This is a genomic window from Pseudomonas sp. Pdm06 (assembly GCF_014851795.1).
GTDB classification, from domain to species: Bacteria; Pseudomonadota; Gammaproteobacteria; order Pseudomonadales; family Pseudomonadaceae; genus Aquipseudomonas; species Aquipseudomonas fluorescens_AA.
This window is the reverse complement of the sequence record NZ_JACVAH010000009.1, coordinates 57,672-115,342: the sequence shown is the minus strand read 5'-3', so window position 1 is coordinate 115,342 and position 57,671 is coordinate 57,672. Positions and strand designations below refer to the sequence as shown.

Genomic DNA, 57,671 nt, shown 5'->3' with positions numbered 1-57,671 from the left:
GACTGATGTACCGCTATCGCGAGCAAGCTCGCTCCCACAATGACGCGCTCGGCGTTAATCTGCACATCTTTTGCGCGCGGTAAGGCTTCATGACTGTTTTTTTCCGGCTCTCCCTGGCCCTCGCCATGTTGCTTTTGGCGGGCTGCGAACAACCGCCACCCCCAGCCCTGGATCAACAGTTGTATATCTGGCAGCGCCAATGGACAAAGGCTCATGAGCCGGCGCTGCGCCAGAGCCGGGGCGATTTTTCCACGCTGCGGGTGCTGGCGTTGCAGGCTTTTCCCGGGGCGGGCTGGCGCCGTGCGCGGATCGACCCGGACCTACTCAAGGCGGACGGCCGTCCGCTGATCGCCGTGATTCGCCTGGACGGCCAGCTCAAGGCCTTGGACCAGGACGAGGTCATTGCGCAAATCCAGCAAGTGCTGGGCGATTGGCAAGCCCAAGGCCTGACCCCGGTGGGCCTGGAGGTCGACCACGATGCTGGCAATGCACGGCTGCCGGCCTATGGGAATTTCCTCGGCCAACTGCGGCACAGCCTGCCGGCCAACCTGCGGCTCAGCATCACGGCGCTACCAGCCTGGCTCGACAGCCCCGCATTGCCGGGATTGTTGGAAGCGGTGGACAGCAGCGTGCTGCAGGTCCACGCGGTGAGCGATCCACGGCAAGGCCTGTTCGATCCGAAACAGGCCCGGCACTGGGCACAACGCTGGAGCGAGGTCACCACGCGACCGTTTTATCTGGCCCTGCCAGCCTACGGCGTGGCGCTGCTGACCCAGGAGAGCGGCGTACCGGTGGTGGAAAGCGAAGTGCCGATCGATCGCGGCGGCGAGCGTCGGGAGTTACTGGCCGATCCGCAACAAGTGGCCGGGCTTGCGGCGGATTTGCGGGCTGATCCGCCGAAACATCTCGCCGGGCTGATCTGGTTTCGCCTGCCTCTGGCCGGCGACCGGCGAGCGTGGAGCCTGACCACGCTCGGCGCCGTCGCCCGGGGCGATCACCTGGACAGTCGCCTGGCGTTGCAGTGGGAGGAACAGGGCGGTTTGTACGATATCCGCCTGGTCAACCAGGGCAATCTCGACCGCCCCTGGCCCCAGCGCCTGACGTTGGCGGTCGGGGCGTGTGACGGCGTCGATGCCTTGGCTGGTTACACGTTGCAACAAACTCCCGGACTGCTTACCTTCACCCGCATTCAGGAAGGCCGCTTGGCGGCTGGTAGCCAACGAGCAATCGGCTGGGCGCGCTGTACGAAAATCGACCAAGGAGGTTTCAATGTTTACCCGTAAGTGGCCTCGTCACCTGCTGTGCCTGAGCCTGTGCCTGCCGCTGGGCCCGGCGTTGGCCTGCGGTCCGGATTTTCCGATGCGCCTGCTGGATAACCGCGCCCAGACCCTGGCGGAGTTGCCCGAAGGCAGCTTTCGCTTCGAGGTCAGCCGTCTCGGCCAGGCGATTGCCGGGCTCAAGCCGGCCACCGAGGCGACGCGCAATCCGGACTACAGCTATGACGACCTGCCTTCCTACATCGAACAACGCAACCAGGCCGAGCAGATTGGCCTGACCCCGCCGCAACAAGCGGTGGTGGAGCGCCTGCGGGCGCTGACCGATATCGACCAGGTGACGGCCGAAGCGGCCAACCTGCCCGATGAGCTGCGCCTGTATGCGCTCGGCGCGGCGGCTTTTAACGTCGGTGAGCATCAGCGCGCCGTGGAAGCGTTCCAGCAATTGCTGGCATTACCGGCTGACCAGCGACGGTTGCGCAGCACCTGGGCCGCGTATTCCCTGGGGCGGGCATTGTTTGCCGTGAGCACCGAGGCGGGCAGCGGCGACCCTGTGGCCTTGCAGGATCAGGCGCGAGCAGCGTTTCGCCAGGCTCGGGAAATGAGCATCGCCGGGTTCAGCGATCCGCTGGAACTGGGCATCGCCAGCCTCGGCGAAGAAGCCCGGGTGGCCTACACCGCCGACGACTGGGAGAGCGCCATCGGTCTGTACGCGATCCAGAACCTGCTAGGGTCCCCGGTCGGCTACAGTTCGTTGCTGCAATTGGCACAACGCCTGAGCGTCGAGTCGGATGAACGCTTGGGCGAACTGCTCAAGACCCAGGCGGTGCAGCGACTGGTCACCGCCTACCTGCTCAGCCGCGTTGGCTGGTGGGACGGTGAAGAACCTTCGGGTGAGAAAAGGTTGGTCAAACTGTTGCAGACCAACGCCCGGGACAACCTGGACGATGCTGACCGTTTGGCGGCGGTGAGTTACCAGCACGGCGATTACGCCAACGCCCAGGCGTTTGTGCAAAAGGCTCCCGACACAGGCCTGGCCTGGTGGGTGCGCGCCAAGCTGGCCTTGCGCGACGGCGACAAGGTGGCCGCGGCGGCGGCCTATGCCAAGGCTGCCCAGGCGTTTCCGAACGATGAATCCTGGGGTAGCCGGCGCACACCGGATTGGAATTACGAATCGGTGCAACCCAAGTGCCGGGTCGAAGGGGAAAGCGCGATCCTGGCCTTGCAGCGCGGTGATTACCTGCAAGCCTTCGATCAGCTCTATCGCGGCCAGAGCAACTATTGGTACGACGCTGCCGCCGTCGCCGAGCGGGTGCTCACAGTGGATGAGCTCAAGCAGTACGTCGACGCTCAAGTCCCGGCGCCACCGGCGTTGAGCCAAGAGGACCGGAACAACTACGTGCCGCTGCCGGTGGCCGCCAGCTTGCGCAATCTGCTGGGCAGGCGTTTGCTGAGGGAAGGGCGCTTTGATGAGGCGCCGGCTTATTTCGATAACCCGGACCTGCAGAACAAGGCCCGTGCCTATGGGCAGTTGCGCCAGGACGCCGAGTCCAAGTGGTGGCCAACCCGGCGGGCCGAGGCGTATTTCCATGCGTCGTGGATGGCGCGCAAATGGGGTATGGAACTGCTCGGCTATGAGATGGCACCGGATTACGCCAGCCTGGGCGGCAATTACAGCCTGGAACCGGTCGAGTTGAACGTCGGGCCACTGGTGGCCGAAGGTGAAGTGCAACGCCAGCAAGCCAGCGTCGCGCAGCCGGACGTGCGTTATCACTATCGGTTTGTCGCCACGGCGCTGGCGAGCCAGGCGGCGGATTACCTGCCCCATACCAGCCAGGCGTTTGCGGCGGTGCTGTGCAAGGCGGTGGGGTACAACTCCAGCCTTGAAGAGCAAAGTGCGTTGTACCAGCGCTATGTGAAGGACGGCCCGTACGTGGATTGGGCTGGGGATTTTGGTCATCAATGCCAGGAGCCGGACTTCGGCAAGGCGAACAAACGCTACGTGACCCAGGCCCTGGACCCGATCCGCTCGACGCTGCGACCTTACAAGGTTTGGCTGGAAGTGGGCGGGCTCGTGCTGGTGGTGGCGGTGGGGTTGGGGTTGATCAGTCGTCGGCGGCGCAAGGCCCGGATGTCGGCCAGCTAAATGGATGGTCGGACGAACACCGATTGTGGCGAGGGAGCTTGCTCCCGCAGGGTGGCGCAGCCGCCCCAAATGGGCTGACGCGATTTTCGGGCAAATCGCATCAGCCGATTCTACGACGGCTTCGCCGCCGAGCGGGAGCAAGCTCCCTCGCCACAGGTGTTCATTCCCGCTTTGCGTCGTTCCTACATCTGCGTCGCCATCCCCTCCACATTCATGGCCGCCTGGCGCAACGCCTCCGAACGGGTAGGGTGCGGGTGGCAGGTCAGGGCGATGTCCTCGGCCGAGGCGCTGAACTCCATGGCCACGCAGTACTCCCCGATCATCTCACTGACGCTCGGGCCCACCAGGTGCACGCCAAGGATTTCATCGGTGCGCTCATCGGCCAGGACCTTGGCGAACCCTTCGGTCTCGTGGTTGATCTTGGCCCGGCTGTTGGCCGTGAACGGAAACTTGCCGACCTTGTAGGCGCGGCCTTCGGCCTTGAGCTGTTCCTCGGTCTGGCCGACGCTGGCCAATTCCGGACGGGTGTAGATGACGCTGGGGATCAGCGCATAGTTAACCTCGGCGGCCTTGCCGGCGATCTGTTCGATGCAGGCCATGGCTTCGTCTTCGGCCTTGTGGGCCAGCATCGGTCCGGCCGTCACGTCGCCGATCACCCAGACGCCGGGTGCTTCGGTGCGGTGACGCTGGTTGGCGAGCATGCCGCGTTTATCGGTGCTCAACCCAACGTTCTCCAACCCCAGCCCTTGCGTGTAGGGCCGCCGACCAATGGCGACCAGCACGTAATCGGCGTCCAGGGACTGTGCTTCGCCGCCCGCCGCCGGTTCGATCTGCAATTGCACACCGCTGGCCGAGGTCGTGGCGCCGGTGACCTTCGAACTCAACTTGAACTGGATACCTTGTTTAGCCAAGGCCCGTTGCAAGGTCTTGCCGGCCTCGCCGTCCACGCCCGGGCAGATGCGATCGAGGTATTCCACCACGGTCACCTGGGCGCCCAGGCGCCGCCAGACCGAGCCCAACTCGAGGCCGATGACGCCAGCGCCGATCACCACCAGATGCCGGGGCACCTCACCCAGGGACAAGGCACCGGTGGAGTCGAGGATGCGCTGGTTGTCGATGGTCACGCCTGGCAGCGGCATGGGTTCCGAGCCGGTGGCGATGACGATGTCCTTGGCGGTGAGTTCGGTCTTGCTACCATCGTCACCGGTAACGGTCACCTTGCCCGGCCCGTCGATGTGGCCCCAGCCTTTGATCCAGTCGACCTTGTTCTTGCGAAACAGAAACTCGATGCCCTTGGTCAGGCCCGTCACGCTTTCGTCTTTCTGTTTCATCATTTGCGCAAGATTGAGGGTAGGGCTGACTTCAATGCCCAAGTTGGCGAACTCCGTGCCCGTGGCCGCTTCGTACAGTTCCGAAGCGTGCAGCAAGGCCTTGGAGGGCATGCAGCCGACGTTCAGGCAGGTGCCGCCCAGGGTGGCTCGACCTTCGACACAGGCGGCCTTCAACCCTAACTGCCCGGCCCGAATCGCCGCGTTATACCCGCCGGGTCCACCGCCCAGAATGACCACGTCGTAGTTGCTCATCGCTGTTCTCCCGCTTGGCCTGATAAAAAATTATGAGCGTAATATGAGCGTTTCCAGAGATTCCGGTCAAGGCTTAAGTCAAGAGGTCGACGTGGGCCTTGTCATGAAGAATTCAAAACAGAAATTTCACAGTAATCGTTATAAGGTAACGGCATATAACGGAGCGGCGGTGGCGTCTGCCCACAAGCCCGGATTTTGATCGCCACGAAAGCTGGGGTGGTATGCAAGTCGATCTAGATATCGAGGGGGCACAAGTGGCCGAATGGCCGCGTTTCCAGCGCGCGTCGTTTCAAGGGCGCCGCTTGAAGCTTATCGCCTGCGCCTTGGGAGGCGTGGCGGGATTGGGTCTGGTCCTGGCGTTTTTTATCGGGGTGTTTTCGCCGCAATCGCTGTGGCCGGTCTTGCTGGTCAGCCAAAGTGCGGGACTGTTGGTGTTGGTGGCCGGCTTGCAATCCGCCTGGTGGGTGACGCAATGGCGCAGCAGGGCATTGTTGCCGGCTGTGGATAACCTGCCGACGGAAAACGAGCCTGTTGATAACTTGGGTTGGTATGAGCGGCTGCTGGAGCGCATCGGTGCCCGTTCGGTCGGTCTGCTCAAGCAAATCGGTGCGCCCGCGTTGTGGCTGGCCGGTTGGGCCGTACTGGTATTGCTGGGCCTGGAGCACGCCTGGGACTTGCAGTTGCCGGCTGCCGCCCTCGGTGTTTCCGCCAGCGTGGGGGCGGTGCTGTCGTTGTTGTTGGCGTTCGGGTTATTGGTGTTCGAGCGGCAATTGGCCCAGCAGCCCCCCGTGGAGTGGCCGGAAGCGCCAGCGCTGGCGCAACTGACCCGGGTGGCGATCATCGTGCTGGTGCTTGGCGCCTTGTGCTTGCTGTTCGCTGCAGAAACGTCCACCTGGTCGGTGCGCCTGGCGGTGCTGATGGGGCTGTTGCCCGGGCTGGTGGCGGCGGAGTTGTTGTTGCGCGCGGTGCTATCGTTGTTCATCCCGCGCCGGGACGCCCTGGAGCCGACGCTGCTGGGCCGCAGTGTCATCGCCGATCTGTTGCGCTGGCCGCCGCAACCGTGGCTGGCCTTGCAGCATGAACTGCATAACCGTTTCGGCATCGACCTGCGCCAGATCTGGGCCTTCAGCTACATGCGTCGGGCTTTCTTGCCGGTGTTGGCGTCAGTGGCGCTGGTGGGCTGGTTGCTGACAGGTGTGCACGAAGTGCCGCTGCAGGGGCGGGGCATCTATGAGCGCTTCGGTAAACCGGTAGAGGTGTTCGGTCCCGGTTTGCATGTCGCGTTGCCTTGGCCGTGGGGCAGGGTGCTCAATGTCGAGAATGGCGTTGTGCATGAACTGGCGACCAGCGTCGCGCAGAGTCGTGCAGAGGTCGAGGCTGAACCGGCGGAGGGACCGGCACCGGCCATTGCCAATCGGTTGTGGGATGCCAGCCATGTGAACGACAAATCCCAGGTCATTGCCAGCCGTCGTGCCGACCAGCAGAGCTTCCAGATCGTCAACATGGATGTGCGTTTTGTCTATCGCATCGGCCTGACGGATGCCGCGGCGCTGGCGGCGACTTACAACAGCGCCGATGTGCCGACGCTGATCCGCAGCACCGCCAGCCGCATCCTGGTGCATGAGTTTGCTTCGCGTACGTTGGATGGTTTGCTGGGTGCCGACCGCGTGAGCCTGGCCGACGAAATCGGTCGCGCTGTCCAGGCTGATCTGCAATCTGTCGACAGCGGTGTGGAAATCCTGGCGACGGTGGTGGAGGCGATTCATCCGCCGGCCGGTGCGGCCAATGCCTACCACGGCGTGCAGGCCGCGCAGATCGGCGCCCAGGCATTGATCGCCCGGGAGCGTGGCGCGGCGGCGGAACAGACCAACCAGGCGCAATTGCAAGCCAGCATCGCCCATGACCGGGCCAGTGCCACTGCGCGGGAAATCAACGCGACCGCCCAGGCTGCCGATTTGCGTTTCAACGCCGACCGCAAAGCCTACGCCACGGCGGGGCACGCTTTTGTGTTGGAACATTATTTGAGCCAACTGAGCCAGGGCCTCGGCAATGCCCAGTTGCTGATTCTCGATCATCGCCTGGGCGGTAGCAGCAACGCGCCGACCATCGACTTGCGAACCTTCACGCTGCCGGCCGACCCCGCGTCGCCGCGTAACCCTGTCCCGCCAGGAGCTGCCCATTGAGCCAGTCCTCTTCACACGGTCACCACGACCACGCCGGTCACGATCACGGCCATGCTGGTCATCACCATGGTCATCATCACCACCATCACGGCGACCCGCAGCAAGCCGGGCCGTTTCCTTGGCGGCGGATGGGCTGGGCCGTGTTGTTGGTGGCCTTTGCCGTCGCGGCCGCGAGCCTGGTGCAAGTGCGGTCGGGGGAGGCCACGGTCATTACCCGTTTCGGCAATCCGGCCCGGGTGCTGCTGCAACCTGGCCTGGGGTGGCGCTGGCCGGCGCCATTCGAGGCGGCGATCCCGGTGGACCTGCGATTGCGCACCACCTCAAGCGGACTGCAGGATGTCGGTACCCGCGATGGACTGCGGATCATTGTCCAGGCCTACGTGGCCTGGCAGGTCCAGGGCGACCCGGACAACGTGCAGCGTTTCATGCGCGCGGTGCAGAACCAACCGGACGAAGCTGCGCGGCAGATCCGCACATTTGTCGGCTCCGCGCTGGAAACCACGGCCGCCAGTTTTGACCTGGCGAACCTGGTCAACACCGATGCCAGCCAAGTGCGCATCGCCGATTTCGAAGCGCAGTTGCGTCAGCAGATCGATCAACAGTTGCTTGCCACTTACGGTGTACGGGTGTTGCAAGTCGGTATCGAACGCCTGACGTTGCCATCGGTAACGCTGACTGCAACCGTCGACCGCATGCGAGCCGAGCGCGAAACCATCGCCACCGAACGCACCGCCATCGGCAAGCGCGAAGCGGCGCAGATTCGCTCCGCCGCAGAACGTGATGCCCGCGTCGTGCAAGCCGATGCCACGGTAAAGGCCGCTGATATCGAGGCGCAATCCCGGGTGGACGCGGCCGAAATCTATGGCCGGGCATACGCCGGCTCTCCCCAGCTCTACAACCTGCTCCGTTCGCTGGACACCTTGGGCACCATCGTCAGCCCAGGCACCAAGCTGATTTTGCGCACCGATGCCGCACCATTCCGTGTCCTGGTGGACGGTCCTGCCTCCATGGACGGCAAAGGTGGAACACAACCATGAGTTTGGTTCCACGTGGAACAAATGCGTTATCCAGTCCGTGGATCCAGGCCGGGCGTTTGGCGTTTCTAGCGCTTTACGCTGTCACGGTGTTGGCGGCGTTGGCCTGGGTCTTTTCCAACGTGCGCCAGATCGACCCGCAGAGTCGTGCGGTGGTGCTGCACTTCGGCGCCTTGGATCGTATCCAGAATGCCGGCCTCTTGCTGGCTTGGCCGCGCCCCGTGGAACAAGTGATCCTGCTGCCAGCAGCGGATCGGGTGCTGGAACGGCGGGTGGAAAACCTGCTGCGCTCGGACGCGGCCTTGCAGGCTGATCGTGTGGCCAGTTTCGCCACGCCGGTCAGCGATGCATTGGCCGGCTCTGGTTATTTATTGACCGGTGATGCCGGTGTGGTGCAACTGGATGTGCGGGTGTTCTATAAGGTCACGGACCCTTACGCTTTCGTCTTGCAAGGCGAACATGTCCTGCCGGCACTGGATCGACTGGCGACCCGCAGTGCCGTGGCCCTGACCGCGGCCCGGGACCTGGACACCATTCTGGTGGCTCGCCCCGAACTGATGGGCAGTGACAACCAGGCGGCCGAGCGCCGCGAACGCTTGCGAGGCGATCTGGTTCAGGGGCTTAACCGACGCCTGGCTGACCTGGCGGCGACGGGGCAGGGGCTGGGCATCGAAGTGGTGCGGGTCGACGTGCAATCGAGTCTGCCCGGGCCGGCGGTGAGTGCTTTCAACGCGGTACTGACCGCCAGCCAGCAGGCCGACAAAGCCGTGGCCAACGCACGGACTGAAGCGGAAAAACTCACCCAGGTCGCCCGCCAGGACGCTGACCGTGCCGTGCAAGTCGCCCATGCCCAGGCCAGCGAGCGGCTTGCCAAGGCTTCGGCCGACACGGCCACGGTACTCGGGCTGGCGAAGACCCAGGGCAGCGATCCGCAAATGCTGCTGCGCCTGTATCGCGAACGCATGCCTGCCATCCTTCGCCAGGCCGGTTCAGTGACCACGGTCGACCCGAAAGACGATTCTCGGCTGATCATCCAGGGAGCCGGCCAATGACCGCTCGAACGCCTGCTGTACCGATGCTGTCCTCGGCGGAGCAACGCATCGCCGCCCGGCAACTGACCTTGGCGATGCTCGCTCTTGGCTTGCTCGCATTGGGCCTGGTATGGCGCGGCTGGTCGCCAGAGCAGAGCGGCGTCAGCCAACTGCTGTTGGGGTTCGCCTCGCTGTTGGTGGCGGTGCCGGTGATGCGTTCGGCCTGGTACAGCTTGCGGTACCCAAGCCTGCACGGAATCACTGACCAACTGATCGCCCTGGCGATGCTCGGCGCCTGGGCCACCGGCGATCTGCTGACCGCGGCGTTGCTGCCGATCATCATGATCTTCGGCCATGTGCTGGAAGAGCGCAGTGTCATCGGTTCCCAAGAGGCGATCCATGCCCTTGGCCAACTGACCCGTAGCCAAGGTCGCAAGGTACAGGCCGACGGCTCGATCATCGACGTCGACAATGCGACGCTCCAGGCCGGCGATGTCGTGGAGGTGCGCGCGGGTGACCGGGTGCCGGCCGATGGTCGGGTGTTGTCCGGCCAGGCCAGCCTCGACACCGCGCCCATCACCGGTGAGTCGGTGCCGCTGGAGGCGGTGGTCGGCACGGAAGTCTTCGGTGGTGCGATCAACCTCGATGGCCTGCTGCGCCTGGAGGTGACCCGTACTGGCGAAGAGTCCACCTTGGGCAAGGTCATCGCCCTGATGCAAAACGCCGAACGCTCCAAGCCACCCATCACCCGTTTGCTGGAACGCTACGCCGGCAGTTACCTGGTATTGGTGTTGTTACTGGCGGCAGTGACCTGGTTCGTGACCAACGATGCCCAGGCGATGTTGGCGGTATTGGTGGCGGCGTGTCCCTGCGCGTTGGTGCTGTCGGCGCCGGCCACCGCCATTGCCGGGATCGCGGTGGCGGCGCGCCACGGGATCCTGATCCGCAGCTCGGCCTTTTTGGAAGAACTGGCGGACCTGACCTCGTTGGTCGTCGACAAGACTGGCACCTTGACCTATGGCGTGTTGCGCCTGCAATCCATCGAACCTGCCCAGGATGCTCACGCGTCGTTGTTGCTGCCGCTGGCTGCCAGCCTCGGGTCGGCCAGCAGTCATCCGGTCAGTCGTGCCTTGGCGGGGCTGGTGGAACAGGACAACTGCCTGGCCCTGACGGACATTCGTGAGCGCCAGGGGTTGGGTGTGGTCGCGATGACGTCTCAGGGCGAAGCGGCCCTCGGTCGGCCGGAGTTATTTGCACAGTTGGGCATTCAAACCCCAGCGGTTCCTGAGCACGACGGCCCGATTGCCGGTCTGGCGCTGGATGGGCAGTTCCTCGCCTGGTTGCTGTTGGCCGACAGCGTCAAGCCGGAGGCACAGGTGGCCATGGCCGAGTTGCGCGAGTTGGGTCTGGGCCGTCAGTTGCTGTTGACCGGCGACCGCCAGAGCGTGGCCACGATCCTGGCCCGGGATGTCGGCATCGGCGATGTGCAAGCCCAGGCTTTGCCGGAAGACAAACTCAAGCGGGTCATGGCTGAAATCGACCATGGGTTCCGCCCGATGGTGGTGGGCGATGGCATCAACGATTCCCTGGCGCTCAAGGCCGGGGTGGTGGGCGTCGCCATGGGAGCCGGTGGTGCAGACATCGCCCTGGCGTCAGCAGACATCGTGCTGATCGGCAGCGACCTGCGGCGCCTCGGTACCTGCGTACGACTGAGTCGCCAGTGTCGGCGCACGTTGCAGGTCAACGTGATCATTGGCCTGGGCTGGACGCTGGCCATCGTTGCCTTTGCCGCCTTCGGCTGGCTTGGCGCGGCGGGGGCGATGATCGCTGCGCTGCTGCACAATCTCAGTACCCTGCTAGTGTTAGGTAATGCCGGGCGCTTGCTGCGGTTCCAGGAGCCACTGCTCAAGATCCAAGCGAAGGGCACCGTTGGGTAGGGTCAGCGAACTGCGCGTTGTACTTGCAGTCTGCTATTGGAGAGGGCGTGCCAGCGCAGGAGTTACCCGCCACAGGAGTGATTTGGGACAGCGATAGAAAAAGGCTATAAATTCGATAGCCTGCTATTTTTCTAGCATGGTCTACCCTCATTTCAGACGTCTGAAACAAGGGGGATTTTCCATGCTCGCGCAACTTCCACCGGCCTTACAGAATCTGCATCTACCGCTTCGGCTGCGGCTCTGGGATGGCCACGAATTTTCACTGGGGGCCGACCCCAGCGTCACGATTGTGGTCAAGGACCCACAAATGGTCGCGCAATTCACTCACCCCAGCCTGGACGCATTGGGGGCGGCGTTTGTCGAAGGCAAACTGGAACTCGAAGGCCCGATCCACGAAGTCATTCGGGTCTGCGATGAATTGAGCCAGGCCTTGGTCGAGGATGATCCCGACAACCAGCCGGTGCGCTCGGTCCACGACAAGGAAACCGACGCCAAGGCGATCTCCTACCACTACGATCTTTCCAACGCGTTTTATCAGCTATGGCTCGACAGCGACATGGCCTATTCCTGTGCCTATTTCGAGACAGGCAGCGAAACCCTCGAGCAGGCCCAGCAAGCCAAGTTTCGCCACCTGTGTCGCAAGCTGCGATTGCAACCGGGGGACTACCTGCTGGATGTCGGTTGCGGATGGGGTGGCCTGGCGCGTTATGCCGCGCGGGAGTTTGGTGCCAAGGTCTTCGGCATTACCCTGAGCAAGGCGCAGCTGGCGTTGGCCCGGGAACGGGTCAAGGCCGAAGGCCTGGAGGATCAGGTCGAGTTGCAACTGCTGGACTACCGCGACCTGCCCCAGGACGGCCGCTTCGACAAAGTGGTCAGCGTGGGTATGTTCGAGCATGTCGGCCACGCCAACCTCGAGCAGTACTGCAAGACGCTGTTCGGCGCCGTGCGCGAAGGTGGGCTGGTGATGAACCATGGCATCACCGCCAAGCACACCGACGGGCGTCCGGTCGGTCGCGGCGCGGGCGAGTTCATTGAGAAGTACGTATTCCCCAACGGCGAGTTGCCGCACCTGTCGATGATTTCCGCGCAGATCAGTGAAGCGGGGCTGGAGATCGTCGATGTGGAAAGCTTGCGCATGCACTATGCACGCACGCTCGATCACTGGAGTGAACGCCTGGAGGACAATCTCGAGGCAGCGTCGAAGGAAGTGCCGGAGCAGGCATTGCGGATCTGGCGTCTGTACCTGGCCGGGTGCGCCTACGCGTTCGCCAAGGGTTGGATCAACCTGCACCAGATCCTGGCGGTGAAGGCCCATGCCGACGGTAGCCATGAGCTGCCATGGACCCGCGACGACATCTACACCCCTTAGAGAATCGGGGAAATAAGCCGGGCGATCCGCATGCCGACCTTCTGCAGGCGGTGGGTCTCCCGGCTTTCCTGTTTGTCGATTTCCTGGGCTTGGGCGAAGTCCTCTTCAAGCATTTGCTCGACCTCACTGGCGAACGGGATATCCACGGTGAGCAGCATGACTTCGAAGTTCAAGCGGAACGAACGGTTGTCCAGGTTCGCACTGCCAATGGCGCTGATTTCCCGGTCGATCAACACCACTTTCTGATGCAGGAAGCCCGGTCCATAACGGAACATCCGCACACCGGCCCGTACCGCTTCAAACGCGTACAGGCTGGACGCTGCGTAGACGATCTTGTGGTCGGGCCGCGAGGGCAGCAGGATGCGCACATCCACGCCGCGCAGTACCGCCAGGCGCAAGGCTGCGAACACCGCTTCGTCGGGGATGAAGTAGGGCGTGGTGATCCAGACGCGTTCGCTGGCGGCGTGAATGGCCTCGACGAAAAACAGCGAGCAGGTTTCATAGGCGTCGGCCGGGCCGCTGGCCAGCAACTGGCAAAGCACGCCGTCGTCCGGGTAGCTGTCCGGCAGGATCAGCGGGGGCAGGGAACGGGCCGCCCAGAACCAGTCTTCGGCGAACGACTCTTGCATGCTCGCCACCACCGGCCCGCACACTTGCACATGGGTGTCGCGCCACGGCGCCAAGGGTGGTTTATCGCCCATGTATTCGTCACCGACGTTGTGCCCGCCGACGAACCCTTGCACGCCGTCCACCACCACGATCTTTCGATGGTTGCGAAAGTTGACCTGGAATCGGTTGAGCCAGCCGCTGCGGGTGGCGAACGCTTTTACGTGGACGCCACCGTCGCGCAAGGCTTGCACGTAGCGGTGGGGCAGGGAGTGGCTGCCAATGCGGTCATAGAGCAGGTACACGGCCACGCCTTCGGCGGCTTTCTTCAAGAGCAGCGAGTGCAAGCGTTGACCGAGGCGGTCGTCATGGATGATGAAGAACTGGATCAGCACGGCCTGTCGTGCCTGTTCGATGGCCTGGAAAATCGCCTCGAACGTGGCGTGGCCGTTGACCAGCAAACGCACCTGATTATTGGCCAGGCACGGTGTGCGTCCGAGTTTCGGCATGGCCCGTAACGAGGCATAGGCCTGGGAGGCGCGAGCGGTCAGGGCTTCTTCGACCCAGGGGCGCCAGTTCAACTCGGAGATTGCCTTGCGCATTTCTTCGTTGGCTTGCCGACGCGCCTTGATATAACCATCGAACGTGCTGCGGCCGAACACCAGGTAAGGAATCAACGTCAGGTAGGGAATGAAGGTCAGCGACAGGGCCCAGGCAATCGAGCCTTGGGCGGTGCGCACCGTCAGCACGGCGTGGACGGCGGCAATGGAACCCAGGGTGTGGAGCAGCGCGATCAGGTAACCGAAAACATGCGGGCCGAAATAATCCATGGGGCAGCCTTGCTCCTGAAGTTTCAATGCTTAACAGACCATGTTCCGTGACGAATGTCGCTATTTAATTCACCGGTTCAGGCCCTGAACCGAACCCCGTGGAAGGCGTCTAACGGCCACTTGTCCTCTGGAGTTCGTGTAATGAATGTTCGTCTGCTGGGTGTGGCCTTGGCGATGGGTTTGTCGGTTCCGATGGCGGCTCAGGCGCAGATGCTCCAGCCGGGTTTGTGGGAATTGACCACCAGCAATATGAAGGTCGATAACCAGAACCTGCCGGACCTGCAACTGATCCTTGGCCAGTTGCAAACCCAGATGACCCCGGAGCAACGGGCGATGCTGGAAAAGCAGGGGATTACCATGGGGGGTAAAGGCATTCGCGTGTGCCTGACCCCGGCGCAGGTGCAAACCAATGACATTCCGCTGCAAGACCCGCAATCGGGTTGCAAGCAGCAGATCACCGAGCGCACCGGCAATCAGTGGAAGTTCCGCTTCAGTTGCCCGAAAGCCCAGGGTACTGGGGTCGCGACATTCCAGAGTGATCGTGAATTCACCACCAAGGTCAACGGCACGTTCAATGCCACCGGCATCCAGCAGAACGGTAGCCTCGACACTCGCGCGGTCTGGCTGGGGCAGGATTGCGGGACGGTCAAACCGAGGGCTTGAAGCTCATTTGAAGTAATCGCTTGGTGAGCCTGTGGGAGCCAGGCTTGCTCGCGATGCAAACAATTCGGTGAGTCGCCAAGGGCGTCACCGTTCATCGCGGGCAAGCCTTGCTCCCACACATGCTCTAAGGCCGACTCAGTGCCTCGTACAACGTATTGAGGTTGTATTCGAACAGGCCGGTGAACGTGCTCGCCGGTCCGCTGGCGGCGAGTGCGTCGGAGTACAGCGTGCCGCCGATGTGAGCGCCGCTCTCGTCGGCGATCTGCTTGAGCAGGCGCGCGTCCTTGATGTTTTCCATGAACACCGCTTTGACTTTCGCCTGACGGATCTGGGTAATTAGCGCCGCGACTTCTGCCGCCGACGGTTCACGTTCGGTGGATAACCCCTGGGGCGCCATGAACTCGATGCCATAGGCCTGGCCCAGGTAACCGAATGCATCGTGGGACGTCACGATCTTGCGATTACCGGCAGGCAATGCGCCGAGCTTGGCCTTGGCTTCGGCGAGTAGGGCGTAGATTTTCTTCAGGTATGCCTGGCTGTTGCGTTCGTAGTCGGCCTTGTTGGCCGGGTCGGCAGCTTCCAGTGCCTTGGTGATGTTGCTGACATACAGCTCGGCGTTCGCCAGGTTGTGCCATGCGTGCGGGTCGGGGATGGTCTCACCGTCCTCATCCAGTGACCGGGGGATGACGCCACGGCTGGCGCTGATCACCGGGGCACTGGTTTCGGTACTGGTCACCAGTCGGTCCAGCCACGGCTCGAAACCCAAGCCATTCTTGATGATCAGTGTTGCCCTGAGCAACGCCTTGGCGTCGTCTGGGGTGGGTTCGTAGGTGTGTGCATCGGCGTCCGGCCCGACCATGTTGGTGATTTGAATATGCTCACCACCGACCTGTCGGGTCATGTCGGCGAGGATGCTGAAGCTGGTCACCACCTGGAGTTTTTCGGCGGCGGACAGGGACATGGACAGCATCAGACTGATTAGCACGAGCAGTACGCGCATCGGGAAACACCTCATTGGGATGTGAGCAAGGGCGGGCGGCGCAGCAAACCGTGCACCGGCCCGAATACCACCGACAGCAGATACGACACGCCCGCCACCAGAACGATGGACGGTCCGCTGGGCAGTGAGTAATAGAACGACAACAGCAGGCCAAGCCAAACCGAGAGGCAACCGAGCAGCGCGGCGATCAGCATCAGCAGCGGCAGGCGACGGCTCCAGAATCGCGACGCGGCGGCCGGCAGCATCATCAGGCCGACGACCATCAACGCGCCGATGGCCTGGAAACCGATCACCAGGTTCAGCACCACCAAGGTCAGGAACACGCCGTGGGCCAAAGGGCCGAGACGACTGACGGTTTGCAGGAACAGCGGGTCTAGGGTATCGAGCAGCAGCGGTCGATAAATCAACGCCATCGCCACCAGGCTGGCGCCGGAAACCCACAACATGCCGGTGAGTGTGGGGCCGTCCACCGCCAAGGCCGAGCCAAACAGCAGATGCAACAAGTCCAGGCGTTTGCCGGCCATGCCGAGGATCAACACGCCGGCCGCCAGGGAAATGGGATAAATCGCCGCGAGGCTGGCGTCCTCTCGTAGGCCGGTGCGCCGGGTAATCCAGGCGGCAAGCCCGGCCATGCTCAGGCCCGCGCCCAGACCGCCCAGGGTCAAGGCGGGCAGGCTCAGCCCGGCAAACCAGAAACCCAGAGCGGCGCCGGGCAGGATGCCGTGAGCCACGGCGTCACCGATCAGGCTCATGCGCCGAAGAATCAGGAACACACCCAACGGCGCCGTGCTGCACGCCAACACCAGGCCACCCAACAAGGCCCGACGCATGAAGACAAACTCTTGGAAGGGTTGCCAGAAATGCGTGGCCGTGAGCATCAGGCCACCCACGCATGGGGTTGTTGGGCGATCAAATCGACACTGCGGCCCAGCACGCAGCCGGTGTTTTTGATCAGCAGCGTATGGGGGACATGTTGGCGTACCGCTGCCAGATCATGACACACCACCACGATGGTCCGGCCTGCTGCGTGCCAGCGATGGATGTGTTTCCACAGTAGCGCCTGGCCTTGTTCGTCGAGGGCGGCGTGGGGTTCGTCGAGCAACAGCAAGGGCGCTTCGGCCAGGCTCAGGCGAGCGAGCAGGGCGCGTTGCAGCTCGCCTCCCGACAGCGCCATGAGCGGACGCTGCTCAAGGCCGTTCAGTGCCCAATCGTCCAGTACGGTCTGCAGTAACTGTCTACGCATGGCTGGCGTGTGGCGATTGCCCCAAGAACCGGCCGCCACCAGGTCTTGCAAGTTGATGGGAAATTGCCGATCCAGATGTTGCTGCTGGGGCATGAATGAGACGCCACCACGTCGTGGAACATTCAAGGCGACTTTGCCGGCCAGCGGCTTTTGCAGCCCCGCGAGCACTTTCAACAGGCTGCTTTTGCCCGAGCCGTTGGCGCCGATGATGGCGGTGAGGCTGCCTGCCGGTCGCTCCATGGCGAGGGGCGGTGTGAGGGGTTGTCCGGGTGCACCCCAGCGCAGTGCTTGGCAGTCGATCATGATGGCTCCCGGGTCCAGCGGCTTTGTGCCACGGCGTCATGGGCATGAAGGCTTTCGGCGTGAACGACGCGTACATCCAGGGCGGTGATCTCCGATGAGCGGGCCAGGGCCGTGCTCAATCGCCGCGCGGCGTCTTCGCAGAACATCAGGTTTTGCCCGTTGGCCAAGGCGAAGGCTTGCTCATCGGCGCGTTTCACGGCGGTCTGCACGGCGGTGCCGAGGGCTGCTTCGGCTTGGTTGATGAACGACTGCAGCGGCAATTCGTCGACAGCGACGTCCAGACGTAGAGTCAAAGTCGCCGTGCTGCGCTGGCTATGCGGGGTGGCAACAATGCCGTTCGATGAGCCCAACCACGCGAGAATTTCGGCATGCTCAAGTTTCTTGTTAGCAAAGTCGTCGACAAATTGCTGTTGGATCAACTGCCGGGCAAGGGCTGCCGAACAAGGGCAAGTCGAGGAATAGGGAATCTGAATTTTCAGTTCCACGTGGAACATTGTGTTTTTCAACTGGGCTTCGATGCTCACCGGATAGCCTTTCCAGCCTGCCAACGGGCTGATTAGCGCCGGACGTTTGAGCAGCAGCTCGGTATGCACAGTGAGCGAAGCCGCATGGGATAAGCCTTCATGGCTGTCGAGGAATTGCTCCAGGATTCGGCGCAATAGCGCTGGCGAAAGTGGCGTCTCTTCCAGCAACCCCAGCGCCAGATATAAACGCGACATATGAATGCCACGTGCCTCGCTGTCATCGAGGCTCACACCGGCGTCGACCGTTGCGCTGAGGCGCTGGCCATCAATCAACACCGGCGTTGCGATGCCACACATGCCTACCCAATCAAGGGGCAGGGTTTGATGTGAAACCTGCGCAGCCACATCGGGCAGCGTTAACGCATTCATGGTCAAGGCCCATCGAAGGTTAAAATTAGATGTTATAGTATAACAGTTAATTTCAAGAAGCCTTTTCCATGAAAGGAGTTTCATCTCCCTGAATGTTCACGTTCCACGTGAAACATTAACGCGATGAATCCTGGCATCCGTTCATGCGGCCGCATGTAAATGCGCCGGTGCTACCGCCCGAGCTGGAAAAACGATTGAGGGTTGTCCAGCCCACACGCTGGCTGTATCCAACCCAACTTTCCCCATCCGACGCCAGTCCGGTAAAGAACGTGAGCTGACCGTAACGGCTGTTCGTTTGCGCCCAATAGCGGCGAGTGGTGGCTTCAAAACCACGTAAATAAATAGTGTTTCCAGCCGTCGCAACGCTATAGGCATTGCCTTGCATATCCACACACGCCAGCAAATTCGCGCTACGGGTGCAGTTTGCCAAGAGCGGACTCTGGGCCGCAGCGCCTGACGCCCACAGCAACAATGAGCCCGCAAAAACAAATTTCAGAGGATTGCGCATGAATGGATCTCAGACCAATGAGGAGCGGCGGGGCTGGTTGAACTGCGTTGTTATACTATAACATAAAGACAACCAAGCCCTGAAAACGAGCCGTCATCGAAGCGGCCGCCCGATGAGGATATACCTGATGCCCAATCGTCTTCCCGTCACCGTACTTTCCGGATTCCTCGGTGCCGGTAAAAGCACACTGCTCAATCACATCCTGCGTAATCGCGACAACCTGCGGGTTGCTGTGATCGTCAACGATATGAGCGAGATCAACATCGATGGCAGCGAAGTCCAGCGAGATGTCACCCTGAGTCGTTCCGAAGAGAAGCTGGTGGAAATGAGCAACGGCTGCATCTGCTGCACGTTGCGCGAGGACTTGCTCGAAGAAGTCGGGCAACTCGCCAGGGAAGGGCGTTTCGACTACTTGCTGATCGAGTCCACCGGTATTTCCGAACCGCTGCCAGTGGCGGAAACCTTCACGTTTCGCGATGAAGAGGGCCGAAGCCTGGCCGATGTGGCGCGACTCGATACCCTGGTCACGGTGGTCGATGGGGTGAATTTCCTGCTGGATTACCAGGCCGCCGAAAGCCTGGCGTCGCGAGGCGAAACCCTGGGTGAGGAGGATGAACGCTCGATCACCGATCTGCTGATCGAACAAATCGAGTTTGCCGACGTGATTCTGATCAGCAAGATCGACCTGATCAGCCAGCATGAGCGGGAGGAATTGACCGCGATTCTGCAGCGTCTCAACGCCCAGGCGCAGATCATTCCCATGGTCATGGGGCAGGTGCCACTGGGCAGAATCCTCGACACAGGCCTTTTCGACTTCGAACGCGCCGCCCAGGCACCTGGCTGGCTACAGGAGCTGCGCGGTGAGCACGTGCCAGAAACCGAGGAATACGGCATCGCCTCGACCGCTTATCGGGCTCGCCGACCGTTTCATCCCCAGCGGTTCTTCAACTTCATCGACCGGCCGTGGCCCAATGGCAAACTCCTGCGCTCCAAGGGGTTCTTCTGGCTGGCCAGCAAGCCTGAGGAGGCGGGCAGCTGGTCTCAGGCTGGCGGCTTGATGCGACATGGCTTCGCCGGGCGCTGGTGGCGGTTCGTGCCGAAAAACCAATGGCCGCAGGATGAAGAGAGCACCGCGGCGATCATGAAGAACTGGCTGGCTGCCACAGGCGATTGTCGTCAGGAGCTGGTCTTCATTGGCCAGGACATTGATTTTGGCCAACTCGCCGCTGAACTGGATGCTTGCCTGCTCACCGATGCGGAAATGGCCCTTGGGGTCGAAAATTGGCGCTTGTTGCCGGATCCGTTCGGGCCGTGGCATGAAGAGGTTGCAGCGTGATGCTGGCGCCCAGTCTGAAACGAACGACGCAGGTACGACAGGTCCAAGGTGATACGCCAGGGGTATTCACGCAGATCCTGGACGACGGCACCAACCTGGCGGTCTGGCAGCGTCAGCTTCCCGCCCACATCAGCGATTTTGCGGCCATGGTGCTGGCGATGGACCAGCCGCTGGCTGAATCACGGGTGCTCGACTTGCCAGAGGAAGACACCCAGCCAGCGCTGGACGGTCTGGCCGCGGGTTTCAGCGACCTGCAGGGCTATGAAGGCTTTATCGCCGATGTTTCCTGGCTGGTCTGTGCGTTTGCCTGCCTGTTGGGCGCGCAACGTGTCGGTCTGCGCCTGCGCACCCTGGACAAGGCCATGTGCCCGCGCTTCCACGTTGACCACGTACCGGTACGGCTGTTGACCACCTATGCGGGCGTCGGCAGCCAGTGGCTCAAGGAAGAGGCCATGGACCGTCGGCACCTGGCACAGCCTGAGGCAGAACCGGTTGATCCGCGCGTGATCCAGCAGTTTGGTTGCGGTGATGTCGGCTTGCTTAAAGGCGAGAAATGGCACGGTAATGAGGGGTTTGGCCTGATCCATCGCTCGCCTGCGCCTGCGCCGGGAGAGCGTCGCCTGATTCTCACGCTGGATTGGCTGGCTTAGGGCTTGAGCCAGGTGCCTTGGCTTTGCCCTTCGCAAAATGGCTGCAGGTACGCGGCATCGGTCGCCACGCCGTAATAGTGAATATCCTGGCGGTAAGGCATATTGGCGACCTGGGCGTTGCTGCAAACGCCGAACGCGCCGCCAGGGCATTGATCGACGTATTGCACCTCGACCTTCTGGCCGGCAAGGTTTGGCTGGCAGAAGCCATCGGCAAACAGTTTCTGCGGAATGCTGCGGTTCTGTTGGCAGACTTTCACATCGAGTCGCTCCGCCTGGCTGTGAACCACGCAGGCCTGGGCCAGCGCCTGGTCCGACATCAGTGCCAGTAACAACCAGCCGATCAATCGCATATTCACCTCCATCGAAAGCCGTCGATTATGTTGCAGCACATTCCCACCCATGTCATCGCCGGCCCCTTGGGCGCCGGCAAGACCAGCCTGATCAGGCATCTGCTGGCCCAGCGACCGGTCAATGAACGCTGGGCGGTGCTGATCAACGAGTTCGGCCAGATCGGCCTGGATGCCGCGCTGCTGACCCAGGCTGGCGATGGTATCGCACTGGGCGAAGTGGCCGGCGGCTGCTTGTGCTGCGTCAATGGCGCGCCGTTTCAGATCGGTCTTGGGCGTTTGCTGCGCAAGGCCCGGCCGGATCGGCTGTTCATCGAACCCTCGGGCCTGGGACATCCGGCACAGTTGATGCGGCAACTGAGTGAAGCGCCCTGGCTCGGCGTACTCGCGGTGCAACCCTGTGTGCTGGTGTTGGATGCCCGGGCGATGGCGGACGGCAAACCCTTGCCCGATGCGCAGCGACAAACCCTGGCGGATGCCGGACTGCTGGTGCTGAACAAATCCGAGAGCCTCACGCAAGCCGATCGCGAACGGGTGACGGCGCAACTGTCAGGGTCTGCGTTGTACTGGACGCAACACGCGGCATTACCGATCGATCGATTACCAGGCCTTGCGGCTCAGGGCAGCGGGTCTGTGGATAACGTGAACCTGCCCAAGAGTCTGGGCCAGATCCCGGCCATCTGGACCGACCCGACGCAACCCATCTGCCTGTATCAGCAGCAGGACGGAGGCTGGAGTATCGGCTGGCGCTGGCACCCAAGCCAACGATTCGACGCGGCGGCGCTGACGCGATGGCTACAAGACCAGGGCTGGAAACGGGCGAAGATGGTTATCCACAGCTGCGACGGTTGGGTTTCAGCCAATGCGTTGGAGGGGGCGGCGCTGGGCTGGCAAGCCAGCGAGTGGCGCCAGGATTCTCGGGTCGAGCTGATTTTCGATCAGCTGCAAGACGTCGATCGCCTGAAAGCCGGTCTGGTGAGTTGTCGATGTTCCTGAATCAGCCTTGTTTCAAGGCTTCCACTTGTTGTGTTCCTGGCGCCATTGGCTCAATTCGATGACTTCAGCCCTGGGCCTGGTCTGGACCGGTTCGATGGGCGCTGGCGGTGTTTCTTCGAAGGGCATCGGGTAGGGCGCCAGCTCTATGTGTGCGCTGTGGGCACCAAATTGGGTGATGGTGCCCGAATGGCGGCTTTCGCCGGTGACGGTGAACTCGAAGTTGTAGACGCGAGCCAGGCGTCGTCGTCCATTGGCGTCCTTCACGAAGCCGATTTTTTTCAGCGCCACATTGCCGTCCAGCAGCTCGATCTTGAGGTTGGCGCAATGCTGCATGACCCTCGCCAACGCCCGTTCGCGCAAGCCATGGTTGTGCCACAGCCAGGCGCCGCCGGTAGCCAGCAGCATCAGCACGAAGATGTTTCCAAGGGTCAGCATGAACGAAGTGCTCCAACAAGTTGCTGTCAGCTTAACTGTCTCGCCGGTCTGTCGTACAGGCTGCGTTTAGTCGCATACTGCGCGGCTTGAATTTCAATCGTTTTACGGAAACTTCCCGCATGAAACGTACGCCTCATCTGCTTGCCATTCAGTCCCACGTGGTGTTCGGTCACGCTGGCAATAGCGCCGCAGTGTTTCCGATGCAGCGGGTCGGCGTGAACGTCTGGCCGCTCAATACCGTGCAGTTTTCCAATCACACCCAGTACGGCCAATGGACCGGTGAGGTGCTGGCGCCAGAGCAGATACCGGCATTGGTAGAAGGCATTGCCGCTATTGGTGAGCTGGGGCATTGCGATGCGGTGTTGTCCGGTTACCTGGGCAGCGCGGCTCAGGGGCGGGCGATTCTGACGGGCGTGGCGCGGATCAAGGCTGCCAATCCCAAGGCGCTGTACCTGTGCGACCCGGTCATGGGGCACCCTGAGAAGGGCTGCATCGTGGCGCCCGAGGTGAGCGAATTTCTCCTGGAAGAAGCCGCTGCCGTGGCGGACCTCATGTGCCCGAACCAACTGGAGCTGGACAGTTTTTCGGGGCGCAAGGCGCAGTCGTTGCTGGACTGCCTGGCCATGGCCCGCGCGTTGCTGGCCCGTGGCCCGAAGGCGGTGCTGGTCAAGCACCTGGCCTACCCCGGCAAACCCGATGACAGTTTCGAAATGCTGCTGGTGACCGCCAATGACAGTTGGCACCTGCGTCGTCCACTGCTGGCTTTCCCGCGCCAGCCGGTGGGGGTGGGCGACCTGACGTCGGGCCTGTTCCTGGCGCGGATTCTGTTGGGGGACAGTTTGGTCGCGGCATTCGAATTCACCGCCGCGGCGGTGCACGAAGTGTTGCTGGAGACCCAGGCCTGTACCAGCTATGAGCTGGAACTGGTCCGCGCCCAGGACCGGATCGCTCATCCACGGGTGCGGTTCGAGGCTGTGCCAATCAGCCTCTGATCGCCCGTGGAGATGCTGCAAATCCCTGTGGGAGCGAGCTTGCTCGCGATGAGGAAATCACATTCAACATCGATGCTGGCTGTGACACCGCCATCGCGAGCAAGCGCGCTCCCGGCGGCCGATTAAGGCCCGTCCGCCTTGATCTCCTGGTAGCGCCTCTCCAGTTCCTGGCGGATCTGCCGGCGTTGCTGGGCTTGTTCGTAGCGGCGTTTTTCTTCGCTGTTTTGCGGCTGCAAGGGCGGCACGGTCGCGGGCTTGCGTTGGTCATCCACCGCAACCATGGTGAAGAAGCAACTGTTGGTGTGGCGCACCGAGCGTTCGCGAATATTTTCAGTCACGACTTTGATGCCCACTTCCATCGACGTGTTGCCGGTGTAGTTCACCGAGGCCAGGAAGGTCACCAGTTCGCCGACATGAATCGGCTCACGAAAGATGACCTGGTCAACCGACAGGGTCACCACGTAGCGTCCGGCGTAGCGGCTGGCGCAGGCGTAGGCGACTTCGTCGAGATATTTGAGCAAGGTGCCGCCATGGACATTGCCAGAGAAGTTGGCCATATCGGGGGTCATCAACACCGTCATCGACAGCTGGGCGTTTCCGGGTTCCATAACGTACTCACGGTTCAAGGCAGTCATTCGGGAGGCACCTCTGCGGGTGCTAGGGGCGGCCTGCGAACAGGTCACCAGGTTTTAAAAACCACACGATATCGGGACGCTGCGCCTGTGCTTGCCGTCACGCGCCAATGGATCTGTTTCCATATATTGCACCGTCTTTTTGTCGGAAGTCGCGGTGTTACCCTTCAAAAGCCCGTTGCGAGGGCAATTCCTACAGAGGAAACGGATTTCTCCAGCTCTGCAGTGAGTCAATTTTGAACAGGGAGCCCCGACATGCATGCCATCAGTTTCATCCAGGATTTGGCGATCATCATGATGGCGGCGGGGTTGGTGACCGTACTCTTTCATCGTTTCAAACAACCGGTGGTATTGGGCTACATCGTGGCCGGCTTCATCATTGGCCCGCATACGCCACCGTTCGGCTTTATCCATGACGAAGACACGATCAAGACCCTGGCCGAGCTCGGGGTGATCTTCCTGATGTTTTGCCTGGGCCTGGAATTCAGCCTGCGCAAACTGTTCCAGGTCGGCGCCACGGCCTTCATCGCGGCGTTCCTCGAAATTGTGCTGATGATCTGGATCGGCTACGAAATCGGCCGCTGGTTCGACTGGAGCACCATGGACTCGCTGTTCCTCGGCGCCATCCTGGCCATTTCCTCCACCACGATCATCGTCAAGGCGCTCAACGACCTGAAGATGAAAAACGAGCGCTTCGCCCAGCTGATTTTCGGGGTGTTGATCGTCGAGGACATCCTGGGCATTGGCATCATCGCCTTGCTGTCGAGCATTGCCGTGAGCGGCACCGTGAGCTCTGGCGAAGTGTTTTCCACCGTCGGCAAGTTGTCGCTGTTCATGATCGTCGCGTTAGTCATCGGCATTCTGCTGGTGCCGAGGGTGCTGGCCTACGTAGCGAAGTTCGACAGCAACGAAATGCTGCTGATTACCGTGCTCGGCCTGTGTTTCGGCTTCTGCCTGCTGGTGGTGAAACTGGAATACAGCATGGTGCTCGGGGCGTTCCTGATCGGTGCGATCATGGCCGAGTCCCGGCAACTGCTGAAGATCGAGCGGTTGGTGGAGCCGGTGCGTGATCTGTTCAGCGCGATCTTCTTCGTCGCCATCGGGTTGATGCTCGATCCGGCGATACTGCTGCAGTACGCCTGGCCGATTGCCGTGATCACGGGCGCAGTGGTGCTCGGTAAGATGTTGTCCTGCGGCCTTGGTGCCTTTATCGCCGGCAATGACGGACGCACCTCGCTGCGCGTTGGGATGGGGCTTTCCCAAATCGGCGAATTTTCCTTCATCATCGCTTCGCTGGGGATGACCCTGCAGGTCACCAGCGATTTTCTCTATCCAGTCGCGGTCGCCGTCTCGGTGTTGACCACACTGATGACGCCGTACCTGATCCGGGCCGCCGACCCGCTGTCCGTGAAGTTGGCGACGGTCATGCCACAGCGCCTGACGCGGGTGCTGGGGATGTACGGGGAATGGCTGCGTAGCATCCAACCCCAGGGTGAAGGGGCGATGGTGGCGTCGATGATCCGGCGGATTTTGCTGCAGGTCGGCGTCAACCTGGCGCTGGTGATTGCGATTTTTGTCTCGGGTGGTTTTTTCGCCGAACGGATGTCGGCTTACCTGCAAGCCTGGATCAGCGACCCGAGCTGGCAGAAAGCACTGATCTGGGGTGGGGCGTTGCTGCTGTCGCTACCGTTCCTGATCGCCGCGTACCGCAAGCTCAAGGCGCTGTCGATGCTGCTGGCGGAAATGGGCGTGAAGCCGGAGATGGCTGGCCGCCACACCCAGCGTGTGCGTCGGGTGATCGCCGAAGTGATCCCAATTCTCTCGCTGTTGGTGATTTTCCTGCTCTTGGCAGCCTTGTCGGCCAGCATTCTGCCGACCAACAAGTTGCTCGTACTGATCGCCGTGGTGGCGACTGCCGTGGCGGCACTGCTCTGGCGCTGGTTCATCCGCCTGCATACGCGGATGCAGGTGGCCCTGCTTGAAACCCTGGACAACCACAAGGAGTCGTCCGGGCATTGACCGGCGACGGGGCTCAGCTTTCCAGCCAGACGTCCCGGGCCCAGTGCCAGACCGATTCCCAGGTTTCCTCGGCGATCAGTTCTTCTTCGGCCTGCCACAGCACCACCGTGCCGTCCTCTTCGACGCAGTAATAATCGTCGCCGTCCTGGCAGATCGGGATCAGGCTGCGGTCGACACCGGCATCCCAGGCGTTGGCGGCCACGTCCGGCAGGTAGGTGTGGGATTGTGGATCGGTGACGGTCACCGGCTCCAGGCTGCCGTAGACGACATCGCTGACGGTCAGCAAAAACTCCCTGAAGACGAATGGGATATCGATGAACAGCTGTTCTTCGATCTCTACCAGCAAATCTTCGTCGGGCAACTCCAGCGGGACCGGTACGGGCTCGTTGGCTTCACGCAATTGTTCGATGATTTCTTCCACGTCCGGGGTTCCTCTTTCTCGATGGCGCGGTTTTATATGAAGCGGTTTATACAGTAGCTCGCCATAGATGCAACCGCGAAATAGAAAACCCCGGCCTGGGCCGGGGTTCTTTTATTTCAACATGCAAAACGGGCAAAGGTTCAACCGTTCTGGCGGATACCTGCCACCAGCCAAGGCTGGTCATCGCCCTGGGCGCGTTCCATGTTCCAGCTTTCGCTGAACGCTTCGCCCTTGTCGAAGCGAGAATCCTTCGAGACACCGATGAAGGTCAGGGTGGCGATGGTTTTGTCGGCGCGATCGTCGACACCATCCAGTTGCACCTGCAGGTTATCGATGTAGGTGGACTGGAAGCCATCACCCAGCTCGGCTCGCTCGCGCTTGAGGAACTCCAGCAGTTGCGGGGTCACGAACTCGGCGATCTTGTCCATTTCGTTCGCGTCCCAATGCTGCTGCAGGGACATGAAGTGGTTGCGGGCGGCTTCGATGAAGCGTTGCTCGTTGAACCAGGCCGGCGCATTGATGACCGGACGAGCGGCCGCAGGCGCTGCCGAACCACCGAAGATCGAACCACTGGCAGGCTGCTGGTTGAACACTTCACGCTGCATCGGCGCGTGGCCGGCTGGAGCGAGTTGCTCCTGCTGCTTGCGACGACGAGCGGCAATGAAGCGGAAGACCAGGAAGGCGATGACCGCCATGATCAGGATGTCGAAGATCTGCATGCCCTGGAAGCCGTCGCCCATGAACATGGAGGCGAGCAGGCCACCGGCGGCGATGCCGGCCAGGGGGCCGAGCCAGCGCGACGCGCCGCTGGCCTTGGTGGCAGCGCCAGCGGCACCGGCCGCGCCTGCGGTGGCAGCGGTGGAGCCGGCGGCAGAAGACGGCGCCATCTGGCTGGTCTGGTGAGTCGGGGCTGCTCCCGAACTTTTACCACCGCCAAAGCGCTTGGCGGCATTGGCATCGATGGCCATCGTCAGGCCGATGCACAACGCCATGGCGACGCTAAGAAAACGTTTCATATAAAGGCATTCCCATTTGTGGATAGCACGCGGGCCATGTTGCACAGCTGAACTGTTGCTGGCTAGCGGCAGAGTGTTTCTGGCTTTTGCATGACAGGTGAGGTTCAGCTTCAGCTGTGCAAGAGGGCCTGTTCGCTTTGGGCTGTAGGAAAGAGGAACAAGTTCTATCGGAAATGTTCCCAGAACAACTGTGGGAGCGAGCTTGCTCGCGATAGCGGTGTGTCAGTCAGCATCAATAATGACTGATCGACCGCTATCGCGAGCAAGCTCGCTCCCACGGGGGCCTACACAAATCTCTAGATCGCCTCGAGCTTGGCATACCCCAGCATCAGCCACTTGCTGCCTTCGCTGAAGTTCACCTGCACCCGGGCCTGGGCGCCAGCGCCTTCGAAGTTGAGGATGACGCCGTCGCCGAACACCGAGTGCCGCACGGTCTGGCCGAGGCTGAAGCCGGTTTCCGGGATGTCGCTGCCACCGAACAGGCTGCTGGTGCTTTGTTGCTGGCCGCCGCCGAACGGTCGGCTGACACTGTTGGACAGCCGAACTTCCTGGATCAGGCCCTTCGGCACTTCACGGACGAAGCGCGACACCTTGTTGTAGGTCTCGCTGCCATACAGGCGTCGGGTTTCGGCGTAGGTCAGCACCAGATTCTGCATGGCCCGGGTGATACCAACGTAAGCCAGGCGCCGTTCCTCTTCCAGGCGCCCCGGTTCTTCCAGGCTCATCTTGTGGGGGAACAGGCCTTCTTCCATGCCCACGAGGAACACGTAGGGGAATTCCAGGCCCTTGGCGCTGTGCAGGGTCATCAGCTGGATGCTGTCTTCATGTTCGTCGGCCTGGGTGTCGCCGGCCTCCAGGGAGGCGTGACCCAGGAAGGCCGACAGCGGTGACAGGTCTTCGTCTTCTTCGGTGTTCTCGAAGTTGCGCGCGGCGCTGACCAGCTCCTCGAGGTTTTCCACCCGAGCCTGGCCTTTCTCGCCTTTTTCCGCTTCGTGGTAGGCGATCAGGCCGGACTGCTCGATGACGGTCTGGGTCATCAAGTGCAGAGGCATCTCCCCGCACTTGGCGGCCAGGTCTTCGATCAGGTCCATGAAGGCCTTCAGGGCGCCGGCGGCGCGACCGGTCACGCCTTTGTTGGCCACCAGTTGGCGCATGGCTTCCCACATGGACACGTGGCTGTGGCGCGCGTGATCGCGAATCGCTTCGACGGTTTTCTCGCCGATGCCTCGCGTCGGCACGTTGATCACCCGCTCCAGGGCCGCGTCGTTGCCACGACCTTCGAGCAGGCGCAGGTAGGCCATGGCGTTCTTGATTTCAGCACGTTCGAAAAAGCGCTGGCCGCCATAGATGCGGTACGGGATCCGTTCGCGCAGCAAGGCTTCTTCCAGTACCCGCGATTGGGCGTTGGAACGGTACAGGATGGCAATGTCGCTGCGGGCCAGGCCGGTTTTCAGCGCGCTCTCGATGGTTTCCACCACGTAGCGGGCTTCATCGTGTTCGTTGAAGGCGGCGTAGAGGTTGATCGCCTCGCCTTCGCCGCCGTCGGTCCACAGTTCCTTGCCCAGGCGCCCGGTATTGTTGGCGATCAGGGCGTTGGCGGCCTTGAGGATGCCGGCGGTCGAGCGGTAGTTCTGTTCCAGGCGGATGACTTCGGCGTCAGGGAAGTCCGCCGAGTACTGGTGAATGTTCTCGATCTTGGCGCCGCGCCAGCCGTAGATCGACTGATCGTCGTCACCCACCACCATCAGGCTGTCGCCGCCCTTGGCGAGCAGGCGCAACCAGGCGTATTGCACGGCGTTGGTGTCCTGGAATTCGTCCACCAGTACATGCCGGAAGCGCTTTTGATAGTGGGCCAGCAGGCCTGGGTGGTCGCGCCACAGGTCCAGGGCCCGTAGCAGCAGCTCGGAAAAGTCGATCACCCCGGCACGCTGGCACGCCGCCTCGTAGGCTTCGTAGATGCTGCGCATGGTCGCCAGGAACAAGTCGCCGCTGGCCTGGATGTGCTGCGGGCGCAGGCCTTCGTCTTTCTGGCCGTTGATGAACCATTGGGCCTGGCGGGCCGGCCAGCGTTGCTCGTCCAGGCCCAGCTCGCGGATCACCCGCTTGACCAGGCGCTGCTGGTCGTCGCTGTCCAGGATCTGGAAGGTCTGGCTCAGCCCGGCCTCCTGCCAATGCGCCCGCAACAAGCGGTGCGCCAGGCCGTGGAAGGTGCCGACCCACATGCCGGCGGGGTTGATGCCCATCAGTTGTTCGATGCGATGGCGCATCTCGGCCGCGGCCTTGTTGGTGAACGTCACCGACAGGATCGAATGGGGCGAGGCGTTCTCGACCTGGATCAACCAGGCGATACGGTGCACCAGCACTCGGGTTTTACCGGAGCCGGCACCGGCCAGGACCAACTGACGACCCACGGAGGCGGCTACGGCCTGACGTTGGGCATCGTTGAGGGAGTTCAGCAGAAGGGAGAGATCATCGCGCATCGGGGCATTCTAGGGTGCGGCGTCACCCCGGGCAAACCGAGCTTTGCATCAGCCGATAAAAGACCGCTTGGTGATGACTGGCGGGTCACAGGCTACAGGCGTTGGCGGGACTCGCTCGGGAGCGGCACCACCCAATGAAATAGCGACTTTTTTCCTTGTTTTTATGAGCTGGGGCAGTGTGGGATGGCCCATGGCTTGTGTATGCTCGGTGCTCGTTTCGGGTTCTCCACGCTTGACTGAATAAGAACAAGAACAGTGCCAATGACCCTCAATTCCGATCCGGCGGGCCCCTGTGTGGAACCGCGGATCATCTGCAAGCAGTACGCCACGGAGATGGCGGTCGAGCGCACACGTCTGTTGTATCAAGGCTCACTGCTGCCCACGCTGTTCATGCTGCTCAATGGTCTGGTCTGCGCCGCGCTGTTGTGGGAGCCGCGGCGCTATTTCCTGGTCAGCGTCTGGCTCGTCTGGTTGTTGTCACTGGTGGCGCTGCGGGTGATCCAAGTGGCGGCTTTCGATTCGGCGATGCCAAGCCGCCAGGCGCACCCGATCTGGTTGCGCATGTTTTTGCTGGGCTCGGCGATGACCGGCCTGACGCTGGCCGGGGCCGGCATCGCGCTGGTCCCGGCCGACAGCTTCCAGCAGCAGGCCTGGGTGTTCGGCCTGATTGGCGCGGCGGCGCTGTCGGCCAGTGTGGCCTATGCCGTGAGCCTTCCAGCGTTCCTGTCCTTCACCTTGCCCTGCCTGTTACCGGCCATCGGTTATCTCTTCTGGGGCGGCGATGAGCAGCAACGTGGTTGGGGCTGGCTGGGGCTGATTGTGCTGGTTTCCCTGAGCGTGGTGGCCTGGCAAGTCAATCGCTTGATCCAGAGTGGCATGCTGCGACGCTTCCAGAACCAGGCCCTGATCGAGCATCTGCAGCAAACCCAAACCCGCAGTGCGTTGCTCAACGAGGCGCTGGCCCGGGAGGTCGAGCAACGTCGTTCGGCCGAGGAGAAACTGCGGGCGGCCCAGGTTGGCCTGGAGGCGCGGGTCGCGCAACGCAGCCTTGAACTGGAGGTCGCCAGCCAGGCCCTGAGCAAGAGCGAGGCGCGCCTGGCCCTGGCCCTCAAGGCCAGTGAGCTGGGGTTGTGGGACTGGAACCTGCAGACTGACGAAGTCCATCACACCCAGCTCAAGGAGCTGTTCGGCCTGGAGCCCGAATACGTTACGGCGATGCTCAGCCACCTCACCCCGCGCCTGCACCCCCAGGACGTGCCGGCGCTCAAGCGGGCCCTGGTCGAACACCTCAAGGGTCGCAGCGAGGATTACCAGATCGAATACCGTGTGCGTCATGGCGATGGTCACTGGGTCTGGATCGAAGACCGCGGCCGGGCCGTGGAGCGTAGCGCGAGCGGACGGGTGCTGCGCATGGTCGGCACCCGGCGCGACATCAGCGCAAGCAAGGAACTCGAGCAGCAACGCCAGCTGGCAGCCACGGTGTTCGAGGCCGCCAGCGAAGGCATTGTGATTTTCGACCCCAACTACCTGTTGCTCGCCGCCAATCAGGCGTTCACGCGGGTTACCGGTTTCAATATCGAGGACATGCTCGGGCGCAACGTGGTCGACCTGCCATGCAGCCGCGATGCGCGCCGGCACTACCCCGTCATTCGCCAATCGCTCAAGCAGCACGGCACCTGGCAGGGTGAGTTGGTGGAGGCGCGGGCCAACGGCGAGCTGTATCCGCAGTGGCTGCAACTGAACGTCGTGCGCGATGCTCGGGGAAATGTCAGCCATATCGTGGGCTTCTTCGCCGATCTTTCGGCACGGCGAGAATCCGAAGAGCGGATGCGCTACCTGACCCATTACGACGAATTGACTGGGTTGGCGAATCGTTCGCTGTTTCGCGAACGCCTGAACGAAGCGCATCAGCGGGTGCGCCAGGGCGGACGGCGCAGCCTGGCGTTGCTGCATATCAACCTGGACCGTTTCAAATTGCTCAACGACAGCCTCGGTCATGACATCGCCGACCAGTTGTTGCAGAAAATGGCGCGACGCCTGATCAATGCGCTGCCCGAGGCGGATACCATCGCCCGATTATCCGGCGATGAGTTTGCGGTGTTGTTCGATGCCTACGGCAACCTTTCAAGCCTGGCGCGGGTGGCGACCCGATTGGCCTCCAAGCTACGCGTGCCGCTGACCATCGAGGGCCATGAACTGGTGCTCAGTGCTTCCATCGGCATCAGCCTGTTGCCTGATAACACGCGGGAAATCGCCACGCTGGTCAGCCAGGCGAACATGGCCATGCAGCACGCCAAGCATTTGGGGGGCAACAACTTCCAGTTCTACACCGAGAGCCTCCAGGCCAGCACGCTGGAGCGCCTGCAACTGGAAAACCAACTGCGCAAGGCCTTGGAAGAGCAACAACTGACGGTCTTTTACCAGCCGAAACTGTGCCTGGCGACCGGTCGCCTGAACGCCGCCGAGGCGCTGGTGCGCTGGGATCATCCGGCCATGGGGCGGGTTCCGCCGGGGGATTTCATCGGCCTGGCCGAAGAGACCGGGTTGATCGGGCCGATTGGCGAGTTCGTGTTGCGCCAGGCCTGTTGGCAGGCGTGCGAATGGCAGCGCCAGGGGCTCGAGCCGATCAGGGTGTCGGTCAATCTGTCGGTGCATCAATTGCGCCAGGGCAAGCTGGTCAGCCTGGTGCGACAAGTGCTGGAAGAAACCGGTCTGGCGCCCCAGTACCTGGAGCTGGAGTTGACCGAGAGCCAGTTGCTCGACAGCGTCGAACACATCATCGCCACGTTCCAGCAATTGCGTGACCTTGGGGTCAAGCTGGCGATCGACGATTTTGGCACCGGCTACTCATCCCTGAGCTACCTCAAACGTATCCCGGTGGACTACGTGAAGATCGACCAGGCATTCATCCGCGGGCTGGGCGAGGGCAGCGTGGATACCGCCATTACCCGGGCAATCATTGCAATGGCCCATGGGCTGTCGCTCAAGGTAGTGGCCGAAGGCGTCGAGCGGCAGGAGCAGCTCGATTTCCTCAGGAACGAGCGTTGCGATGAGGTGCAGGGGTATCTGATCAGTCGGCCAGTGGAAGCTGATGGGTTGGCCGGGTTGTTGCGGATGCAAGCACTTGAATGAATGAACCCGGTCCTCGATTGGAACTTCCCGCCAGACGCTTTTAGTGTCTGGCGGGAAGTTGTTAACGTATGCTTAGTTGGTCACGAGTACTTCATCAATGTGATGCAGCAACTGCCCTTCGAAAAAAATGCTCACACCGGTGACATGAGACTCGCCAGGTACTTTGTATTCGACGACTTTGTCGGTTATGACCGGCAGCGAAACTTCATTGGAAGATTCAAGTTTCAACTCCAGTCGCAGATCAAAGGACTTGTCCTGCATCGGGCTTCGTACCAGCTTTGGCGTAATGCCCGTGTGGGGTACGGTTACAGTACCGAAGGTGCGGAACGACGCGGCACCTGGCATGCGATCGATTTGTGCGGTCCAATCTTTAGTTGTGATTTTCATGGTAGTAACTCCTGTAGTTAAGTTGATTGCGTCCTGCGGGAGCCAATATATCTACTTTGACTTGATAGTGTCTGGGAAATTGCGATTGGGATTGTAAGAAGACGTTAGTTGTTGAGTGAGTTGTCAGGCTTTTCGTGGGTCATATTATCGATGACGGCTGGAGTATGTTGTTGGGGAAGTAGTCAGTAGTCAGTGATTGAATAGACGGTTTTTCCCCAGCCAGGGCTCAGGTCACGTCTGGGGACAGTGGATCGGCCAACGCAGAGGGTTTGCGCCAAGGGCCCAGGCTGCTACATCTGGCGATCCTCGGCCAAAACAAAGGGGCAGCGCGGCAATCCAGTTACGTTTTGGACGGGCAAAGCGCCAATTCTTGTAGTATAACTACAAGCTTGCTACATCCCGGCATTTGCCCATAACAAGAGTCCAGCCCCTTGAACCTGTTGCAACACATCGCCCAGTCACGCCACTTGCTGCGCAAGTCGGAGCTGAAAGTCGCCGATCACGTACTGCTTGATCCAGCGGCCGTGATGCATAGTTCCATGGCCGATCTTGCCCACAGCGTCGGCATCAGCGAACCGACCATCGTGCGCTTCTGCCGGGCCATTGGTTGCTCGGGTTTCCAGGACCTGAAACTCAAGCTGGCACAAAGCCTGGCCGCCGGGGCGAGCTTCGGTCAGTTTGCGATCCATGAAGATGACTCGGTGGCGGACTACAGCCTGAAAATCTTCGACACCACCCTGCATACACTGATGGAGGTTCGCGAGAAGCTTGACCCGGTGGCGTTGCAAAAAGCCGTCACGGCCATGTCCCAGGCCCAGCGTGTCGAGTTCTATGGCTTCGGCGCTTCGGGCGCGGTGGCGGCCGATGCCCAGCACAAGTTCTTCCGGTTGCTGCTGACGGCGGCAGCCTATTCCGACCCGCACATGCAGGCCATGTCGGCAGTGACGTTGAAACCCACCGATGTGGCGATCTGCATTTCCCAGTCGGGGCGTTCCAAGGATCTGCTGATCACCGCGAACCTGGTGCGTGAAAGCGGTGCCTCGCTGATCACCTTGTGCCCGAGCCAGACGCCACTGGCGGAGCTGTCCACGGTGAACCTGGCCATCGACGTGCATGAAGACACCGAGATCTACACGCCGCTGACCTCGCGCATCGCCCACCTGGTGGTAATCGACGTCTTGGCAATGGGCGTCGCCATGGCCCGTGGCCCGAGCCTGGTCAACCACCTCAAGAGCGTGAAGCGCAGCCTTCGCAGCCTGCGGCTGTCGCCCAAGTCGGTGAAGGCGCTGGACGACTAAAGTCCCGAGCTTTGGGTTGAGGGGCTTTTGTGGCGAGGGAGCTTGCTCCCGCTGGGTTGCGAAGCGACCCCCAACGCTTATCCAGACACGCCGCATTGGCAGGTGCGACTGCTGCGCAGCCGAGCGGGAGCAAGCTCCCTCGCCACAGCGTGTCATCCGCCCGAATTCATCGTTCTGTAACCCCCGCGCCGCCAAACGGTCATCGCGCGCCTTCATCGTGAAACTCCCGTATACGTCTTGGGAGTCTCGACATGACCCAGTCCTACGAAGAACGCAGCGCCGTCAAAACCCGTCGTCAGCAGGAAGATCAGCGCCGCATGGCGTTCCGTCGTGCCATTGAAGACCGCTATGAGCAGCGCCAGCTCCTGGCCGAGATCAGCGAATTTCCTGACGCGGCAGAATTCAATTACTGGCAGGCATCGTCGGCGGTTTCCCGTCGAAACGCTCAACCAGGCCAATGATCTGAGCGCGCTCGCCGCGCACGAACGCCAGGAAGGCATGGGCCACCGGTGACAGGCGCTTGGCCCTGGCCTGCACCAGGCACCAACTGCGGTACAGCGGCAATTCCTCCACCGGCAGCTCGATGAGTGCGCCGGACGACAGCTCCCGGCTCACGGCGTGGCGCGTCAACAGCGCCACGCCCAGCCCGGCCACCACGCACTCGCGCTGGGCTTCCGCCGACGCCACTTCCAGCGTCTGGGTGAAATGCACCCGTTTCTCCTTGAAGTATTCCTCGCAGGCCAGTCGCGTGCCGGACCCCGGTTCGCGCAACAGCAGCGTGTAGGGTTCCAGGTCCTGCAAGCGCAGCGGACCCAGGTGGCACAGCGGATGATCGGGCGGCGCCACGGCGACGATCGGATTGTTGAGGAAGGGCAGGAACTCCAGGCCCATGTCCTGGGGCACCATGGACATGATCACCAGGTCGTCACGGTTGTCCGAGAGGCGGCGGATGACCTGGCCGCGGTTGACCACCGTGAGGTTCAGATTGACCTCCGGATGCTGGCGCTTGAACGCGGCGAACAGGTGCGGGACGAAGTACTTGGCGCTGGATTCCACCGCCAGCTTCAATTGGCCTTGCAGCGACCCCTGCATATCCGAGAGCTGCATATCGAGGTTTTCCAGGCGTCCGAAGATGTCTCGGCTGGCACGTTGCAGGGCTTCGGCGGCTTCGGTCATGTAGAGTTTCTTGCCGACATACTCGAACAGCGGCTGGCCAATCAGCTCTTCCAAGGATCGAATCTGTAGGCTAACGGCCGGTTGTGTGAGAGACATTTCGTCGGCTGCACGGCTGTAAGACCTCAGGTCGCACACCTCGTTGAAAATCTGCAATTGACGCAATGTCATACGCATCAATGACTTACGCATTTTCTAAGCACTCTGGGGTGGGGCGGGTAACGCAACTATAAGTCTTTGCTTATGCATGACCCAATAATTATTCATTTTTGTTAATCCACAGCCAGGACTAGTGTGGAGCTGCGACCAATTGTTACATCTGGTCACGCGTCGGCCTGGACCTCAGGCCGTGGTATCACCGGCTCAAGGGAACCTCCAATTGATAACAAAGATCCTGATCGCCAACCGTGGTGAGATTGCCGTCCGCATCGTGCGCGCTTGCGCCGAGATGGGCATTCGCTCGGTCGCGGTCTACTCCGACGCGGACCGTCATGCGTTGCATGTCAAGCGTGCGGACGAGGCCCACAGCATCGGCGCCGATCCGCTGGCCGGCTACCTCAACCCGCGCAAACTGGTGAACCTGGCGGTGGAAACCGGCTGCGATGCCTTGCACCCCGGTTACGGTTTCCTTTCGGAAAACGCCGAACTGGCGGACATCTGCGCTGAACGCGGCATCAAATTCATTGGCCCGTCGGCGGAAGTCATTCGCCGCATGGGCGACAAGACCGAAGCGCGCCGCAGCATGATCAAGGCCGGTGTGCCGGTCACGCCAGGCACCGAAGGCAACGTATCGGGCATTGAAGAAGCGCTGACCGAAGGTGATCGGATCGGTTACCCGGTGATGCTCAAGGCCACGTCTGGCGGCGGCGGTCGCGGTATCCGTCGCTGCAACAGTCGTGAAGAACTCGAACAGGCCTTCCCCCGGGTCATCTCCGAAGCCACCAAGGCATTCGGTTCGGCGGAAGTGTTCCTGGAAAAATGCATCGTCAACCCCAAGCACATCGAAGCGCAGATCCTGGGGGACAGTTTCGGCAACGTGGTGCACCTGTTCGAGCGTGATTGCTCGATCCAGCGCCGCAACCAGAAGCTGATCGAAATCGCCCCGAGCCCGCAGCTGACCCCCGAGCAGCGCGCCTACATCGGCGACCTGTCGGTGCGCGCGGCCAAGGCCGTGGGCTACGAGAATGCCGGCACCGTGGAGTTCCTGCTCGCCGAAGGCGAGGTGTACTTCATGGAGATGAACACTCGGGTGCAGGTGGAACACACCATCACCGAAGAAATCACCGGTATCGACATCGTTCGCGAGCAGATCCGCATCGCCTCCGGGCTGCCACTGTCGGTCAAGCAGGAAGACATCCTGCACCGCGGTTTTGCGTTGCAGTTCCGGATCAACGCCGAGGACCCGAAAAACAACTTCCTGCCCAGCTTCGGCAAGATCACCCGCTACTACGCCCCTGGCGGCCCGGGTGTGCGCACCGACACGGCGATCTACACCGGCTACACCATTCCGCCGTTCTACGATTCGATGTGCCTGAAACTGGTGGTCTGGGCGTTGACCTGGGAAGAAGCGATGGACCGTGGCCTGCGAGCCCTGGATGACATGCGCCTGCAGGGGGTCAAGACCACCGCCGCGTATTACCAGGAGATCCTGCGCAATCCGGAATTCCGCAGCGGCCAGTTCAATACCAGCTTCGTTGAAAGCCACCCTGAACTGACCAACTACTCGATCAAGCGCAAACCCGAAGAGCTGGCCCTGGCCATCGCCGCCGCCATTGCCGCCCACGCAGGCCTGTAAGGAAAGTATGACCATGTCCAAGAAGATCTTTGTTACCGACACAATCCTGCGCGACGCCCACCAATCGCTGCTCGCCACCCGCATGCGCACCGAAGACATGCTGCCGATCTGCGACAAGCTCGACAAAGTCGGCTATTGGTCGCTGGAAGTCTGGGGCGGCGCGACATTCGACGCCTGCGTGCGCTTCCTCAAGGAAGACCCGTGGGAGCGCCTGCGCCAACTGCGCGCGGCGCTGCCCAACACTCGCTTGCAGATGCTCCTGCGCGGCCAGAACCTGCTGGGCTACCGCCATTACAGCGATGATGTGGTCAAGGCGTTCGTGGCCAAGGCCGCCGTCAACGGCATCGACGTGTTCCGTATTTTCGATGCGATGAACGACGTGCGTAACCTGCGGGTCGCCATCGAAGCGGTGAAGGCCGCCGGCAAGCACGCCCAGGGCACCATCGCCTACACCACCAGCCCGGTGCACACCATCGAGGCGTTCGTGGCCCAGGCCAAGCAGATGGAAGCCATGGGTTGCGACTCGGTGGCGATCAAGGACATGGCCGGCCTGCTGACCCCGTATGCCACTGGCGAACTGGTGAAAGCGCTGAAGGCCGAGCAATCGTTGCCGGTGTTCATCCACTCCCACGACACCGCCGGCCTGGCCGCGATGTGCCAGCTCAAGGCCATCGAAAACGGTGCCGATCACATTGACACCGCGATCTCCAGCTTCGCCTGGGGCACCAGCCATCCGGGCACCGAATCGATGGTCGCGGCCCTTAAAGGCAGTGAATTCGACACGGGGCTGGACCTGGAGCTGTTGCAGGAAATCGGCCTGTACTTTTACGCCGTGCGCAAGAAATACCACCAGTTCGAAAGCGAGTTCACCGCCGTGGACACCCGCGTCCAGGTCAACCAGGTACCGGGCGGGATGATCTCCAACCTCGCCAACCAGTTGAAAGAGCAGGGCGCACTGAACCGGATGAACGAAGTGCTGGCGGAGATCCCGCGGGTGCGCGAAGACCTCGGCTTCCCGCCGCTGGTGACCCCGACCTCGCAGATCGTCGGCACCCAGGCGTTCTTCAACGTGTTGGCTGGTGAGCGCTACAAGACCATCACCAACGAAGTGAAGCTCTATCTGCAGGGCGGCTACGGCAAGGCGCCGGGTTCGGTGAGTGAAAAGCTGCGTCGCCAGGCCATCGGCAGCGAAGAGGTGATCGACGTGCGTCCGGCCGATTTGCTCAAGCCGGAAATGACCAAGCTGCGTGGCGAAATCGGTGCGCTGGCCAAGTCCGAAGAGGACGTGCTGACCTATGCCATGTTCCCGGACATCGGTCGCAAGTTCCTCGAAGAACGCGACGCCGGCACCCTGACCCCGGAAGTGCTGCTGCCGATCCCCGAGGCGGGCAGCGTCAGCTCCGCGGGCGGCGAAGGCGTACCGACCGAGTTCGTCATCGACGTTCACGGTGAAACCTACCGCGTCGACATCACCGGTGTGGGCGTCAAGGCCGAAGGCAAGCGTCACTTCTACTTGTCCATCGATGGCATGCCGGAAGAGGTCGTGTTCGAACCGCTCAATGAGTTTGTCAGCGGCGGCAGCAGCAAGCGCAAGCAAGCCACTGCGCCGGGCCATGTCAGCACCACCATGCCGGGCAACATCGTCGATGTCCTGGTCAAGGAGGGCGACGTGGTGAAGGCCGGCCAAGCGGTGCTGATCACCGAAGCCATGAAGATGGAAACCGAAGTGCAGGCGGCCATCGCCGGCAAGGTCACCGCCATTCATGTGGCCAAGGGCGACCGGGTCAACCCGGGCGAGATCCTGATCGAGATCGAAGGCTGACTGAACAGCCTCGATACAACGTTTTAACCTCGGGGGGGCATGTGCTCCCCTTTTTTTTCCCAATTTTCCGCAGTCCTTGTGGGAGCGAGCCTGTGGGAGCAAGGCTTGCCCGCGATAGTAGCGCCTCGGTACCAAGCTGGATCCGAGTCGCTTGCATCGCGAGCAAGCTTTGCTCCCACAGGGGATGGTGGTGTCTGCCCAAAATGAGTCAGAACATCATCCGCCACTGCCCCATCAGCGCGCCGTTGCGATTGTCCTGGCCGGTTTCACCCTGGTAGCTCACCCCCAATGTGTGTCGTGGCGAAACGGCCAGGTCCAGGCCGGCTTCCAGGAGCAAGCTGTCCCGGTCCAGCTCGATGCCCTCGACGGTATAGGTCTTGCCGCCGCCAACCAGACGTTGCCGAGAACTGCCTCGGACGTCGCCATAGAGGTGTTTCCAGCCGACATTCAGGCGCGGCGTCAACCGCGCTCCCTGGTCAAGAACGAAGGGGCGGGCGAGGTGCAGGCCCAGTTCGCTGGTGTAGTGGTCTTGGGTCTGGCTCTCGAACCGCAGCGCCGCGTCGCCACCTTTCTCCGTGAAGCGATCGCGTTGGTAGCGCTGGTAACCCAGCTGGACATAGGGCTCGATATCGAAATGCCCGACGTCCAGGTTGTAGCCGATTTGCCCGAAGACCTGCTGCGTGTTGGCGTCGTAACGACCTTTGAGTCGATCGCTGAAACCGTTGAAAGCCACGTGGCGCTTGGTGCTGCCGTCGTGATCGCCATACACCGCGCCCAGGCGTAGCGCCAGCGGCCCATCCTGGCGCAAGGCATAAGCGCCGACATGCCAACTGTCGAGCCGGCCATCGAATCGATGACCGTCCAGCCGGGTCTCGCTCTTGGCGCCGATGACCCCCAGGCGCCAAGTCGGGTTGATCGTCCAGTCGGTTCCCAGCAGCAAACCGGTTGTCGAATGCTTTAGCGCGTAGTCGTCCAGATGCTTACCAATGCGGCCACTGTTGCCGATGGCCTGGACCCAGACCTGCCCATTGCCATGGGTGCCCTGCGAAGTGTTCTGGCCGATGGCCGCTAGCATCCCGGTGCTGATGGGCGCGACACTGCTCAGGGTAGCGTTGCCCAGGTCAGCTGTGTCGTATCCGCTCAACTGGTCGAGGGCATCGGCGGCGGTGACCCGGTTGCTGCCGAGCAGGGCGTTGATGGCGGCGTTGGGCTTGGGGGCCGGATGGGTGGTTTGTGTTTGGCTGGTGGGCGTGGGCGTGGGCGTGGCGCGGGCGATTTTTGCGGGTTCCGCGGGCTTGGGTGTGACGTGATGGAGTGGCGGCTCGGTGGCAGGCGGTTGTGGGGCTGTTGCCGTGACGACGGTTTCTGGGGCCGGCGCCAGGATGCTGGCTGCAAGTGCCTGGCCGCTATCAGTGGTCGCGGCCTGTTCGAGCGGGACATTGTTACGTGTGTAGGTCAGGCCGACCTGTTTTCCTGTGGTGTAGTCCACTGTAGCCGTCATGTACGCAAGGTCATTGACGATCTTCCCGAATTCCCCCTCGACCTTGTCCGCGTCGATCACGATGTGTCTGCTCGTGTCGATGTATTCGCCCGGTACGGCTGCGATTTTCAAGATGGCATTGTCCAGGGTGGCGGTGCCGCCGACCTTGATCGTGGCGCTGCCTTTCTTTGCGTCGATGCCATAGACCAGCGTCGCGCCCTTGGAAAACCTGAGGTCGTTGACCACTGAAGGGGCGCCCATGTCAGGGCCGACTTCCAGCGAGCCCGCTACGTCCAGCGCGTCGACCGTTCCGCTGCCGCTGAACCTGGCCTTTTTCCCCACGAAGACCGGCCCGGCGACGAAGCCCTGGTTAGCGAACTCGCCCAGAACGTGAACCGCACCACCGATACGGCCGGTGTTGATCAATTTGGCGTTCGAATCAATCAGGCTGCGGCTGTCGAAATCCTTGCCGTTCGACCATTCGCCTCGCTTCAAATACACATCCTGGATATTGCGTAGTTCACCTAACTCGCCGCCCTTGGCGATCTCCAGTTGCAAGACATTGGCACCGCCGCCACCGTCGGTGAGCCCGATGAGTTCGCCTTGCCTGCTGACAAGCACCAGATCGTCGCCGTCGTCCTGCGACAGCGGCATTTCCTGGGCGTTGGTGACCCGCTTGATATTGATGCCCGGCGTAGCTGCGAACGCCTTGAGGCGAGCCTGCATTTCGGCGGTTGTTTCGAATGGACGGGGTGGCCCGTCAACGGACTGCGCCATCGAAACCTCGACACAACCAAGTGCCAAGGCAATTGCCAGCGCGAGATGATGGGGCAGAAACAGGTGTTGGGTAGGCATCGAATGGGACCTCTGATGGAAGAGGTCGCACTTTAAAAATTTCACCCTGGGCGGCGATGCCAGCCACTTTCTCGCCGCGGGCAAGATTCGGCGGATGAAATCTGTAGGCTGCTTGTGCTGCGATCAGCGTGTCGTCTTGTTGACTTTCACGGTTCTAGGCTTTGCCCTACAGCGCGCATGCACCTTTCAATTTTGTCGGGTATCAACTGCTCGATACAGATTGGGCTCGCGATGGTAGGCTTCCGGCCGATCAAAATTGAGCTCTGTAAACCCATTCTGTGTTTCGCGTAGGATGGTTCCGAGATACAGAAACTCAGCGTTGTATCGTCAGGGCCTCGCCTATAGTTCTCTCGTCACCGACCAATCGGTGATCGATCTTAGCCGGTCGAACAAGAGTGCACGAGCGCCCCCAATGGCGGCGCTTTTTGCTGCCTGTGTTTTTACATTTATGGCGGCTGTGCGGGGGACATCTTCGGGTGTGCCGGATTCTCTTGTCCGGTCGGCTAACCCGCGTACAGCTGCCACCTACATTCGTTTAGCCGCGAACGGTGGTAGCTCCTAACTCAAGAGAGCAACCCGATGATCAAGTTCCACCCCCTTCAAGCAAATACCGGCGTCGGCGCCACACTGTTTATCGACACAGAAGCTGGTGCTTCCGATCTTTTGGAAACGGCTGCACATCGCATCAAAGCCGCTCGAGACTTACTCAATAGCGTTTCCTGCCTATGCCTGAAAAACGCCGAGGGTTATGACTTGGAGCACTTTGCCAACGCCGCGCATTTGCTGTTGCAGGATGGTTGCGATGCGCTGGAAGTGTTGGGGTGGAGCATCGGTGGATGTGATCGTCAGACTTCATCTGCTAGCGATTCGGCTATACGTCGGGCGGATATTTCCGCTTAACCGTTGAGCCGGGTGGGATTTTAGGAATGGTGTGTATATCCGTTTCTTTGGTAACGGCCACTTATGGTTCCGCTCTTACAGCGGGTCACTTTTGAAAAGCGCAAAAGTAACCAAAACGCTCTTGCCCCACCACTCGGCACCTCGCCTAGGCTCGGTGTGCCCGAACGCAGGCATTGCTCCGTGGGCCGCCGCGAAGGGCCATCCATGGCCCAGCGCGGCTACCTCGGCATCCATGCCGAGGTGCCCACTGCGCAATACCTGCGTTCGGCCAGCGTGGTTTAACGGGGCGCCTGAGATCAAAAGCCAAAGCGAGGCGGCCTTATAGCCGGCCTGGCTTAGAGTGCACGCGTTCCTCCTGTGGGAGCGAGCTTGCTCGCGATGGCGGTGAGGCAGTTTGCGGTGATGTTGGATGTGCCGACGTCATCGCGAGCAAGCTCGCTCCCACAGTTTTTGTGTCGTGTGCAAATGTTGTGAGCTCCCGGCTTGCAGTAAAAACTGTTACCTATGTGCTTGAACTGATTTGTAACCCATGTGGGTGAGTCATACCGGCAACGCTGGCAACAGCTCAGCGGTTATTCAGATACGCCTTCCCATAATGCCGCTCCATCCGTGCCTGGATCAGCTCCAATGCAATGGACATCAACCAATAGATAATCGCCGCCGTGGTGAGCATTTCGATGTAGCGATAGCTGGAACGACCATAGGACTGCGCCAGGAACATCACCTCCCAGACCCCCATCACCGAGATCAGCGAAGAGTCCTTGAGCATCGAGATGAATTGGTTGGTGGTCGGCGGAATGATGGTGCGCATGGCCTGGGGCAGGGTGACGCGCCAGAAGATCACGGTTTCGCTCAGGCCCAGGGCGAGGGAGGCTTCGCGTTGGCCGTTGGGGACGCCGAGGATGCCGGCGCGGAAGATTTCGCTCAGGTAAGCGCCGTAGTTCAGCGACAGGGCGATGATCCCGGCGGCGATGGCGCCTGGGACCACGCCCAGTTGGGGCAGGCCCAGGTAGATCAGCAGGATCTGGATCAGCAGGGGCGTGCCGCGAAAGAACGACGCGTAGAAACTGGCGATGCCGAACGCCACCGCACTGCTGGACAGCCGCGCCAGGGCGGTGATGAAGCCCAGCAATGACGAGGCGACGATCGAGCACAGGCACAGGAACAACGTCAGCACCGCACCCTGCAAAAAGCCATTGGGCGCGAGGTGCACACCCAACAGGTTCGGCAGTTTGTCGAGGATGATGGAGAACTTCAGGTCGAAGCTCAGGAAGAAGCTCGCGAACAGCACCAGCATGGCCGCCCAGGTCAAATACAGCCGGGTGCGAAAACCGAAGATTTTTTGCAGGCGTGACTCAGCCACCGATGGCGGTGGCTGAGGGGGTGGAAAAGAAGTCATTGGGTGATGTCGGCGCCGATCCATTTTTGCGAGAGTTTGCTCAAGGTGCCGTCCTGTTTCAACTGGGCGAAGACTTCACGCACCTTGCTGTCCCATTGGGCGTCGCCTTTTTCGATGGCCACCGAGTTCGGCTCGGAATAGAGCGGCTCGCCGGCCAGCTTGAAGCGCTTGTCTTCGGTCAGGCGCGGCTGCGCCGTCACCAGGTTGGTCAGCACCGCGTCCAGGCGCACCCCGGCGCCCAGGCCCAGGTCCTGGAACGCGACGTTGTCGGTGTCGTACGGGGCGACCTGCACGTCCTCGAACGGGTAGCTCAGTTGGGTATCCTCGGCGCCTTCGATCACCAGGTTCTTGTTCAGGTAGCTTTCGTAGCTGGAGGCGCTGGTGAGGCCGACTTTCTTGCCACTCAAGTCCTTGGCGCCGTGGATACGGTCGTCCTTGGCGTTGACCACGATCACGGCGGGCGAAGCGTAGTACTGCACCGGGAAGTCGAACACTTCGGCGCGGGCCTTGCTCGGCGTCATGGAGCAGATGCAGATGTCATAGCGCCCGCTCCAGTGACCGGCCGCGATCACGTCCCAGGACGGCGTCTCCAGGCGCAGCTTCACCCCCAGTTTCTGCGCCACGGCCTTGGCCACGTCGACGTCGAACCCGTCGAGCTGGTTCTGATCGTTGAGGAACGAGAAGGGCGGATAGCTTTCCATCAACACGCCGACCAGTTCTTTTTTCTGTTCGATGCGATCCAGCGTGGCACCGGCAAACGCTTGCGAAGAGGCGGCCAGCAGCGTCAGGCCCAGGGCCAGCAATGGTTGTCGTTTCATGTGAGGGCCCTGTTAGAAAAATAAGTTGTAGTTCTCTGAATGGTGCGTATTAAATAGTTATAAGAACAACTCCGGTAGTGAGTATTTTTCATAAGCTTATGAGTGAATCGCATATGGGCGCAGCAACGACAGTCATTCTCGATGGCGGCATGGGCCGCGAACTGCAACGCCGGGGCGCGCCGTTCCGCCAGCCCGAGTGGTCGGCCCTGGCCTTGAGCGAAGCGCCCCAGGCGGTAGAAGCCGTGCACGCGGCCTACATCGCCAGCGGCGCCAACGTGATCACCAGCAACAGCTATGCGGTGGTGCCGTTCCATATTGGCGAAGCGCGTTTCGCCGCCGAAGGCCAGGCCCTGGCCGCGCTGGCTGGCGAGTTGGCGCAACGGGCGGTGCAGGCCTCAGGCAAAGCGGTGCGCGTGGCCGGGTCGCTGCCGCCGCTGTTCGGTTCCTATCGGCCGGATCTGTTCGACGCTTCCCGTGCCAGTGAATTGTTGGCGCCCCTGGTAAACGGCTTGGCCCCCCACATCGATTTGTGGCTGGCCGAGACTCAAAGCTCGACCGTTGAAGCGCGGGCGATTCACGCCGGGTTGCCGAAGGACGGCAAGCCGTTCTGGCTGTCGTTCACCCTGAAAGACGAAGACACCGATGAAGTGCCGCGCCTGCGCTCCGGTGAACCGGTGGCAGACGCCGCGGCAGTGGCGGCCGAACTGGGCGTCGAAGTGCTGTTGTTCAACTGCAGCCAGCCGGAAGTGATCGGCGCGGCGATTGACGCTGCCCATGAAACCTTCGAGCGCCTGGGCGTGGCGATCCACATCGGCGCCTACGCCAACGCCTTTCCGCCGCAACCCAAAGAAGCGACCGCCAACGACGGGTTGGACCCGCTGCGCGAAGACCTCGATCCACCGGGTTACCTGCAATGGGCGGCGGACTGGCGCAAGCGCGGGGCCAGCCATTTGGGCGGCTGCTGCGGGATCGGGCCGGAGCATATTGCGGTATTGGCACAGCAACTGGGTTGAGCCGTCTGGCGATGTCGGCAGATGAATGAATCAATCGTCAAAACGATGCAAAGCTTGTGGGAGCAAAGCTTGCTCGCGAGTGGATAAGTCAGTCGACACCTGTACTGGCTCGTGCCCAGCAATCGCGAGCAAGCTTTGCTCCCACGGGGCTGTGGCTTAGCTGAGCGACATCCGCGATTACGTTTTTCGTTGAACGACGTAGCCAGGCCATACATATGTATGCCGTTTCGGGTCGAACGGCGCGATAGGGTCCGGATTCTTCAATCAGAACCGGACCATTCAGATGGCTACTTTCTCCAAAGGCGACCCGGCCAACGCCGTCGTCCCCCAGGGCGAGCCGCTCAGCGCCCAGGCAAGGGTGCAACTCAGGCAACTGGAGTTGCTGGACAACAACCAGATTCAACTCACCCGGTTGTTTGCAGGCCTTCCCACGTTCGACGGGGTGCTTGGGAACCTGCTGGTCAGCCTGCTCAAGGCGAAGATTCCCGCCGACAGATTCCGCCCATCGCTGCTCGCGGATATCGATCCGGATAACTGCTACGTGAACCGCTTTACCACGGACCAGGCCGGTGGCCGCGCCCTGACGTCCTCGGAGCGTTTCACCGATGTCCTGCACAACGGTTTGCTCAGCGACACCGCGCCTGACTTCACGAACGGTGGCGTCGGCTTCTTCACCCGTCCGGACTCGCTGGAGGAGGCCGACAGCGTATTCGCCCGGCAACCGGACGCGCAGATGCGACGGGCCTTGGAGTCGGTGTTCCATTTTCCCCGGCCCACCGCGAACGAGCGGGTAATACGTCAGTTCCGTGACGAGCTGGCGCGCTTTCGCCTGGGCAAGAACCGGGGCGACGCCAGCGAGGCGACCGCACCGTCCACGGCTGAAGCGGTCCTCGCCCAATTGCTTTCCCAACGATTCCTGCACCTGTTCAACTTGTATAAAGCCGATCGGGATCCTGCCGCTCCACTCAGCCAAGCCGCGCGAATCCAGCAGGCCGATGACGATCGCCTGCTGGACATCATCACCACCCATCCTTCCCAGGCTGACAGGAACCGGCTGCTACGGGCGCCCATTCCCCATGTCTATGCCGTCCTGCTCGACCAGGGCACGGTTTCGCCGCAGAAATGGCCTGCGGCAATGGTGATCAAGTTCACTGATCGGCCCTCGTTGTTCCTGTATTCCCTGGAGCGCGGGCTGCAGCGATTTCATGCTTTCCAGGACCTGGTCGACAACGTCCGTCCGCTCCACGAGGGCCAGGAACGCTCGATCCGGGATATGTCCTCTGAACTGACCGGGCATGTGTTCGAGGTGGCGGCAGTGGACTTGCTGCAGATGCAAAGTGCCGCCCTGGAGGCGGTGTTGACTGCGCCGGACAACGCAACGGTGCCGGTGGATGTCTTTGCCCAACGGGCGGAAGCTGCTCTTGGCTTGCCCATGTTGTCACTGGCCGGGCCGCTGGCAGCCCGCCAGGAAACCTTGGTGGAAAATCGTCGCCCGGGTTTCTATACAGCCGCGACGCTGGCCGAACAGGCCCGCTATCGCCATCTCGAAGATCGGGTATTCCAGGCCGTCTACGCGTTGGGCAGCGGTGTCCCGACGCTGGTGCAGTTCACTCGCCAGAAGATCCGGCAGTACCTTCAGCAAAGCATCCACCCGCGCATAGAACCGGATCCGGACCGGACCATGGTCGAGCTGTTCTTCGGCGACCGGGCCAACCCGAGGCAGTCCCGGACCAGCAGCCTGACGCAATTGATGCTCGATAATCTGCGTGCACCGAAGTACCCGAACGCGATGAGAGAAGTGCTGGCCGTTGACCTGGTCGATCGGCATGGCCAGCGTGTCCGGCACCCGACAAGCGGTTTCCTGATCACGGTGACCGGGAGCGAACTGGCCCGGATGGTGTCGAGCATCGATGCCGGTGGCCGCTATGAAATCCTGCTTCGCGAACAAATGAACGCGCCGCAATACAAGGCGGCCTGGCAGGCGGCGTACCTGGCCAACCTGGCGTTCAAAGGCTACGTGGCCGGGCTCCGGGGCGACGACGTGTTCAAGACGACCGTGATCAATCCCGACGCCAGCTCACCCAAGGTGCAGAAGCTGGTCGCGGGCTGGCTGGAGGCGGTGCTGCAATCGCCCACCGCCGCCAAGCGCCCATCGGTCGGCGGGCGCAGCGTGCGCGTTTATGGCCTTCTCTTGGGCGGCACCGTCGGCTTGCAGCATGGCACGATGGGCAACGCGATCAGCATCGATGGCGTGCTGATTCTTTCAGACCAGCCGGGGCCGCAGATTACGGGAACCGTGGGCGTCTATTTCCCGGACAGCCCTCATGGCGATGACTTCCATGAATTTTCGGACCTGAGCGACGGCGTCACGGGGTTGCTGCAACAAGAAGAATGGCGCACGTATTTCCGTTCGCGCATGTCCATCCTCGACCCGGAGGAGATCAAGCGTGCGTTGGGGCAATATCGCGGTCGCCCCTTGGTTCGAGGGTTCCTGATCAGTGGCCATTTCCTCGAGGACTTTCACCGGGCCCACGTCAATTTCCACAGTGCCCATGCCGATCATCGCTCCAACAGCAACCGGGATATCAGCCACCAAACTGCCTTGAGACTGGCGATGATGGTGGTGGAGCTGGTCATGGACCTGGCTGGCCTGCTGCTTATCCCCGGTTTCCAGATGCTGACGCGTGCCGTCAAAACGGGCTTGCTGGTGCTCAAGACCGGTGCCGTGCCCATGCACCTGGATACGCTGGTGTTCGTGCACACGGTGGCGAACACCCGGCGGTCGCCAGGCCTCGGTGGCGTGCCATTCAAGGTGCGAGGCCAGGGGACTTTCCTGCCGGTAGCGGCTCGGCAGAACCCGACTGAAGCGCCGTTCGGATTGCCCCTGGAGGACGCGCTGTATCGTCGTTATGCCGTGACGGATACCGCGTTGCTCCATGGGGTGCCAGCGGATGCCCAGGGCTTCTATCGCCCCACCATCACCGAGGGCGCCACGGGCGGCGTCACGCGCCAGGTGTATGTACGGCAACCCGATGGGACGGTGTTCCGGGTGCATGACCATACGTCGCTCAAGGCCACCGAGGCCACCATCGTCAACCCGGCCACGGGGTTGAGCATCCGCTCCAGTGGGGTGATGAGGAGCACGGTGGCCCGTGGTCCCGATGGCGAGTGGCGCGCCGTAGGCTCTGGCCTGGGCGGAGGCAAACGGTCGTCGCAAGGCTCTCCCCAGCCGGGCCCTTCAGACCCCAAGCGACCGGCACCCTCGCTTCGCGCTGTTTCCGACCTGATCCGTACGCCAGGGGTATGGGACGTCCAGATCATGGAACTGGTACCTTCGTTTATCACCCGCATTGCGAGTTGGCCGCGAAATCGCAGCTTGCTGATCATCGACCGACGCCATGGGCAGCGGGATTGGACCGTACGTTTCACTCCAGGGCAGTACGAAAGCAGCTACCCATCGGGCGCGCATCCGCTTAGATCAAGCACGGACGTGGTGCTGTTACGCACGGAGGAAAACCATTACACATTGAGGCTGGCTGACAATACGGACGTCACGTTCGCGGCCGACGGCGATTGCTTCTTCAATGCGCTTGCGCGGGGCTTGAACGACGGGCAGACGCAGCCGACGTTTTCGATGCAGGGATTGCGCAATGAAGCCGCCGCCTACATCGATCAGCACCCGGAGCTCAACAATTACCTGGTGACGCAGCCCACCGGGTTGCAGCAGGCGCTCGCCGACAATGCCCGTCCCCTGGAGAACCTGTTGGGCGAGGGGGCGGTATTCGACCTGAGTCAGATTGTCTACGGGATGCGCAACCCACATAACCTGTTTCAACCGCTGCTGAGGCTCTTGCACCTGCATGCAGACGACATGGCGCGCAGGGTGTTGAACCGGGCATCGGACGCCGCCTTGCCGCCGGAAATACTGCGCCACATCGGCAGCTTCCTGTCTCCCCGGACGCCGGGGCGACCGGTGCTGAGCAGCATTCCCTACTACACCCAGAACGATCAGTCCCTGCGGAGCTTTTTCGAGGACACGCTGCTGGCGCCTGTCGAGCCTACGGAAGTGGCCGAACTGCTCAACAATGAATTCCTCATGTTCTCCCAGGACGTGATCCATATCATGCTCGAATACGGGGTCAGGGCCCGGGACCTGACCGATCACCACCCCAAGAACAGCCTGGCGTACGTCCGCTACGACCAGGCCGTGCATGGTCATCTCACCGAAGAGCAGCTCGAAAACACGCTCAACGGTGCCTTTCTGGTGGACAGCGAGGACTTGAAGAAGGTCGGGACAAGGTTTAAGGAGGAAACCGGCCGCAGCCTGTTCGACGATGAAGATCTGTTGGCGCAATTCATCCAATACGACAGGGCCGAGGACCTGGTGGACCTGCTGACCGTCGCCCTCCAACGATTCCCTATCTTGTCGAGGCGGGCGAACATCCTGCTCAAGTCCCCCTTGATCGCTTCCAACCTGGGCGGGTTGTTCCCCTTGAACCTGCTTGCGCAATGGATACGCACCCCCGGCTTATCCGATGCGCGGCTTGAACTCATTGCCCAATATCTCACGGGCCGTTATGACGAATTGGAGTTGTACGGCAGCGTTGATATCCGTTGGATGCAGCCGTTCGATGATTGGAATCTGCAAAACCTGTTCACGCATCTGAAGGCTTTGCTGGAGTTCTCCGGCTTTATCCTGGAGGCCCGGTACGTCAGGGACAGCGACTTGTCTGCTGTCGCCAGGTTGTTCAGTGCGCCGGGCCAGCCGTTTTCCAATAGCCGGATCGCTGTCCTGTTCGACAGACCGGACCTGTGGTCGTCCATTCTCGCCATGCGCGGGATCACGCGCGCAAGCGCCCGGAGCATTTGGCTGGATCTCACCGGGCCGCACTTCAGAAACGACAACATCCGGTTCGTGCTGGGCCGACCCGGTTCGCTCGACACCGAGTTAACGTTCACGAGCACCTTGATCGACAGCCTGACCCAGGACGAGGCTCGGGCCCATCGGCTGATTTTGGATGCCTACAGCATGAGCGACAGGCAAGCCCAGTACTTCCTCTACAATTTCGATTTTTCAGGGGGAGGCGTGGGGCACAGCCGGCTGAATTTCGCCAGTTATGTGAATGCCCATGGGGCCATACCGCAATGGGCCTGGCCGTATGCCCGAAGAGGGGTAACGCCCGAGGTGCTCGAGCCATTCCTGGCCACGAGGAAACCGCCTGAGTCCTGACAGGCCGTCTTGAACGGTCGCCACCGCGAATGGATGCACGGTGGCGATCATTCATCAGGCTGGACTCAATCATTTGCCCTGAAGGCTGGTGGTCTTGCTTGCCGGCCATTGCCGCAGCTCGCCCCAGAGACTGGCGTAGAGGGCCTGCACTGGGGCCGGTCGTCGTCACCGGGGTGGCGACGCGGGATAGGCGTCATGATTTCGAGAAAGCCTCCGGCGGATCTTTCCGAGCATTTGTAGATCACCGGGTGAATGGCTTGGGAGATGCGTGCTCCTTATGCCTGGCCGCCACAGACCCGTCGGCCGTTCAAGGCTGGGGATCAATTTTCCACCAGCGAGGGCGGGATGAGGTGAACGAATGGGAAGTCGGTCGCAGCGCCTTGTCGCCCTTCGCGTCAAATACCCCCAGCAACAAGCCGATGGTCGGGGCATTGTCGATAGCCCCAAGACTACTGCCGCAGGTTGGGCAAAACGCTCGGTTTGACTGCTCCGATGACGGGTACAGTGCCGGCATGCCCCCTTCTCCAACCCACTCCACGGCGTCTTTGTCGTATTCGACCCAGCACAGTGTCAGACCGCCGGAGTGGCGCTGGCACATTCCGCAAGAACAGGTGTGGGGAAAGCGCGGCTCCCCTTTGGCAACGAAACGGATGCGACCGCATAGACAGCCGCCTTGATAAGTCTTGATCTTCATCCATGAAACCCTTGTTTGCGAGCGTGATCGACCATGGCACTGAGCTCCACCCACTGGTCGACAAAGGGGGTGAGCATCTGCAGGAAGCCATCGATCACCTGGCCGGAGAAAGCCGACCAACGGCGCCTCCCGGATAAAGTGGGCAATGCCGTCCTTATACCACTCGCCACAGGGTTGTGGCGTGGCGCAGATAAAAACCGTGGCGAGGGAGCTTGCTCCCGCTGGGCTGCGCAGCAGCCCCAAAAAGGCCGGACGCAATCAACCTGACGCACCGAGGCGGCAGACTCTAGGGCTGCTGCGCACCCCAGCGGGAGCAAGCTCCCTCGCCACAGGTTTTTGGATTACAGCCAACCACGGGGCAAGTGGCCGGCATCGGACCTAGGACCGGCACTCCACCAAACCGCGCCCCTGCCCGTTTTCGCGCTGGTTCTCCTCGCTCAACCAGCGCTCGAACCCGGCACCAATGGCCGGCCATTCCGAATCCAGCATCGAGTACCACGCGGTGTCGCGGTTCTGGCCCTTGACCACCATATGCTGGCGGAACACACCCTCGAACGTGAACCCCAGCCGCTCGGCGGCGTATTTGGAGCGAGCGTTGCCGTTGTTGCACTTCCACTCCAGCCGGCGATAACCCAGGGCGAAAGACTCCTTGGCCAGCAGGTAGACCGCCTCGGTGCTTTTCGGCGAGCGCTGCATCGGTGCGCCGAAGGTCACGTGGCCGATCTCGATGCGGCCTTGGGCCGGGACGATGGACATGAGGCTGAGAATGCCCTGCACCTCGCCGCTGGCGCGGTCGATCACGCTGAAGAAATACGGGTCGGTGTTGGCGGCGTGGTTGTTCAGCCAGGCATCGAACGCGCCGCGATCCTTGAACGGGCCATAGGGCAAGTAATCCCAGAGCTTCGGGTCGGCCCCGGGGCCTTCGAGGGCTTGCCAGAGGCCGTCGGCATGCCGCGCCGGATCGAGTTTTTCCAGGCGGATGAAACGCCCTTCGAGCAACTGCGCAGACGGCGCCGGGACACCTTTCCAATCAGCGAGTGAAGACGACATGGGGTGCTCCTTAAAGGGCTTTGCGAAATTGAATGAAGCCTGGGCGCTCGGCGATGCGCTCGTACAGCTGGATCGCCGTGGCGTTGGTTTCGTGGGTCAACCAGTGCACCTTGCAGCAGCCATCGGCCTTGGCAGTGGCGTAGACGAATTCGATGAGCTGGCGACCCACACCGGTGCCACGGCTCTGTTCTGTCACCAGCAGGTCTTGCAGGTAGCAGGAGTTTTCGATGCTCCAGTTCGAGCGATGGTAGATGAAATGTACCAGGCCGACTGCCGTGTCGCCGTTCCAGGCGAGGGCGCCGTGGGTGGGCTCGCGGTCGTCGAGCAAGCGCTGCCAGGTGCTTTGGCTGACCGCGTCCGGCAGCTCGGTGTTGTAGAAACGCAAGTAGGCCTGCCACAGCGGCAGCCACGCGGCGTGATCGTTGGCGCTGACGCGGCGGATTTCAATCTGGCTCATATTCACTCCTTGGACGATGGATCAGGCATCAGCCGCGCGAGCGTCTGGTCCTGCGGGTCGGGGCTGGCGGCAAGGCCGTTGCGTACCCCGGCGACATCCGCGGGGCTGCGGTTCTGGCTGAGCTTGCGCTTGCCTTCCAGGCGCTGGATGGGCAGGGCGAAGCCGACGATGGCCTTGAGCATGCTGTCGATGTACTCCGGCGGTGCATCGTCGATTCTCCACGGCTGCTCGCGAGCGGTTTCGTGGCGGTCGGTGAGGGCGCCGACCAGGTTGCGCAGGCGCTGCGCGTCGCTGAACACCTCCGCGCTGCCGTAGGCGTGTACGGCCACGTAGTTCCAGGTCGGCACGACTTTGCCGTGTTCGGCCTTGCTCGGGTAGAAACCCGGGCTGACGTAGGCCTCGGCACCGGCGAATATCACCAGGGCCTCGGCGCCGGCTTCCAAGTCTTGCCATTGTGGATTGGCCCGGGCCATGTGCCCGTAAAGGGTGCCGTTCGGCCCCTGTTGCGTGTCCAGCAACAGCGGCAGATGGCTGGCCTGCAAACCGTGTTCACCGTGGGTGACCAACACGGCCAGGCGGCAATCGCCCATCATCTGGTGCAATTGGGGCAAGTCTTCGACGGCAAAGGCTTTGGGGGTGTACATGATGATTTTCCTTGGCGAATGCGAGCATCCTAGGCAGGCTATTGGTCTGTTGTAAGAGCCACTTCCGGCCAATTCGATAGGTCCATTCGCGAGGGCTGTCATGCACAACGTCGTGCCGCCACTGTCGTTCAACCCTGCCGGCATCGAGCTGGACCGCCGCCAGGGGCTCAGCCGCCAGCTTTACCAGGCGTTGCGCACCCGGGTGCTGGACGGACGCCTGGCCAGCGGCACGCGCCTGCCGGCCAGCCGTGACCTGGCGGCGGCCTTGTCGATCTCGCGCAACAGCGTGGTGCGGGCCTACGACCAGCTCTACGCCGAGGGCTTCATCGAAGGGCGGGTAGGGGACGGCACCTATGTGGCGAAACTGTCCTCGCCGACCCTGCCGCTGAAAAACATATCCACAAAAGTATCCACAGGGTTTTCAACAGGCTTACCCACAGCCTTATCCACAGATTGGCTGGATTTGCCTGTGGTTCCATCCAGTAAAGTTATCCACAGCGATGCATTGAATCGTGTCGAAAACCACCATTTACCCCAGCCGCCCAGTGGCCCGCCGCGAGCGTTCAGGGTCGGTGTGCCGGCGTTCGATCTGTTCCCTTTCGACGTCTGGGCCAAGCTGAACGCGGCTTTCTGGCGCAAACCGGATCTGCAGCAGTTGTGTTATGGCGACCCTCAAGGGGATGCGCGCTTGCGCGGGCTGATCGCCGCTTACCTGCGCAGCTCCCGGGGGCTGCACTGCACGGCTGAACAAATTGTGATCACCAGTGGCGCACAGCAGGGCATCAGCCTTTGTGCACAGCTGCTGGTGGACCCGGGCGACGTCGTGGCGGTGGAAAATCCCGGGTATCGAGCGGCCGGGCATGCGTTCGCCGTCGCCGGTGCCGACGTCAGAGGCGTGCCGGTCGATGGCGATGGCCTGGATTGCACGGCGCTCGGTGGGTTGAGCCATTGCCGGCTGGCCTACGTCACCCCGTCCCATCAATACCCGACCGGGGTGGTCATGAGCCTGCCACGGCGCCTGGAACTGCTGGCCTGGGCCGAACGCAACAACGGCTGGATCGTCGAGGACGACTACGATGGCGAGTATCGCTACAGCGGCGCGCCCTTGGCGCCCTTGGCGGCATTGGATCGCCAGGGGAGGGTGCTCTACGTCGGTACGTTCGGCAAAGTGGCGTTCCCGGCCTTGCGCCTGGGCTACCTGGTGCTGCCGCCGGGCCTGGTGAACGCCTTCGCCCGGCGTCGCGCCGTGGACGTACGCCATTCCGAAGTCAGCACCCAGGCGGTAATGGCCGAGTTCATGGCCGCCGGGCATTTCCAACGGCACATCCGGCGCATGCGGCGGGCCGCGCTGGTCCGACGAGACGCGCTGCTGGCGGGTTGGCCCAAAGACATTCCAGGGGTTGGCAGCTTGCCGACCGTCGTGGCCGGGCTGCATGTCACGGTGCCGGTGGACAGCCTCGCCCGGGAACGCGAACTGATCGCCCAGGCGACGGCGGCGGGGGTCGAAGTCAATGGTTTGAGCAGCTACTGGTTGCCCAGCACCACCACGCCTATCCACGGCGGGTTGGTGCTGGGATTCGCCGCAGTCCCGCCCACGGCGATCGCGACCGCGTTGGCGAGCCTGGCCCAAGCCTGGAGGCTCTGACGCCCCGGGTGCATGACCGTAATACGGTTCACTTAAGGCAATCGACAAACCCGTGGCGAGGGAGCTTGCTCCCGTTGGGCCGCGAAGCGGTCCCAAAACCTGCCAAATGCGCAGCATCAGACACACCGCACCCGCCGGTTTACGACTGCTTCGCAGCCGAGCGGGAGCAAGCTCCCTCGCCACAGGTCCATCATTTTTCTTAAATGAACCGCATTGGGTTCATGAGCGGGCTTTTTGAAAGAACACTTCCTTGGCCTGGTCCACGGCAATTTCGCTGCGGTAATGGTCGACCAGTTGACGCTGGGTGAGGGACTGGGTGTCTTCGACATCGAGGGTTTCTTGACTGGCTTGCTCGATGGTTTTCAAGCGTGCAGAAAGAAATGCGTAGGCGGGGACCCAGTTTGTCGAGTAACGGAAATCCGCGAACCAAAGGGTTTTATTGCTCTTCACGTCCTTGATCTCGTAGCGGTCGAGATAGCCGTAGGGCGGGGTCTTGATGCGTTGTCGGGTCTTTTGCCGGGTGATGGAAATCTGGTTCCGGCTCTTGAGCCACAGGATGCTGCTCATGGTCGGCGGGCGTTGTTTGATGACATTCAAGACCGTGTCGAAGCCCAGGATGTAAAGGGCGCTTGATTCTCTTTCGAGTTGCGCACGCAAGGTTTCGGCCGCGCGTCGTTGCTCTGCCGGCAGTTCGAACGTTTCGTTGGAAGTTACGCCTTGCGCCTGCTCGAGTGCTTTTTTGATCGCCGTGCTGATTTTCTCCAGCCTGCCGGCGTGGGCGTTGAGGATCATGCCGAGACCGGCGGGCGTTTGGTCGGGTTTTTTTGCGGTTTCTTCGATCTGCGCCTTGAACGCCGCCAAGCCATTGATCAGGTCATTGCCCTTCGCGACGCTGATATTCAATGCCGGGACGGCAGCCGGTGCAGCATCGGGCTTTACGTGGGGGATCCATTCGCCGGTTTCCTTGCGGTGGAACGTGACGATGATTTCTCCCGAGAAAGGGTTTTTCACATCGACCCAGTCCGTTTCCTCCATCAACCTGGACAAGCGCGGCTCGCCACTGACCAGGCCCCAAAAACGCGCCCGGATGAATTTCTTCCTGGGCCTGGGCCGTTGCTCATAAGGCAACCCCGAACTGCGCCGATCCTTTCTCTCATCCAGGGCCGCCCCCAGGTGGCGCAGCGTCCATTGCTCCAGCGTGGCGATCCCCGAGCGCAGTCGAGCCATTTGTAACGGCCGCACGCTGCCCTTGTATTCGTTACCCAGGTATTGGAGGTGTTCATCGATGGCGGCGAACTGTTCGGCCAGGCTGCCGAATGCATCGATTCGCTCGTCCAGCCGGATCGCGCTTCGTTCATCGATTGCGTCGCGCAAGCTCTGGAACGCCACCGTGGCGTTATCCACGACCTGGTTGACCGCCTCCCAGCCCTCGGGCATCGACTCGACACTTTCAAGCGACAGGCAGAGATGGCGATACATATCCAGCTTGATCATACGAAGGTCGGCGCCCTTGTAGAGTGGCATCTTCTTGCGGTGCCGGCGGACAAACTCGAAGCCTTCGTACCCCACGGTCTTCAGCTCGGTGAAGCGCGTCTCCATGTAGTCCAGGCGTTCGATCATGTCGTCACCGACGCTGATCATGCTCTCGGCGGCGTCGATGTGCTGTTGCTCCAGCACCTTGACCCCGGAAGTGATCATGCCCTTGGCCTTGCTCATGGCCGGGATGAAGCGTTCCTGGAGCGCCTCCATCTCGGCGAAGGTGAAATCGACCTGCGCGTTCAGGTAGCCAACCCGGGTACGCGGGTAGTCGGGCCTTGACTGGAAGAGCGGCCACTCCATCAAGGTCCGCAACGCCTTCTCGTAGTTTTCCCGCTGTGTTTTCAGCAGGTCGATATATTCGTCGCGCTTTATCTCCTTGGCTGGCCCCGCAGCCTCGTCCATTTCCTTGGCTT

The 57,671-nt window shown here is 61.7% G+C and carries 45 protein-coding genes (1 of these 45 only partly in view); 22 read left to right on the top strand and 23 right to left on the bottom strand.

Annotation, left to right across the window (positions count from 1 at the left end; translation table 11 throughout):
• Positions 1-89 precede the first annotated feature (89 nt).
• The gene (locus IB266_RS16240; protein ID WP_192261778.1) at positions 90-1,283 is read left to right on the top strand and encodes a DUF3142 domain-containing protein; all 1,194 of its coding nucleotides are present in this window, start codon (positions 90-92) and stop codon (positions 1,281-1,283) included.
• Positions 1,270-3,420 (top strand): hypothetical protein, encoded by a 2,151-nt coding sequence (locus tag IB266_RS16235; RefSeq protein WP_192261777.1) that lies wholly within the window; start codon positions 1,270-1,272, stop codon positions 3,418-3,420. The genes IB266_RS16240 and IB266_RS16235 overlap by 14 nt, the downstream gene beginning before the upstream one ends.
• A gap of 182 nt (positions 3,421-3,602) precedes the next feature.
• On the opposite strand, the gene lpdA is transcribed toward IB266_RS16235, so the two are convergent.
• Complete coding sequence (gene lpdA, locus IB266_RS16230; protein ID WP_192261776.1) at positions 3,603-5,003, bottom strand: dihydrolipoyl dehydrogenase; 1,401 nt, start codon at positions 5,001-5,003, stop codon at positions 3,603-3,605.
• 221 nt (positions 5,004-5,224) lie between these two features.
• Between lpdA and IB266_RS16225 the strand changes: the two genes are divergently transcribed.
• The 5 genes from IB266_RS16225 to cfaB all read left to right on the top strand — a co-directional run bounded on the left by IB266_RS16225 (position 5,225) and on the right by cfaB (position 12,557).
• Positions 5,225-7,186 carry a protease modulator HflK gene (locus IB266_RS16225; protein WP_192261775.1) on the top strand — a complete coding sequence of 654 codons (1,962 nt, stop codon included), beginning with the start codon at positions 5,225-5,227 and terminating at the stop codon, positions 7,184-7,186.
• Positions 7,183-8,223 carry a protease modulator HflC gene (gene hflC, locus IB266_RS16220; RefSeq protein WP_192261774.1) on the top strand — a complete coding sequence of 347 codons (1,041 nt, stop codon included), beginning with the start codon at positions 7,183-7,185 and terminating at the stop codon, positions 8,221-8,223. Before IB266_RS16225 ends, hflC begins: the two co-directional genes overlap by 4 nt.
• A complete protein-coding gene (gene hflK / locus IB266_RS16215; protein WP_060739949.1) occupies positions 8,220-9,272 on the top strand; it encodes a protease modulator HflK in 1,053 nt (350 codons plus the stop codon). Before hflC ends, hflK begins: the two co-directional genes overlap by 4 nt.
• On the top strand, positions 9,269-11,188 hold the full coding sequence (locus tag IB266_RS16210; RefSeq protein WP_192261773.1) for a heavy metal translocating P-type ATPase: 1,920 nt from the start codon (positions 9,269-9,271) through the stop codon (positions 11,186-11,188). The genes hflK and IB266_RS16210 overlap by 4 nt, the downstream gene beginning before the upstream one ends.
• 181 nt (positions 11,189-11,369) lie before the next feature.
• The gene (gene cfaB / locus IB266_RS16205) at positions 11,370-12,557 is read left to right on the top strand and encodes a C17 cyclopropane fatty acid synthase CfaB (protein ID WP_060739951.1); all 1,188 of its coding nucleotides are present in this window, start codon (positions 11,370-11,372) and stop codon (positions 12,555-12,557) included.
• Here the strand turns inward: cfaB and cls are convergent.
• Positions 12,554-13,993 (bottom strand): cardiolipin synthase, encoded by a 1,440-nt coding sequence (gene cls, locus IB266_RS16200; protein ID WP_103307951.1) that lies wholly within the window; start codon positions 13,991-13,993, stop codon positions 12,554-12,556. The genes cfaB and cls overlap by 4 nt on opposite strands.
• Positions 13,994-14,134: 141 nt before the next feature.
• On the opposite strand from cls, the gene IB266_RS16195 reads away from it, so the two are divergent.
• A complete protein-coding gene (locus IB266_RS16195) occupies positions 14,135-14,656 on the top strand; it encodes a DUF3617 domain-containing protein (protein ID WP_063323704.1) in 522 nt (173 codons plus the stop codon).
• A gap of 124 nt (positions 14,657-14,780) precedes the next feature.
• Here IB266_RS16195 and IB266_RS16190 read toward each other — a convergent pair whose 3' ends face one another.
• From IB266_RS16190 to IB266_RS16170, 5 genes are all read right to left on the bottom strand, one after another.
• Positions 14,781-15,656, bottom strand: a complete 876-nt coding sequence (locus tag IB266_RS16190) for a metal ABC transporter substrate-binding protein (protein ID WP_103307952.1) — start codon at positions 15,654-15,656, stop codon at positions 14,781-14,783.
• Positions 15,657-15,667: 11 nt separating this feature from the next.
• The gene (locus IB266_RS16185) at positions 15,668-16,534 is read right to left on the bottom strand and encodes a metal ABC transporter permease (protein ID WP_060739955.1); all 867 of its coding nucleotides are present in this window, start codon (positions 16,532-16,534) and stop codon (positions 15,668-15,670) included.
• Positions 16,534-17,202: a metal ABC transporter ATP-binding protein gene (locus IB266_RS16180; RefSeq protein ID WP_192261772.1), complete on the bottom strand. Its 669-nt coding sequence runs from the start codon at positions 17,200-17,202 to the stop codon at positions 16,534-16,536. The genes IB266_RS16185 and IB266_RS16180 overlap by 1 nt, the downstream gene beginning before the upstream one ends.
• Positions 17,199-18,095: a GTP cyclohydrolase FolE2 gene (folE2, locus tag IB266_RS16175; RefSeq protein WP_192261862.1), complete on the bottom strand. Its 897-nt coding sequence runs from the start codon at positions 18,093-18,095 to the stop codon at positions 17,199-17,201. The genes IB266_RS16180 and folE2 overlap by 4 nt, the downstream gene beginning before the upstream one ends.
• 115 nt (positions 18,096-18,210) lie before the next feature.
• Positions 18,211-18,603, bottom strand: a complete 393-nt coding sequence (locus IB266_RS16170) for a glutamine synthetase (RefSeq protein WP_086936691.1) — start codon at positions 18,601-18,603, stop codon at positions 18,211-18,213.
• A gap of 127 nt (positions 18,604-18,730) precedes the next feature.
• On the opposite strand from IB266_RS16170, the gene zigA reads away from it, so the two are divergent.
• On the top strand, positions 18,731-19,939 hold the full coding sequence (zigA, locus tag IB266_RS16165; protein ID WP_192261771.1) for a zinc metallochaperone GTPase ZigA: 1,209 nt from the start codon (positions 18,731-18,733) through the stop codon (positions 19,937-19,939).
• Positions 19,939-20,589, top strand: a complete 651-nt coding sequence (locus tag IB266_RS16160; RefSeq protein WP_192261770.1) for a DUF1826 domain-containing protein — start codon at positions 19,939-19,941, stop codon at positions 20,587-20,589. The genes zigA and IB266_RS16160 overlap by 1 nt, the downstream gene beginning before the upstream one ends.
• Here the strand turns inward: IB266_RS16160 and IB266_RS16155 are convergent.
• Positions 20,586-20,939 (bottom strand): NADH:ubiquinone oxidoreductase, encoded by a 354-nt coding sequence (locus IB266_RS16155; protein WP_192261769.1) that lies wholly within the window; start codon positions 20,937-20,939, stop codon positions 20,586-20,588. The genes IB266_RS16160 and IB266_RS16155 overlap by 4 nt on opposite strands.
• A 27-nt stretch (positions 20,940-20,966) precedes the next feature.
• Between IB266_RS16155 and IB266_RS16150 the strand changes: the two genes are divergently transcribed.
• Positions 20,967-21,932 carry a CobW family GTP-binding protein gene (locus IB266_RS16150; protein WP_192261768.1) on the top strand — a complete coding sequence of 322 codons (966 nt, stop codon included), beginning with the start codon at positions 20,967-20,969 and terminating at the stop codon, positions 21,930-21,932.
• 12 nt (positions 21,933-21,944) lie between these two features.
• Here the strand turns inward: IB266_RS16150 and IB266_RS16145 are convergent, their stop codons facing one another.
• Positions 21,945-22,367: a DUF3301 domain-containing protein gene (locus IB266_RS16145; protein WP_060739962.1), complete on the bottom strand. Its 423-nt coding sequence runs from the start codon at positions 22,365-22,367 to the stop codon at positions 21,945-21,947.
• A gap of 119 nt (positions 22,368-22,486) precedes the next feature.
• Between IB266_RS16145 and pdxY the strand changes: the two genes are divergently transcribed.
• The gene (gene pdxY / locus IB266_RS16140; RefSeq protein WP_092200343.1) at positions 22,487-23,359 is read left to right on the top strand and encodes a pyridoxal kinase PdxY; all 873 of its coding nucleotides are present in this window, start codon (positions 22,487-22,489) and stop codon (positions 23,357-23,359) included.
• 122 nt (positions 23,360-23,481) lie between these two features.
• On the opposite strand, the gene IB266_RS16135 is transcribed toward pdxY, so the two are convergent.
• Positions 23,482-23,967, bottom strand: coding sequence for an acyl-CoA thioesterase (locus IB266_RS16135; protein WP_060739964.1), 486 nt, complete (start codon positions 23,965-23,967; stop codon positions 23,482-23,484).
• Positions 23,968-24,246: 279 nt separating this feature from the next.
• Here IB266_RS16135 and IB266_RS16130 point away from each other — a divergent pair, with 279 nt between their 5' ends.
• Entirely contained in the window at positions 24,247-26,010 is a 1,764-nt protein-coding gene (locus tag IB266_RS16130) for a cation:proton antiporter (RefSeq protein WP_192261767.1), read from the top strand.
• A gap of 13 nt (positions 26,011-26,023) precedes the next feature.
• Here IB266_RS16130 and IB266_RS16125 read toward each other — a convergent pair whose 3' ends face one another.
• From IB266_RS16125 to uvrD, 3 genes are all read right to left on the bottom strand, one after another.
• Complete coding sequence (locus IB266_RS16125) at positions 26,024-26,431, bottom strand: SMI1/KNR4 family protein (RefSeq protein ID WP_003187120.1); 408 nt, start codon at positions 26,429-26,431, stop codon at positions 26,024-26,026.
• 140 nt (positions 26,432-26,571) lie between these two features.
• On the bottom strand, positions 26,572-27,447 hold the full coding sequence (locus IB266_RS16120) for a Tim44 domain-containing protein (protein ID WP_192261766.1): 876 nt from the start codon (positions 27,445-27,447) through the stop codon (positions 26,572-26,574).
• A 296-nt stretch (positions 27,448-27,743) separates the two neighbouring features.
• Positions 27,744-29,927 carry a DNA helicase II gene (gene uvrD, locus IB266_RS16115; RefSeq protein ID WP_060739967.1) on the bottom strand — a complete coding sequence of 728 codons (2,184 nt, stop codon included), beginning with the start codon at positions 29,925-29,927 and terminating at the stop codon, positions 27,744-27,746.
• A 261-nt stretch (positions 29,928-30,188) separates the two neighbouring features.
• On the opposite strand from uvrD, the gene IB266_RS16110 reads away from it, so the two are divergent.
• Entirely contained in the window at positions 30,189-33,059 is a 2,871-nt protein-coding gene (locus IB266_RS16110) for a putative bifunctional diguanylate cyclase/phosphodiesterase (RefSeq protein WP_192261765.1), read from the top strand.
• Positions 33,060-33,131: 72 nt separating this feature from the next.
• Here the strand turns inward: IB266_RS16110 and IB266_RS16105 are convergent, their stop codons facing one another.
• Entirely contained in the window at positions 33,132-33,446 is a 315-nt protein-coding gene (locus IB266_RS16105) for a hypothetical protein (protein WP_192261764.1), read from the bottom strand.
• A gap of 431 nt (positions 33,447-33,877) precedes the next feature.
• Here IB266_RS16105 and hexR point away from each other — a divergent pair, with 431 nt between their 5' ends.
• Positions 33,878-34,744, top strand: coding sequence for a transcriptional regulator HexR (hexR, locus tag IB266_RS16100; RefSeq protein ID WP_003187110.1), 867 nt, complete (start codon positions 33,878-33,880; stop codon positions 34,742-34,744).
• Positions 34,745-34,995: 251 nt separating this feature from the next.
• Complete coding sequence (locus IB266_RS16095) at positions 34,996-35,205, top strand: PA3496 family putative envelope integrity protein (RefSeq protein WP_060739970.1); 210 nt, start codon at positions 34,996-34,998, stop codon at positions 35,203-35,205.
• Here the strand turns inward: IB266_RS16095 and IB266_RS16090 are convergent.
• Complete coding sequence (locus tag IB266_RS16090) at positions 35,147-36,109, bottom strand: LysR family transcriptional regulator (RefSeq protein ID WP_072407551.1); 963 nt, start codon at positions 36,107-36,109, stop codon at positions 35,147-35,149. The two genes, IB266_RS16095 and IB266_RS16090, sit on opposite strands and share 59 nt — an antisense overlap.
• Positions 36,110-36,296: 187 nt before the next feature.
• On the opposite strand from IB266_RS16090, the gene IB266_RS16085 reads away from it, so the two are divergent.
• Both IB266_RS16085 and oadA read left to right on the top strand, forming a co-directional pair.
• The gene (locus IB266_RS16085; protein ID WP_025216234.1) at positions 36,297-37,712 is read left to right on the top strand and encodes an acetyl-CoA carboxylase biotin carboxylase subunit; all 1,416 of its coding nucleotides are present in this window, start codon (positions 36,297-36,299) and stop codon (positions 37,710-37,712) included.
• Between the two features lie 13 nt (positions 37,713-37,725).
• Positions 37,726-39,534 (top strand): sodium-extruding oxaloacetate decarboxylase subunit alpha, encoded by a 1,809-nt coding sequence (oadA, locus tag IB266_RS16080; RefSeq protein ID WP_060739972.1) that lies wholly within the window; start codon positions 37,726-37,728, stop codon positions 39,532-39,534.
• Positions 39,535-39,742: 208 nt separating this feature from the next.
• Here the strand turns inward: oadA and IB266_RS16075 are convergent, their stop codons facing one another.
• Complete coding sequence (locus IB266_RS16075) at positions 39,743-41,791, bottom strand: autotransporter outer membrane beta-barrel domain-containing protein (protein WP_318646596.1); 2,049 nt, start codon at positions 41,789-41,791, stop codon at positions 39,743-39,745.
• Positions 41,792-42,448: 657 nt separating this feature from the next.
• Here IB266_RS16075 and IB266_RS16070 point away from each other — a divergent pair.
• Positions 42,449-42,769 (top strand): hypothetical protein, encoded by a 321-nt coding sequence (locus IB266_RS16070; protein WP_192261762.1) that lies wholly within the window; start codon positions 42,449-42,451, stop codon positions 42,767-42,769.
• Between the two features lie 565 nt (positions 42,770-43,334).
• On the opposite strand, the gene IB266_RS16065 is transcribed toward IB266_RS16070, so the two are convergent.
• A complete protein-coding gene (locus IB266_RS16065; RefSeq protein ID WP_060739974.1) occupies positions 43,335-44,168 on the bottom strand; it encodes an amino acid ABC transporter permease in 834 nt (277 codons plus the stop codon).
• The gene (locus tag IB266_RS16060) at positions 44,165-44,986 is read right to left on the bottom strand and encodes an ABC transporter substrate-binding protein (protein ID WP_192261761.1); all 822 of its coding nucleotides are present in this window, start codon (positions 44,984-44,986) and stop codon (positions 44,165-44,167) included. The genes IB266_RS16065 and IB266_RS16060 overlap by 4 nt, the downstream gene beginning before the upstream one ends.
• 113 nt (positions 44,987-45,099) lie before the next feature.
• Between IB266_RS16060 and IB266_RS16055 the strand changes: the two genes are divergently transcribed.
• Together IB266_RS16055 and IB266_RS30725 are read left to right on the top strand one after the other, a co-directional pair.
• On the top strand, positions 45,100-45,999 hold the full coding sequence (locus tag IB266_RS16055; protein WP_192261760.1) for a homocysteine S-methyltransferase family protein: 900 nt from the start codon (positions 45,100-45,102) through the stop codon (positions 45,997-45,999).
• Positions 46,000-46,282: 283 nt separating this feature from the next.
• Positions 46,283-51,229, top strand: coding sequence for an OTU domain-containing protein (locus IB266_RS30725; RefSeq protein WP_225613556.1), 4,947 nt, complete (start codon positions 46,283-46,285; stop codon positions 51,227-51,229).
• A gap of 307 nt (positions 51,230-51,536) precedes the next feature.
• Here the strand turns inward: IB266_RS30725 and IB266_RS16045 are convergent, their stop codons facing one another.
• The 4 genes from IB266_RS16045 to IB266_RS16030 form a co-directional block, all read right to left on the bottom strand.
• On the bottom strand, positions 51,537-51,923 hold the full coding sequence (locus tag IB266_RS16045; RefSeq protein ID WP_192261759.1) for a GFA family protein: 387 nt from the start codon (positions 51,921-51,923) through the stop codon (positions 51,537-51,539).
• 378 nt (positions 51,924-52,301) lie between these two features.
• Positions 52,302-52,973 (bottom strand): GNAT family N-acetyltransferase, encoded by a 672-nt coding sequence (locus IB266_RS16040; RefSeq protein ID WP_192261758.1) that lies wholly within the window; start codon positions 52,971-52,973, stop codon positions 52,302-52,304.
• A gap of 10 nt (positions 52,974-52,983) precedes the next feature.
• Positions 52,984-53,430, bottom strand: a complete 447-nt coding sequence (locus IB266_RS16035) for a GNAT family N-acetyltransferase (RefSeq protein ID WP_192261757.1) — start codon at positions 53,428-53,430, stop codon at positions 52,984-52,986.
• A gap of 2 nt (positions 53,431-53,432) precedes the next feature.
• A complete protein-coding gene (locus IB266_RS16030) occupies positions 53,433-54,074 on the bottom strand; it encodes an FMN-binding negative transcriptional regulator (RefSeq protein ID WP_192261756.1) in 642 nt (213 codons plus the stop codon).
• Between the two features lie 100 nt (positions 54,075-54,174).
• On the opposite strand from IB266_RS16030, the gene IB266_RS16025 reads away from it, so the two are divergent.
• Complete coding sequence (locus IB266_RS16025) at positions 54,175-55,719, top strand: PLP-dependent aminotransferase family protein (protein WP_192261755.1); 1,545 nt, start codon at positions 54,175-54,177, stop codon at positions 55,717-55,719.
• 219 nt (positions 55,720-55,938) lie between these two features.
• Here IB266_RS16025 and IB266_RS16020 read toward each other — a convergent pair whose 3' ends face one another.
• On the bottom strand, positions 55,939-57,671 hold the end of the coding sequence (locus IB266_RS16020; protein ID WP_192261754.1) for a dermonecrotic toxin domain-containing protein. It continues 2,881 nt past the right edge of the window; 1,733 of the gene's 4,614 nt are visible here — the last part of the coding sequence; its start codon lies off the right edge, out of view — the gene reads right to left on this strand; it ends in the stop codon at positions 55,939-55,941.

What these genes read in the sequence shown, in the direction of transcription:
- IB266_RS16065 (WP_060739974.1), bottom strand. Translation starts at nt 44,168, where the DNA reads ATGACTTCTTTTCCACCCCCTCAGCCACCGCCATCGGTGGCTGAGTCA.
- IB266_RS16235 (WP_192261777.1), top strand. Translation starts at nt 1,270, where the DNA reads ATGTTTACCCGTAAGTGGCCTCGTCACCTGCTGTGCCTGAGCCTGTGC.
- oadA (WP_060739972.1), top strand. Translation starts at nt 37,726, where the DNA reads ATGTCCAAGAAGATCTTTGTTACCGACACAATCCTGCGCGACGCCCAC.
- IB266_RS16055 (WP_192261760.1), top strand. Translation starts at nt 45,100, where the DNA reads ATGGGCGCAGCAACGACAGTCATTCTCGATGGCGGCATGGGCCGCGAA.
- IB266_RS16135 (WP_060739964.1), bottom strand. Translation starts at nt 23,967, where the DNA reads ATGGAACCCGGAAACGCCCAGCTGTCGATGACGGTGTTGATGACCCCC.
- IB266_RS16110 (WP_192261765.1), top strand. Translation starts at nt 30,189, where the DNA reads ATGACCCTCAATTCCGATCCGGCGGGCCCCTGTGTGGAACCGCGGATC.
- IB266_RS16025 (WP_192261755.1), top strand. Translation starts at nt 54,175, where the DNA reads ATGCACAACGTCGTGCCGCCACTGTCGTTCAACCCTGCCGGCATCGAG.
- pdxY (WP_092200343.1), top strand. Translation starts at nt 22,487, where the DNA reads ATGAAACGTACGCCTCATCTGCTTGCCATTCAGTCCCACGTGGTGTTC.
- IB266_RS16185 (WP_060739955.1), bottom strand. Translation starts at nt 16,534, where the DNA reads ATGCTCACGGCCACGCATTTCTGGCAACCCTTCCAAGAGTTTGTCTTC.
- hflK (WP_060739949.1), top strand. Translation starts at nt 8,220, where the DNA reads ATGAGTTTGGTTCCACGTGGAACAAATGCGTTATCCAGTCCGTGGATC.
- IB266_RS16190 (WP_103307952.1), bottom strand. Translation starts at nt 15,656, where the DNA reads ATGCGCGTACTGCTCGTGCTAATCAGTCTGATGCTGTCCATGTCCCTG.
- IB266_RS16210 (WP_192261773.1), top strand. Translation starts at nt 9,269, where the DNA reads ATGACCGCTCGAACGCCTGCTGTACCGATGCTGTCCTCGGCGGAGCAA.
- IB266_RS16095 (WP_060739970.1), top strand. Translation starts at nt 34,996, where the DNA reads ATGACCCAGTCCTACGAAGAACGCAGCGCCGTCAAAACCCGTCGTCAG.
- IB266_RS16180 (WP_192261772.1), bottom strand. Translation starts at nt 17,202, where the DNA reads ATGATCGACTGCCAAGCACTGCGCTGGGGTGCACCCGGACAACCCCTC.
- IB266_RS16030 (WP_192261756.1), bottom strand. Translation starts at nt 54,074, where the DNA reads ATGTACACCCCCAAAGCCTTTGCCGTCGAAGACTTGCCCCAATTGCAC.
- IB266_RS16045 (WP_192261759.1), bottom strand. Translation starts at nt 51,923, where the DNA reads ATGAAGATCAAGACTTATCAAGGCGGCTGTCTATGCGGTCGCATCCGT.
- IB266_RS16225 (WP_192261775.1), top strand. Translation starts at nt 5,225, where the DNA reads ATGCAAGTCGATCTAGATATCGAGGGGGCACAAGTGGCCGAATGGCCG.
- IB266_RS16195 (WP_063323704.1), top strand. Translation starts at nt 14,135, where the DNA reads ATGAATGTTCGTCTGCTGGGTGTGGCCTTGGCGATGGGTTTGTCGGTT.
- IB266_RS16075 (WP_318646596.1), bottom strand. Translation starts at nt 41,791, where the DNA reads ATGGCGCAGTCCGTTGACGGGCCACCCCGTCCATTCGAAACAACCGCC.
- lpdA (WP_192261776.1), bottom strand. Translation starts at nt 5,003, where the DNA reads ATGAGCAACTACGACGTGGTCATTCTGGGCGGTGGACCCGGCGGGTAT.
- folE2 (WP_192261862.1), bottom strand. Translation starts at nt 18,095, where the DNA reads ATGAATGCGTTAACGCTGCCCGATGTGGCTGCGCAGGTTTCACATCAA.
- IB266_RS16240 (WP_192261778.1), top strand. Translation starts at nt 90, where the DNA reads ATGACTGTTTTTTTCCGGCTCTCCCTGGCCCTCGCCATGTTGCTTTTG.
- IB266_RS16130 (WP_192261767.1), top strand. Translation starts at nt 24,247, where the DNA reads ATGCATGCCATCAGTTTCATCCAGGATTTGGCGATCATCATGATGGCG.
- IB266_RS16170 (WP_086936691.1), bottom strand. Translation starts at nt 18,603, where the DNA reads ATGCGCAATCCTCTGAAATTTGTTTTTGCGGGCTCATTGTTGCTGTGG.
- IB266_RS16150 (WP_192261768.1), top strand. Translation starts at nt 20,967, where the DNA reads ATGTTGCAGCACATTCCCACCCATGTCATCGCCGGCCCCTTGGGCGCC.
- IB266_RS16040 (WP_192261758.1), bottom strand. Translation starts at nt 52,973, where the DNA reads ATGTCGTCTTCACTCGCTGATTGGAAAGGTGTCCCGGCGCCGTCTGCG.
- IB266_RS16090 (WP_072407551.1), bottom strand. Translation starts at nt 36,109, where the DNA reads ATGCGTAAGTCATTGATGCGTATGACATTGCGTCAATTGCAGATTTTC.
- cfaB (WP_060739951.1), top strand. Translation starts at nt 11,370, where the DNA reads ATGCTCGCGCAACTTCCACCGGCCTTACAGAATCTGCATCTACCGCTT.
- cls (WP_103307951.1), bottom strand. Translation starts at nt 13,993, where the DNA reads ATGGATTATTTCGGCCCGCATGTTTTCGGTTACCTGATCGCGCTGCTC.
- uvrD (WP_060739967.1), bottom strand. Translation starts at nt 29,927, where the DNA reads ATGCGCGATGATCTCTCCCTTCTGCTGAACTCCCTCAACGATGCCCAA.
- IB266_RS16120 (WP_192261766.1), bottom strand. Translation starts at nt 27,447, where the DNA reads ATGAAACGTTTTCTTAGCGTCGCCATGGCGTTGTGCATCGGCCTGACG.
- IB266_RS30725 (WP_225613556.1), top strand. Translation starts at nt 46,283, where the DNA reads ATGGCTACTTTCTCCAAAGGCGACCCGGCCAACGCCGTCGTCCCCCAG.
- IB266_RS16070 (WP_192261762.1), top strand. Translation starts at nt 42,449, where the DNA reads ATGATCAAGTTCCACCCCCTTCAAGCAAATACCGGCGTCGGCGCCACA.
- IB266_RS16155 (WP_192261769.1), bottom strand. Translation starts at nt 20,939, where the DNA reads ATGCGATTGATCGGCTGGTTGTTACTGGCACTGATGTCGGACCAGGCG.
- IB266_RS16060 (WP_192261761.1), bottom strand. Translation starts at nt 44,986, where the DNA reads ATGAAACGACAACCATTGCTGGCCCTGGGCCTGACGCTGCTGGCCGCC.
- zigA (WP_192261771.1), top strand. Translation starts at nt 18,731, where the DNA reads ATGCCCAATCGTCTTCCCGTCACCGTACTTTCCGGATTCCTCGGTGCC.
- IB266_RS16035 (WP_192261757.1), bottom strand. Translation starts at nt 53,430, where the DNA reads ATGAGCCAGATTGAAATCCGCCGCGTCAGCGCCAACGATCACGCCGCG.
- IB266_RS16105 (WP_192261764.1), bottom strand. Translation starts at nt 33,446, where the DNA reads ATGAAAATCACAACTAAAGATTGGACCGCACAAATCGATCGCATGCCA.
- IB266_RS16145 (WP_060739962.1), bottom strand. Translation starts at nt 22,367, where the DNA reads ATGCTGACCCTTGGAAACATCTTCGTGCTGATGCTGCTGGCTACCGGC.
- IB266_RS16160 (WP_192261770.1), top strand. Translation starts at nt 19,939, where the DNA reads ATGCTGGCGCCCAGTCTGAAACGAACGACGCAGGTACGACAGGTCCAA.